The sequence below is a fragment of the Hymenobacter citatus genome, assembly GCF_014333615.1.
GTDB classification, from domain to species: Bacteria; Bacteroidota; Bacteroidia; order Cytophagales; family Hymenobacteraceae; genus Hymenobacter; species Hymenobacter citatus.
In genome coordinates, this window is sequence record NZ_JACSCY010000002.1 from 114,510 (window position 1) to 172,180 (window position 57,671).

Sequence of the window (57,671 nt, forward strand, 5' to 3'; positions counted from 1 at the left end):
ACAGCGCTAAGGCTGTAAGGGCAAGGGGGGAAGAAGTGTTTGAACTCATAGGGTGGGAGGTAAAGAACGGAACCTTATCGAATAGCTAGTAACAAGGCAAAAGGCAGTGTGCCGTAGAGCACAGACTAGAGGCTGCGTAGGCCAAATAGCAGAAATTATAGAAAGCGTAGTTCATTATCAAATACGAACTGGCGTGCTTCCTGGTTCATCTATGGCGCAAATCAACCACGGCCCAATCGGAAAGCTAACTTCACGCCATTTTAACTGTAGATTAGAACAATACTATTTTGAATTTCTTTTAAGCAATGAGTTAAGCTTCGCTCTGTTTACAACGGCTGCCGCAGCTGCCGGAACAGATAAGCGTAGAAATCGCCTTTCCGCACGTTCACGGCCATTTTTACCCATTGTCCCGAGCCGGGTGCGCGGTGGGTGTTGCCGGCGCTGGCGCCCGTGGGCGTTACGTCCAGCTCCACCATGTCGAAGTCAAAGGCCTCTGGAATAGCCAGGTAGCTCGTTGTGAGCACGTCCCACATAAAGTAGGTGTATTCGTAAGACGGAATAGTATCAATGGTGGTGGCCCAAAACTGTCCGGCCAGATTGGAAAAAAAGTAGTTCGACTGCTGGGCCAGCTGTTGCAGAAAGTCGAAGCTGACGGGCACGTGGTTGGTGGCGTCCAGCGGCACAATGGTAACGGGCAGCCCCATACGAAACAGCTTGTGCGCCGAAATAGGGTCCCAAAACACGTTCCACTCGGCAGTGCCGTTGTGGTTATAGGTCTTAACGTTGCCAATAACGTCCACAGCGCCGCCCATCCAGACCACTTCACCCACTTTGGCTGCCAGGGTAGGGTCTTGTTCCAGCGCATGCACCAGGTTGGAGCACGGCCCCGTGAGCAGCACTGTAACCGGGCCAGGTGCGGCGGCCAGCTTGCGCCGGATGAAGGCCACGCTGTCGTCGTAGTGGGCCGCACCGGGCGTGTCCACATTAATCATGCCCGGTAGCGCATTCAGAATCTTTGGCTTGGCCCGCCAGTCGGCGGGGAAGGCATTTACGCCGTGGTAGTTACCGCCGCTTACTTCAATATCCGTGCGCTGAGCCAGCGCTAGCAGCTTGTGCGTAGTCAGCAGAGCGGTTTCCAGGTAGCAATCGGCGGGCGTCACGGAGATGCCCAACAGCTCAATGTGGGGCATATGCAAGAGCAGGAGTAGCGACAGGAAGTCGTCTACCCCGCCATCGTGGTCAAACAAAACGTAGTGTGTCGGGTGGTCTGTGCTGGGCATAGATAGCAGTAGGCTGGTGACAACAAATGGACGGCAAAGGTGGGACGCTTTCGCTACACTAGCGCTACGCAAGGCTAGGTGAACCTTAAATGGTGGCCACAACCCAACGGCGAATATCTTTGCACTAACCCAGGCTCCAACTTCTCGCCTGTTGGCACTATTCAGGGTAGTTTGAACAGTTCTGCTTATCTCTTCTTGTGAAAAAACGCGTACTCCTTGGGTTACTGATGCTATGGTTGGGGGCGCGTTGCCCGCTGCTGGCTCAAACGGTTGTAAATCCGGTGCAGCCGTGGGGAAGCTGGGGAGTGGTTACGCTGGTGCTGCCGGGCACGGCCGAAAAAAAATGGGGAGGCTTTGCGGAAGCACAAGCCCGCACGAACGCCGTATTCCGGCAGTATTTCTACCATGAACTGAAAGCGGGACTGAGCTACGATCTGGACCGCAACTTCACCTTCACGCTGGCTGGTGGCCGCTACGCCACTGCCGATTACAAAGACCTGGGCGCCGGCCCTCTCAACGTAGAGAAGCGCTTCTGGCAGCAGGTGGTCATGAGCCAGTTCACGCACCGCGTGAAGCTGGAACACCGCTATCGGGTGGAAGAGCGGTGGTTCCGGTTTCGCGACGATAGCACTGATTTTCGGATGCGCCTGCGCTACCGTCTGAACGCCTTTTTGCCTTTGAATAAGCCCACCATCACCGATAAAACTTTCTTTTTGTCGGCCTACGACGAAATTTTTCTAAATCCCAAAGGGCCTACCTTCGAGCGTAACCGCGTATATGCCGGCATTGGCTATCAGATAAACGCTCATCTAACCGTGCAGGCGGGTTGGGTAAATCAGGCCAACTACAACCTGCCTGCGTTTCGACAGGGACAGTTTATCCCGCAAAATACGGCTGCCAAAAACAATGTGGTGCTGGCCCTGGCGTATCGGCTGGCACACCGCAACGGCGCGCCAGTAGGGGAGCGCCTACCCTCGCAGCAGGACTAAGCCTGCCGAAGGGAAAGCTACGTTGCTGCTACCACCTGCACCGCATCGCCTACCCGAATGGTGCCGCCGTGCAGAATGCGGGCCGTAAGGCCGCCGTGGCCGCGCATGGCGTTGTAGCCGCCCGGCCCCAGTTCTTCTTCCATGCGCGAGCAGGGGTGGCACTCGCCCGTAATCTCCAGCACTACCTCGTCGCCAATGCGCACTTGGCGGTTTTTCAGGGCCAGCAGGTTCAGGCCGCTGACTACCAGGTTGCGGCGTAGGCGAGCCGGGTCTACGGCTTCCGTCAGGCCCAGGTAGCCGGCCACGGCGGGCAGGTGCTCGGCCTGAATAAGCGTAATCTGCCGCTTACCGCCGGACTTGGGGCGGGCATGGTCGCCGGAAAGGTGGCGGTCGGTTTCCACAGTGGCTTCCTGCATGGGTACCATCGGCGCGCGGCGCACCGGCCGAATGCCAATCCATTCTAGCTGGCCCACCTGGGGCAGGGTATTCAGCAACCGAGCAATCGTGGATTTGTCGTCGCCGACGAAAGGAAAAGGCATGAGCGAAAGCTATAAACGTGGAAAAAGAGCGCCGGCGACAAGATACGGGACCTGCTACCAGTACGCACAGGCTTGCACGTGCAAAATAGAGGCAAGACGGTTTTGCCCAATGAAATTAGCCTAACCCCGGCCGTAATTGTGCGTACACAGTGGCAGGCGAGCCGCTCAGCATGTAGGCACTCTACCTGCTCCGGCCCGTCTCTCCAACCTGTTTACTTTCTTTCTGATTATGGCCCTTCCCAGCACCAATAAAAAGGCTCCCGTAGCCGCCAAAGCAGCTCCTGCTAAAGCAAAAGAATCCAAGAACGCCGTGGCTGCGCCCAATCCCGCCGTCAACGTGCAGCCTATCTTAAACCAACAACAAAACGCGCCGGCTCCCATTCAGAAGTACGGTACCGTGTCGCAGCGCCTCCCCATTGGCCTGAGCGAGGATATTCGCCGCGAAAGCGTAGAACTGCTCAACCAGCTACTGGCTGATACGTGCAGCTTGCGTGATATGTACAAAAAGCATCACTGGCAAGTGGTAGGCCCTACCTTCTATCAGCTGCACTTGCTGTTCGATAAGCACTACGAGGAGCAAAGCGAACTGGTAGACACCATTGCCGAGCGCATCCAGATTCTGGGTGGTGTGGCTGTAGCTATGGCCGCCGACGTAGCCGAACTGACCAGCATTCCGCGCCCGCCCCGCGACCGTGAAGAAGTGCCTGTGCAGATTTCGCGCTTACTAGAAGCCCACCAGATCATCCTGCAACAGTGCCACGATATTGCCAAGAAAGCTGATGACTCTGGCGACGATGGCACCAACGATATGGTAGTGAGCGACGTACTACGCGCCAACGAAATGCAAGTATGGTTCGTGTCGGAACACGTAGTAGAAGCTCCGCTTACACAAGCAGAGTAGTATTTTCTTCTAGCGTACACAGAGCGCCCGGCCAACAACGTTGGCCGGGCGCTTTATTTATAGACGTAGATACACGTTGTTCTACCTAAGTGGTAGGGTAGGAGTTTTACATTTGAGATGTACCGCAAATCTGCAAAAGCAGGTAGTGTAAGAAAAAATATCTACCTGTTGCAGACTGATACTGAGCTCAAAACCATTGCGGCAAGAACATCTTACAAGAAAAATACGCCCAGAGGCTTGCACGACCGGCACCAGCCACCTACTTTTGTGCCCACTTCGCCGCCTCAGCGAAGCCGAAAGCTCGCTTTCGAAACCAGGAGTTGTGTTTTTCTAGCCTACTGCGCACGTGGTGAAACTGGTAGACACGCCATCTTGAGGGGGTGGTGCCTTCGGGTGTGGGAGTTCGAATCTCCCCGCGCGCACATTACAAAGTCCGACCTATACAGGTCGGACTTTTTTATTGCGGATTAAGATAGGTTTTGCGGACGATTGATGATCATATCACTTTGCTGAATCTTCCACAAAATCCGCTTTAATTCGCGCCTACCCGCTCAAACGGATTACCGGGCACTACCAGCACCACCCGCTCACGCTCTACCACCACGGCGCCCGGTGCGGCACCTTTAGGCTTGCGCACAAACTTTTTGGGCGTCACCGTCACGGGGCACAGCGAGTCGTGCTGACGGCGCGAGTACCACGCAGCCAGTTGGGCGGCGCGCTCCACCACGGGCTCGGGCACCGGCTGGCCCGCCCGGTGCCGAATCACTACGTGCGAGCCGCTCACGTCCTTGGCGTGTAGCCACAGGTCGTCTTTGTGGGCGTATTTCTGCGTGAGTAAGTCGTTGTTCTGTGCATTGCGACCCACCAGAATTGTAAAGCCGCTATCCGTAAACACCTTGAACGGTAGCTCGTTGCTGGCCGCTTTGGCCTGGGTAATGGGGTCGAGGCCGTGCTGCTTGCGCCAGGTGCGGAGCGTGCGCAAGTCTGCTAACTCAGTCAGTTCCTCCAGCCGTTCCAGGCACCAGAAAGCTTCCGCTTCGCGCTGTTCGATGCGCTGGCTGAGCTGTTGCAGCTCAATCTGCTGGTTTTTGGCTTTGCGATAGAGGTTTTGAGCGGTACGCTGGGGTGTTTCGGTGGGCTTCAGCTTGATCACGCGTGGCTGATTGTCCTGGTAAAAATCAACGACTTCCACCTGTGCCGCACCGGCCGAAATCTGGCTCAGGTGGGCCATAATCAGGTCGGCGGTTTGGCGGTAGCCAGCGGTGTGCTCCAGCGCGTGGCGGCGCGTGCGCGCCATTTGGGCGCTGGTGCTGGCTTCCTCGGCCCGCTTTTCCAGATTCTGCCGCACTTGGCGCACCTCTGTCTCGTACGCCCGCCGACTCAAAAAATGCGGTACAAACGCACACAGGGCAGCAATGGGGTCGGCAGTGGGTAGGGTTTGCTGCACTTCCCCGAGCGGCAGCAAGCTCAGGCGCGTGCGCCCATCCAGCTGTATCACATAGAAATGCGCCGGCTGCTCTAGTTGCCGAATGACACCCTGCACCAATTCTTCCCGTTGAGGTAGGGGTGCTGGGTCGTAGTCGTGGGCACGCAGGTAGCGGGCGGGTAGGTCGCTGAGGGCGGGGTAGCGGCGGAGTGGGTCGGCCTCGTGGTGGCGGGTGCCGGCATCCAGGGCCGGAGTAGGGGGTAGGGGCCGTATGTCGGCATCAGCAGTGTAGCGCTGGTGAAACAGCTCGGCGGGTGCCTCCGGGGTAGGGCGGAAGATGGCGTTGGGCCGGGGACCGAACAGCTTTAGCAGCAGGGTAGCGCCGTCGGTAAAGGTGAATTGCAAAATTCTATCCTGCGGCAGCGCATCCACCTGCCCTACCTCGCGTCCCAGCAAACCAGGCAGCAAATCCACCGAGTTTTGCCGGGCGCGGTGGAACGTCTCAGGCAGGGCCAGCGCCGGAAATGCCGCCGATAGTTGCGCTTTCAGCCAGAACTCAGCCGCACCGTTGGTCAAGCCAATCACCAGCTCATCCTTTTCCTGCGAAAAGCACGTGACTACCCGGTAGCCCCTCAGCGCTTGGGTGAGGGCAGGTGCAAGTAGGCGCAGGAAGTAGTAGTTGGTGTGCATCGGTGAAAGAAATAAAGACACAACATCTAGTGTCTCGTCGTGGCTGAGGTTTTTGGTTGAACGATACTATTGCTAGTTGTTCAACGAAGGGACACAACATATTGTGCCGCTACAATACTCGTTAGTTTACCAGCTGACTACTACTCGGACACTGCTTGTAGCTTCAGCAGCTTCATCAGCATTGGCCGTGACTTGCGCACCTCCAACCAGAACGGCACGGTGAATAGTAACACACTAAGCACGAAAAGGCCCAGCACCATCCAAAAAAAGGAAGAAGCACCAGCAACAAGTCCTGCGAAAAGTGTAACCAAACCTATGCCCAGCAGCCATAAGCTATTTAACACTAAGACTGCCCAGCCCAACCGGTGGCAAAGCAATACGGTGCTGCCGCCTTGCACCTGATCAGAACTTATCCGACCAGTAATTTGCGGCAAATAAGAAGCTCTAGCTAAGGTAGCTCGCTGAAAAGAAAATGATTTATGTGCAAGCTTCCCTTCGAAAGGTGCCGTGGCTTTTGTCCAAAAGAGGTCACTCCAAGAAGTGGTAAAGTGTACAACGGTTTTTAACCGCTCTACAATCTCATCGGGTGTAAGCGGGGAGTAAAGCTTTTCTTTGAGCCAGGGTAGGGGAAACAAACGCATTCGAAGTAACGCTAGCTGCTGAAGATAGAGAAAAGGTGCGTGCAACCATTTGGTATTGCCATAAGCTCTCGCAAATGAGATAAACCCCTCATTTGTATTTTCTTTGACTAATGAAAAAACATCTACTGCTTTTCGGTGCAGCATTGAGCCTGACAGCGTGTTATACAACCGATGAAGGTGAGGCTATACCATCGTCTATCGTCGCTGATTTCGACCAGGAGTTTACCTTAAACTACCAGCAGCAGGCGCGGCTAGATGCCGCCTCACAGCCAGAATTGATAGTAGAGGTGACAGATATGCAATACAAGATCTGCCCAAAAAATGTGATTTGCTTTAGCCCTGATGTTGTGGCGCCTACCCTACGCATTACGGATGCACAAGGCAACACTCAGCAAATGAAAGTACCCGTCGACTCGAGGCCGCTATACACGCCGAAATGGATTGATACCACTAGCGTACGGGCCAACGGCCGCCGCTACATGCTCTACTACACCCAATGGGAAGTTGACCAGATGCGTGATAAGCCGGGCAAAAAGGACATTGCCATCACCCTTCGCATCACAAAGTAACGCTGCTATACCACTATCTGCAATCCATCGTACGCCAGCCGCACAAAGTCTGGTAGGGTAGCTTCCACCTCGTGGTGCATACCCAGTTGGTGGCTGATGTGGGTGAGGTAGGCTTGCTCCGGTGCCAGGTCCGTCAGTAGTTCCAGTGCCTCGGGCAGCGAAAAATGCGAAATGTGCTTTTCGTGACGCAACGCGTTCAGCACTATCACCCGCGAGCCACGTACCTGGGCCAGCGCCGCTTCGGTTAGGTAGTTGGCGTCGGTGATGTAGGTGAAATCGCCGATGCGGTAGCCCAGCACCGGCAGCCGGTAGTGCAAGGCCCGGATGGGCTGAAACGGCACACCCTCCACCAGAAACGCCTCCGTGTCGCTGGTGATGGGGATAGTTTTGACGCGGGGCACGCCGGGATACTTATTCTCCGCGAAGATGTAGGCAAACTCCTGTTGCAGTTGCGCTAATACGCGCGGTTCGGCGTAGAGCGGCATGTCGCGCTGCTGCCGAAAGTTGTAGGAGCGAATATCGTCGAGGCCAGCGGTGTGGTCTTTGTGCTCGTGGGTGAACACGAGGGCGTCCAACTGCTCAATCCGCTCGCGCAGCATCTGCTGCCGAAAGTCCGGACCCGAGTCAATGACAATGCTCTTGCCCGCCACCTGCACGTGCACGGCCACCCGCAGGCGCTTGTCGCGGTAGTCCACCGAACGGCACACGGGGCAGTGGCACCCAATAATGGGCACCCCCTGCGACGTGCCCGTGCCGAGAAAGGTAATTTGCATAGGACTTTAGGGTCTTGGGGTCTTGGGGGCTTAGGGTCTTGGGTGTTGTTCAACAACTATGTATTGGAACACCACCCAAGACCTTAAGCCCCCAAGCCCCCAAGACCCACTAATTAACCTACATGCTGCTTCACCACGCGCACCAGCGCGTCGAAGTCGAGGGGCTTGGGGAGGTAGTCGGTTACGCCGGCCTCACGGAACTGCTCCATTGAGTAGTTGTTGGCGTTGCCGGTGATGGCAATAACCGGAATCTGGGCAATGCGCGGGTCGGGGTTGCGGCGGATTTCGCGGGTGCACTCCATGCCGTCCTTCACCGGAATGTTAATGTCCATCAGAATGCAGTCAATTGGCTGGCTTTCAACCTGCTTAATGACTTCACCCCCATTTTTTGCCGATATGATGCGGTACTTTTGCAGCTCAAGTATTTTCTTGGTGAGGTTCAGAATAACGGAGCTGTCTTCCGCAATCAAAATAGTTTTCGAATCAGCCATGCGGGTAGTTGTGTTGAAGATGTAGGTTGGGAAAACGTGATGGATAAGATCAGATTTGCCGGTTACGGCGCTTGCGTGACCTGCTGATATACGGCCTTAAACTGCGCAAAGTAACGCAGTAGGCGCTGAAAATCCTGAACAACGTTGGTCGTTTCTCCTTTCTTGAGGTCGTGCTCCAGCTCTTTAGCACCTTCAGCCAGCCGGTTTATCCCCAGCGTGAAGCCCGTGCCCTTTAGCTGGTGCAAGTGGGGTAGAATGGCCTCGAAGCGCCCGGCACTCACCAAAGTACTAGCTTCAGTGAGCAGCTGTTCAGCCTCAGTTTCAAAATCGGAGTAGAGACTAGCCGCAAAATCGTCGCCGCCCAGCTGCCGCAGCTGGTTGATGACTTCGGCGTCGATGCAGCCTTCCAGCTCTTCGGGCGCTAGCTCCTCGGCAGTTATGGGGGTAGGCGCGGGGGCGCTGGTATCGGCTGCAATGGGGGCTGGCTCGGCGGGGGGTAGGGCCGTGCCCATGTCGCGCGTGGGTAGCACAGCCCGCTCGGTGGTGCTGGTCCAGCGGCGCAGCACGGTGTAGAGGTCCTGCGTTTTCACGGGCTTCGACACGTAGTCATCCATGCCTTCCTGCACAAACCGCTCGGCATCCTCCTTCATGGAGTAGGCCGTCATGGCTACCACCGGCGGGCATTGCTTGCCCAAACGGCGCCGTATTTCGTGCATGGCCGTCACGCCGTCCATCTCCGGCATCTGAATGTCCATGAAGATAATGTCGTAGCGGTTTTTGGGCGAGTCGGCCTTGCTGATGGCTTCGAAGCCGTCGGAGGCCATTTCCACGTGGCAGCCTAGCTTATCGAGCAGGCGTGAGGCTACCTTCTGGTTGATGGGGTTGTCGTCGACTAGTAGCACCCGCGGTACCGACTCGAAGCGGACTACCTCTTGCGTCCGTTCGCGGGCGACCGTGCGCTGGTGTAGAATTTCTTCTTCGTTGTGCGCAACGTTGCACTGAATGGTAAACCAGAACGTGCTGCCTTCCCGCACGTGCGAATCGACCCCAATCTCGCCGCCCAGCAGCTCGGCCAGCTGTTTGCTGATGGCCAAGCCCAAACCCGTGCCACCAAAGGCTTTGGTAGGGGTAGTATCGAGCTGGGTGAAATTGGTGAACAGCAGCTTGGCGTCTTGCTCCGAAATGCCAATGCCCGAGTCCTGCACCGCAAAGCGCAGGGTATGTTGCTCCCCGTCGGTGGCAATAGACGATACCTCAATGCTCACCGTGCCTTGGTTGGTGAACTTGATGGCGTTGGAGGTGAGGTTGGACAGGATTTGCAGCAGGCGGGTTTCGTCGGTGAGGATGAAGCGCGGCGTGTGCGGCGTGACATGGTAGGTGAACTGCAAGTCCTTCTGGCTGGCACGGTTGGCAAACAGCGAATGAATTTTGTCCAGCGTATAATAAAGGTCCAGGCCGTGGGCGTGCAGCTGCAACTTACCCGCCTGAATCTTCGACAAATCCAGAATATCGTTCAGAATGGCCAACAGCGCTTCCGACGATTTCCGCAGGGTGTCCACGTAGTCTTCCTGCTCCTCCGACGTCACGGTCTGGTGCAGCAGGTCAATCATGCCGATAATGCCGTTCATAGGCGTGCGCAGTTCATGGCTCATGTTGGCCAGGAACTGCGTTTTGGCTTCCAGGGCGGTTTCGGCCTCGTCCTTGGCACGGCGCAAATCGTCCTGAATCTGCTTCAGCTCCGTAATGTCGCGCCCAATGCCCTCGGTACCGCCCGTCTGCCCCGGCGCAGGGCGGGCATTGATGAGCATACTCACATAATGCCCGTCTTTGTGACGAATGGACGTTTCAAAGTTGCGTAGTACGCCTTTTTCCTTGATTTCCTGCTGTAAACGGTCGTAGTCGGCCGGATCGGCGTAGTGCGAGGGTAGGTGCTGGCCAATGGCCTCTTCGGGCTGGTAGCCCAAGGCTTCGTATACCGATGGGCTCACCAGTGTGACGTGGCCGTGCTCGTCGGTACGGTAGTAAATATCCTGGAACGACTCAAAAATGGCGCGGAATTTCTCTTCCTGTGCCGCCAGTTCCAGCTGCGAGGCCTTGGTCTCGGTAATGTCGTGGGCCATGCCCGATATTTCCTCGAATGTGCCATCGTCGAGGTAAATCGGGTTGAGGTAGATTTCGCGCCAGGTATCATGGCCACGGGCGTCGCGCAGGCGCACCTCAAAGCGCTGCGGGTGCCCCTCGAAGGCCAGCTTGTAGTTCTCCACAAACAAGTCGCGGGCCTCTTCGGCTACCATCGCCAGGTCGGCCTGCCACAGGTTCACGTTCAGGGTAGGGTACACCCCGTTGTTGCGCAGGAAGTAGGCGGCGTAGTTGCGGTTGAAGGACGTGAGGCGCGAGTGCGTATCCACGGACCACATCAGGTGGGAGCCGCTCTCGAAAATGGCGTTCAGGCGCGCATTCTGCTTGTTGATCTGTACCTCATTGCGCTTGCGCTCAATGGCCAGGGCCACTTGGTTGGAGATAAAGTGCAGAATCTCAATGTCGCCCACCGCGTAGGCGTCGGCCTTGTGGTAGTCCTGCACGGCAATAACGCCGATGATTCGCTCCCCAATGCTCAGGGGCGAGCACAGCATCACCTCCGGCATCACACCGTAGGCCGTAATGGACCCATTACCGATTAGCTCCTCCAACTCGCTCCGCAGCAAAAACTGCGGACGCCCCGTACGAATAATATACTCCGACACCCCCGACGAAAACGGCCGCGCCTTGGTAGGCTGCTCATTAGAAGAGCTTTGGTCTACGTAATACACAAACTGCAACTGCGTACGGGCGTCGTCGCAGAGGGCAATATAGAAGTTGTTGGTCTCAATAATCTTGCTCAGCTCCCTGTGAATAGCTCCGTACAGCGCATGCAGGTCTTTGGAGCTAATTGCCAGGTTGGCAATGCTATAGTACACCTTCTGCAACCGCTCCGCCTTGATGCGGTCGGTGATGTCGTGCAGGATGGCGCGGGTGCTCACGGGCTCGTCTTCCTGCCAAGCGCAGGAAATGGAGCCAATCAGGTGCACCGGCTTGCCACTTTTCGTCAGGAAAACGGTTTCCAGCTTGTTCACTTTTTCGCCCTTGTACAGATTGCGCAGCTGGTAGAGCAGCTTGGCTTTGTAATAAGGGTGCACCACGTCGTTGAGCGTGAGCTGGGGGAGGTCTTCCTCCGAGTAGCCTAGCTTTTCGCGCCAGGCCTTGTTTACCGACAAAAACCGGTTGTCGACGCTCAGATTTTGAATCAGGTCGTGAGCGTTGTCGAAGAAGTCCTGGAGGCGGTTGCGGTTGTCGTTGAGGGCGCGGGCCGTCACGTGGCGGTCCGTCCGGTCGCGCCCGATAAAGAACATACCTGTTACGTTGCCACTCAGGTCGCGGGCCAACTCGGCATGCCAGAATACCTGTCGGGGCTTGCCGGAGCGCGTCAGAATCACACGCTCCATGTCGTCTGCCTCCTTTTCGCCCCGTACAGCCACCTCAAAGTATCGTCGTCGGGCGTCGCGCTCGGCTGCGGGCACAAAGAGGGCGTGGTAGTTCTTGCCCAGCACCTCCTCGCGGGTGTATTCTGTGAAGCCAAGGAAGAACTCGTTGACGTCCTGAATGGTGCCTTTCAAGTCAATCAGGATGTACGCTTGGTCGGTGCGGCTAAGTACGTCGCGCAGCTCACGGCGGGTGCGGTCGAGTAGTCCCGCCTGGTCGGGCGGGCGCTGGGCAGGCCGGGGCGCCCGCGTAATGTCGCGCAGCGTGAGCTGCACCCGAGTGCCCTGTGGGGTAGGCACGCGGTGCAGGCTCACCCACCCATCGAGGCGAGAGTGGTTGCTGCCCAGCCCATGCCAGCTTTTGGCGTAGGTCTGGCCGGTACGGGCCGTATCGAGTATGGCCTCACGCAGCATAATATCCGACTGCCAGAACTCTTCGCCGCTGGTGCCGCCGTGGGGGCGAGCAAAGCTCATCAGGCCGGCCATCAATAAATGGTTGCGGGTGGTGCCCAGCAAGTGTACAGCCGTCCGGTTGCAGTCGAGCAGCTTGCCCCGCTCGTCGTAGAGCAGCAAGGCGTCGTACGCATCATCAAATAAAGCCCGATACATGGCATCAGAGGCAGTAGCACCTGGAGTAGCGGGCAAGGAGCGAGTAGACATTAGAAATGTGAAATCCGGACGACAGGTAACGCGGCCGTGGCCTAGCGGGCGTAATAAAACAGGCTAATTTCCTAAATTTGTCAAAAATAACGCAATTTTTAGGCTTCTTCCTCAGGAATTTATCCAACAAGCGCAACTAGCGTCTTTTCGAGTATGCGCTCCTTGCTCTTCGCTGTTACCACCGATCTGAATTATGACCAACGGATGCAGCGCATCTGCGGCAGCCTGGCCCGGCAGGGCTACCACGTAACGCTGGTAGGACGCGCTTGGCCTCAATCGGAGCCGCTGCAACCTCAACCATACCAGCAGCACCGGCTGCGGTGCTGGTTCACGAAAGGAAAGCTGTTCTATCTGGAGTTCAGCGTACGACTGCTGCTCTACCTGCTGCGGCAGCGGGCCAGCGCCTGGTGCGCCATCGACCTAGACACAGCCCTACCCGTGTGGCTGCGCGCCCGGCTGGGAAGGCAGCCCTTTGTATACGACGCACACGAGTTGTTTACGGAAGTTCCTGAGGTAGTGAGCCGCCCTATGGTGCAGCGCGCCTGGCGATGGGTAGAAGGGTTTGTCGTGCCGCGCGCAACGCTGGCTTATACGGTGGGGCCCGCATTAGCAGGCGTATTTGAGGCCCGCTACGGCCGGCCTTTCGCTGTGATTCGCAATATCAGCCAACTCACAACAGTAGAAACAGAAACACCCCTGCCCACGCCCGCGGGCTACATTCTCTACCAGGGCACGCTGAACGTAGGGCGCGGCCTGGAAGCGTTGCTGGATGCCATGCCCCACGTGCAGGGGCGGTTGGTGCTCTGCGGCGAGGGCGACTTGTCGGCGGAGCTGCGGGCACGCGCCGAGCGGCTAGGGCTGCTGGCCTCGGGCAAGGTGGAGTTCAGGGGATACGTGCTGCCCCACGAGCTGCGGGCCGTAACGCGCGCGGCGGCCGTGGGCATTATGCTGCTCGAAAAGCAGGGCCTGAGCTACTACTACTCGCTGGCCAACAAGTTTTTCGACTACCTGCATGCGGGCGTACCGCAAGTGCTTGTAGACTTCCCGGAGTATCGGGCGCTGAACGATGTGTACGACGTGGCCGAGGTGGTAGCTCTCGCGCCCGCCGCTATTGCGCACGCGCTCAACCAACTGCTGCACCACGCCCCCGGCCGCTACCAGCAACTGGTGCAGAACTGCTTGCGGGCGCGGGAGGTGCTCAACTGGCAGCACGAGGAGCAACGCTTGCTTCAGCTTTACGCTGGCCTATGGCCTACCCCCGAAGCGCAGCTTGCCCGCGGGTAGGCCGAAACCATCGTATTTTTGCGGTTTACTGTATTCATCTTTGCGCAGTAGCCAAGACGAAGCACTGTTATTCTATGGTAGATCTTACTTCGCTGGCAGCGGCCACCCGCCCTACCTTGTTGGTCATTGCTGGCCCTACGGCCGTGGGTAAAACGGCCCTGTGCGTGACGCTAGCCCAGCAGCTGGGCACCGAAATTGTGTCGGCCGACTCGCGGCAATTTTTCCGGGAGATGAGCATCGGTACGGCCAAGCCTACCCCGGCGGAGATGCAGGGCGTGCCGCACCACTTCATCAACTCGCACAGCATCACGGAAAGCTATAATGCTGGCCGATATGAAGTTGAGTGCCTAGCGTTGCTCGACCAGCTGTTTCAGCGGCACCGCGTGGTGATTCTGACCGGCGGCTCGGGCCTGTACTTGCAGGCTGTCACGGATGGCTTCGATGCCCTACCCGCCATCGACCCGGCCGTGCGGGTAGGCATTCAGCAGGAGCTGGCGGCGCACGGCCTCCCCGCGCTGGTGGCCGAGCTGGCCCGTCTCGACCCCGTGGCGCACGCCCGCATCGACTCGCAAAATCCCCAGCGCGTGGTGCGGGCCCTGGAGGTAACGCGGGGCACGGGCCAGCCCTTTTCCAGCTTCCACGGCCAGCATACCAAGGCCGCCCGGCCCTTCGATGTGGTGAAGATTGCCCTGCACCGTGAGCGGGAGGAACTCTACCAGCGCATCGACCAGCGCGTGGACGAGATGCTGGCCGCCGGCCTGCTGGCTGAGGTGGAAAGCGTGCTGCCCTACCGCCACCACAACGCCCTGCAAACGGTAGGCTACCAGGAAATCTTCGGCTACCTCGACGGCGCCTACGACTGGGCCGAGGCCGTGCGCCTGCTCAAACGCAACACTCGCCACTACGCCAAGCGCCAACTCACCTGGCTCCGCCGCGATGCGCAGTATGCGTGGCTGCACCCGGCCGAGGTAGGGCAGAGCTAGCTAAAAGCTCCGCCCTACCTTCAACTGCAACGTAGCCAGTGTATTGCCGAAGGTGTCATTCTGAAAAGAGGCTTTGCCGCCTGCCAACCATTTGCGGTCGAGGCCCAGGGCCACATCCAGGTTCAGGGAGAGCATGTAGCCGGCGTGCAGGCCCTTCTCTTGATCCAGAGAGTTGGTCTTTATACCGGTAGAAAAATCGATAGTTGTTTGCGGGGCACCGTAGCGCTGCGAGTAGCCGGCGTAGCCACCACCGCCCACAGCAAACAGCACCTGCTGATCGTTGCCAAACGGATAGAGGTAAAATTCGTGCTCCACGTTCATGGCCTGGTAGGTCATGGCGTAGGGAATGTTCACGCCGGTAGTGCTGGTTTGTGAGTTGGTATTATATACCGTTGAAAAGGACTCCTGACTGCCGCCAACAAAGGCCAGGCGTGTACCTGTGCCCAGGTGGCGACCAAATAGCGGGGCGTATTCTACGTGAGCTTTCAAAGCCTTATAGTCGCCGGTGCCTACAAACGCAGACCCTACCCCTAGCTGGATGCTGGCGGGGCGCTGAGCAAAGGCAGAAAGTGACGAGAAACTTAACACAGCCGCCGCAGCAGCTACTTTGTGGTAATTCAACATAAATGCAAACAAAAAAGGATAAGTAGTAAAAGCGTCAGCCAAGATAGGAACTGTCTAATATATTCCAACAGGTATAAAAAAAGCAGTGCCTCCGTTTGGAAACACTGCTTTTTTATGAAAGCCGTACGCGCGGTGTGCAGGTTACGAATTCAGAATCTCTACCATCCGCATAAAGCTCTGGTTGATGAGCTTTTTCTTGCTGATGGTGTCGGCGAAGGGCGTGTATACCAGTTTTTTATCTACGATGCCGGCCATCACGTTGCGCATGCCGTTTACGAGGCCCTCCACGGCGGCAATACCGATCTGGGAGCTAAGCAGGCGGTCGGCGGCGGTGGGGGAGCCCCCGCGCTGGATGTGGCCCACGATGGTCACGCGGGTATCGAGTTGCGGAATGGCCGCTTTCACGCGCTTGGCTACCTCGTGCACGTTGCCTTCTACCTCGCCCTCGGCCACAATCACGATGAACGAGGTTTTAGAACGCTTCCAGCCCTCGCGCAGCGTGTCAATCACCGCCTCCGTCGACATTTGCGTTTCCGGCACCATTACAATCTCGGCGCCGCCGCCAATGGCGCACGGAATGGCAATATAGCCCGAGTCGCGGCCCATCACCTCAATGAAGAAGCACCGGTCGTGCGAGTCGGCCGTGTCGCGGATTTTGTCGATGGCCTCCAGGGCCGTGTTCACGGCCGTGTCGTAGCCAATGGTGTAGTCCGTGCCAAACAGGTCGTTATCAATCGTGCCGGGCGCGCCTACTGTAGGAATGCCAAACTCCTGCTCGAAGAGGGTAGCCCCCGTGAAAGTACCGTTGCCGCCAATGGCAATCAGGCCTTCGATGCCGTTGTTCATGAGCTGGTCGTAGGCCTGCTGGCGGCCTTCCTTGGTCATGAACTTCTGGCTGCGGGCCGATTTGAGGATGGTACCGCCGCGCTGCACCGTGTTGGAGACAGAAGCCGAATCCAGCTTCACAAACTCGCCCTTGATCATGCCCGAGTAGCCGCGCATGATACCGTATACTTCGATGCCGTGGTAAACGGCCGTGCGTACCACGGCCCGGATGCAGGCGTTCATACCAGGCGCGTCGCCGCCGCTGGTGAAAACGGCAATACGTTTCATCATGATGTTCCTTCTGTGCTACCCGTAAGGGTGGCAGTGAGCTGGCAAAGTTGGTAAATCTGCGCGGAAAGTACAGCGTCTAGCCAAGGAAAGACAAAATCAAGCGGCAGAAGCCAGCTTTTTTTTCTGAACTGCGTAAGCGGAGCTATTGGAAGAATCTGAGTATTCTTTTAACTTTCACAACTTACCACTACGTAAGCCGGCCTCGGAGCGTCGTACACGCCTGTTGCTGCGTCCGCCCTTGTGTCATTTCTAAACCCCGCCCAGTATGTTTGGTTTTTTTGAAAACGAGCAGACCAAAAAAGTGAAAAGCCATTTGCTGAACCTGGCCGCACTGGCCAAAGCAGATGGTCACATCGACGAGCGAGAAATGAACTTTATCGTGTCGGTGGGTCGCAAAAACGGAATGCGGGCTGGGGAAGTGCGTGATATCGTGGCCAATTCCAGCAGCGGTACGCTCATTATTCCCGACAACGACTCGGAGCGCTTCGACCAGATCTTCGACCTCGTGGACATGATGCTGGCCGACGGGGTAGTGGACGAAAACGAAATGGAGTTTTGTATTGGCATGGCCGGCAAGCTGGGCTTTCGTCAGGCCATTGTGGGCGTGCTGGTGCGCAAAATCTCCATGGGCGTGCGCGACGGCCTACCCCGCGAGCAAATCAAAGAGGAAACCCAAAGCTTTTTAAGCCAGAATAGTCAGGCTAATTAGAGCTACCTGTCATCCTGAACGCAGTGAAGGACCTTCTCACGCTAGAACGACCATCGTACCAACGACTCGTTCTAGCGTGAGAAGGTCCTTCACTGCGTTCAGGATGACAGAGAATATTTCCTACCCTACTACAAACTCCACCGCCCGCAGCAGCGCGGCGCAGGCCTCGTCTATCTGAGCATCGGTGATGATAAGGGGCGGGGCGATGCGCAGGGAGTTGTCGCAGAACAGGAACCAGTCGGTGAGGATGCCCTCGTGGAATAGGGCGCGGTCGATGATGGGTTTGAGCACGTCGAACGACTCGAACTCCACGGCCATCAGCAGGCCGCAGCCGCGCACCTCCCGGATAGCTGGGTGCCGCAACTGCGCCCGAAAGCGCGCCGCTTTGTCGGCCACGCCCGCCAACAGATTTTCCTCCTGAATGGCGCGCAGGGTAGCCAGCGAGGCCGCACACGACACCGGGTGCCCGCCAAACGTGGTGCAGTGTCCCAGAATCGGGTTGGTCTTGAAGCCCGCCATAATCTCCGTGGTAGAGATGAAAGCACCAATGGGCATGCCGCCGCCCATGCCCTTGGCACACAGTAAGATATCGGGCTCGATGCCGAACTGCTCAAAGGCCCAAAAGGTGCCGGTGCGCCCAAAACCACACTGGATTTCGTCCAGAATCAACAGGGCGCCTACCTCCGTGCAGCGCTGGCGCAGGGCGGGCAGGTACTCGGGAGCCGGCACGCGCACGCCGGCTTCGCCAGCCACCGTTTCGATGATAACGGCTGCTGTGCGCTCGGTAATCAAGTCTAAATCCGGTAGGTGGTTGGGTTCGATGTGGCGCACGTCGGGTAGGAGGGGGCGGTAGCTTCGCTTGAACTCCTCGGACCCCGTGACCGACAGGGCGCCCTGGGTAGAGCCGTGGTAGGCGCGGTGGCAGCTCACCAGCTCGGTGCGGCCGGTGTGGCGCTTGGCTAGTTTCAGGGCGCCTTCTACCGCCTCGGCGCCGGAGTTAGTGAAGTAAACAGTGTCGAGTTGGGAGGGTAGGGTGTGGTGCAGGGCCTCGGCCAGCAGCGCCGGCGGCGCCGACACCAACTCGCCGTACACCATCAGGTGCAAAAATTTATCAGTCTGATCCTTAATGGCCTGTACCACCCGCGGGTGGCGGTGCCCCACGTTGCTGACACCAATACCAGCAATCAGATCAAGGTAGCGGCGGCCGTCGGGCGCGTACATATACACGCCCTCGGCCCGTTCAATCTCCAGCAGCAGCGGAAAATCGGAGGTTTGCGCCTGGTGGCGCAGGAAAAGCTGGCGGGGGGTAAGCATCCCGCAAAGATACCGAATGGTGAAGTGGTGAGTTTGTGAAGTGGTGAGATGGCGAGAAATTGTGAGGTAGAAAAGCGTCTGTCATCCTGAGCTTGCGAAGGACCTTGTCACGGTAGAACGACTGACGCAACAACGACTCGTTCAACTGGCATAAGGTCCTTCGCTGCACTCAGGATGACACGCATTTTCTATTCAAACTTCACAAACTCACCACTCACCACTCACCATCTCACCTCCTCCGGCTACGGGTGACGCGTTGCAGGACTTCGCGGGTGAACTGGCGCTCGGCGGTGTAGAGCTGGCTTACCTGGCGGATGCTCAATACCTTCTGAAACTTGCGGAGGTAGTCTTTGTCGAGGTCTACTTCCTGCTGGCGCAGGGCCAGGACCTCGTTAAGGTTGTCCTTGAGCTGCTGGTCGCTGAGGGTTTCGGGGCGAGCGGTGCGCAGCTGGCGCGAGCGTTGGTTCAAGTCGCGGCGCTTGGCGGTGTACTCGTTGTAGACAGGCCAGAATTGCTGGGCCTGTTCCTGCGTGAGCAATATTTTTTCGGTGAGGTAAGCAATGCGGGCATTTTCGAGCTGGTTGAGGCGGTCGTTGGGGGCAGTTTGCGCAGTGCCCCGTAGACCGAAGGCCACCAGGGGTAGCAGCAAGAGCAGTGGGCGGATGGTGCGGAGGAAAAAGGCAGACGATGGGTGCATGGCGTAAAAATCAGGCTTATAGATACGAGTCGTCGGTGGGCTGGGCATCGAGGGCGCGTTGCAGCTCCTCGGGCGAAGCGTGCAGGTAACTGGCGGTGGTAGGCGCCGCGGCCGACAGGTCGGCCAAGTCGGCCAGGGTTACGCGGGCGTCGTTGGCCAGCAGGTACTGCACCAGCTCCTCCTGCGGCACCGCGGCCAGCGTGGCCGACGCTGAAGTAGGCGTAACGCTAAGTATCAGTGAGGCCGCAAAGCCGCCCAGCAGCAGCGTGGAGGCCAGGGCCGTGCGCAGGGGTAGGGGCAGGCGGGTCAGCCAGCCCAAGGCCGGCGCTGCATCCTCGGCGGGCTGCACGCGGGCCATCACGCGGCGCGGCAGCTGCTCGAAGTAGCCAGCCGGTGGCGCCGACAGCGGGTGCGGCCGGCGGGGGTGGTCGTCCAAGCGAAAAGGCGTGTTCATATCGGTTAGAAGCGGCGCGGGCCGCAGGGTTTAATCGTTGGCGGACTGATTGTTGACGTACTGCTCGATTTTCTTCACAGCGTGGTGGTAGGAGGCCTTCAGCGCCCCCACCGACGTGCCCGTGACCTCGGCCATCTGCTCGTAGGTCATGTCCTCATAGTATTTCAGGTTGAACACCAGGCGCTGCTTGTCGGGCAGGCGCAGGATGGCTTTCTGGAGTTTCTGCTCCACCTCGTCGCCGGAAAGCACGCCGGGGTCGGCCTCGGCTTTGGCCAGCAGCTCGGCCCCCACGTCGTTGAGAGGTAGGAAAAACTTGCGCCGCTTGCTCGACAGAAAGTTCAGACACTCGTTTGTGGCGATGCGGTAAATCCAGGTGAAGAGGCTGGCATCCTGGCGGAAGTTTTCCAGGTTCTTCCACACCTTCACGAAGGTGTCCTGCGTGAGGTCATCGGCGTCCTGGTGGTCTACCACCATCTTGCGCACGTGCCAGTACACCCGCTGCTGGTACTTGCGCACCAGCTGGTTGAAGGCCAGATTGCGGGAGGCCGGATCAGCAAACTTGGCAAGTATCTCCTGGTCTTCCAAGCAGAAGCGGGGGTTAGATAGGGTAGGGTACAGGGGTTAGACGCAGGAGGTAGGGTAGGGTTTAATGACTGAGCGAAAAATTGGTTTTCTCCGCCCTCGCTCGGCTGTGCCGAGTGAGTCCTACGCCCTAGCAGCTTTGCTGCGCGCGTCTGCTTGACGTTCGGGCTGTCCAAGCGGCGCGGCCGGATTCGGGGCAGAGTCCCTCAGGCGTAATCCTCACTCGGCACAGCCGAGCGAGGGCGGAAGGGGCGAGTACGAAGGCATATACCAGGTGTCAGGCAGCCAAAACCCGGCGCCCGTCGTACTACCGGAGGTCAGTGGGCGTTTTATAAAGGCGTCCCCGATTTCCGTCATCAACCCGCCCCTGCATGGACCTCACCCATTCCAACTACGGCCTGTCGGCCAGCAAAGAAGAAGAAGAGTATACAGCCGTTGCTGGCGAGAAAGCGCCCGTTGCCTACCCCGACGAAGACCCCGGCAACCCCTTGCCCCGCGCCGTGCTGCGCCTCAACAACCACCAGCTGCTCGACGGCGAGTGGAAGTTTGCCGTGGATACCAACGACGATGGCCTGCGCGATGGCTGGCACCTGGGCCACGCCTACCAGCACACGGCCCAATGGCCGGGCTCGGTGGAGATGCACATGGCCGCCGCCAAAGGAGAGCCCAGTCCCATTGCCTGGAAAGATAAGGTAGTGGTGTGGTACGAGCGCGAGTTTGCGCTGCCCGAGCGCGATGAGGTAGAGGAGCGCTCCATGCTCCAGCTCACGTTTGGCGCCTGCGGCTACGAAACCCGCGTGTGGCTGAACGGGCATCCGCTGCAAACCATTGAGGGCGAAGAGATTCACTACGGCGAATACACGTCGTTTTCCTACGAGCTACCCGAGGAAATGCTGCACCTGCGCAATCGCCTCACCGTACGCATTGCCGATACCATGGACGCCGAAACGCCCCGCGGCAAGCAGGAGTCGCACGTGTACAAGCGGGGCGGCATCTGGTACCAGACCTACACGGGCGCCGTGCGCTCGGTGTGGCTGGAAATGGTGGAGCGCAACCGTCTCCGCTCCCGCGTGGGGGTAGTGAGTGTGGTAGAAGACCAATTGGTGCGCTTCAACCTTACCCTGCGCATCCACGACCCTGGGCAGTACGTGGTTCGCCTGCAAGTATTTGGGCAGGAGTCGGACACAGCAGAACCGCTGGCTACCTCCGATTTTCCGATGCTCCTGGAAGCCGGCCAGCGCGAGCAGCGCGTGGTGATGGAGCTGCCTGGCGCCGAGCTCTGGTCGCCGGCCTCGCCCCGGCTCTACCGGCTGGTGGCGCAGCTTATTGATGTCAACGGCTACTCGGCCCAGATAGAGGCCTATTTTGGTCTGCGCAAGATCGAGGCGCGTGGCTGTTACGTGTACCTTAACAATGAGCGCATCTACCTCGATGGCATTCTCTACCAGCCCGGCACCGCTACCTACGCCGAGATGCAGCGCCATTTCTACGCCATGAAGGAGCTGGGCTGCAACCTGGTGCGCGTGCACATTGCCGGCGTCGACCCGCGCATCTACAACCTGGCCGACGAGCTGGGACTCTTGCTGTGGGTGGAAGTGCCCAGCCCGCACAGCTCCACCACGCGCAGCCGGCACAACCACCGCGCCGAGCTGCTGCGCATGGTGGCGCTCATGGAAACGCACCCCTCCATCATCATTTGGAGCTTATATAATGAAGACTGGGGCGCCCAAGATATTGCCACCAACAGCAAAACCCGGCAGTACATCGTGGATACCTACCACTACATGCAGTTGGCGCACCCGCAGTTTTTGGTGGTCGACAACGACGGCTGGCACCACATTTCCTACCTCGGCAGGCTGAAATCGGACCTGCTGACGGCCCACCTCTACACGCCCGACGCCAACCGCTGGCGCGAGCTGCTGGACCGATTGGTACGCGGCGAACTGGAAGGCACCGCCGCTTTCCCGCTGGTGGTAGGCGACCCATTTTTCTACCGTCGCCAGGTGCCGCTGCTGGTAAGCGAGTGGGGCGGCTTCGGCTTCCCCGACTACGGCGGCCCCCAGGACGATGCCGAGCGCGCCGACCGTATTCGGGTGTTCAAGCAGGAGTTGCGCGCCCGCCCCATTGCTGGCGACGTGTATACCCAGGCCACCAACATCGAAGATGAGCGCAATGGCCTGATCGACCCGCATACCGGCGAGCTGAACGTGCCGGCGGGGCTGCTGGCCTCGGGGCCGCCACCTGCGCCGTTGGGGTAGGGGTATCGTGGCAGTGTGCGTACTTTCGTAGGCGTATCGCAATCTGCGTTTCCACCCAGCCCCTCCTCTTCTATGAAATATACGCTCAAGCCGGCGTGCATACTGCTGGCGTGTTCTTTCCTACCGGCTTGTCATATGCAGAAACCCGTTGCGCTTACCACCACGGCTACTGCCGAAGCAACTGCTGCCGCGCCGGCCGTGTGGCAGTCGGAAGCCTATTCGCTCTACCCCGACCGCGTGGTGCAAGGCGCATACGTGGCCAAGGCGTTGTCGCGCACCGAGCTGGTGTCGAACTACCAAAGCCCGGCCAACGCGTTTGTAGATCCACGCATTGAGTTCAAATTCAGCCTCAACGGCAAAGATAACGAGCTGCCGGTTGGGCAAAACCATACAATGGTGGCCGTGCCAAAAGCAGGGCAAAACAGTTCGCTGGAAACGCCGGTTATTCCCTTCGGCCAGCACTTCGTGGATCCTACCCCGGTGCCGGCTAACACCTACCTAGCACCTAACACCGCGCTAAAGATTCGGCTGGATATGCGGCCGGTGCTGGCAGCGTTTAAGCAGCAAGGCTACTACATCACCGCCAAAGGCGATAAACTGTATCAGGCCGATTTCAAGCAGGTGTTTGTGGCGGGTAGCGTGGCGCCACTGAGCTGGGATTTTGATAATCTGGTAAATAAGCCGGAGCTGGAACTGAAGGACCCCGACGGCGACGGTATTTACGAGGTGATGCTCACGCTGAACACGCCCGCCAACGCCAAAACCACGGCCAGCCGCTGGCAGCAAACCATCAACACCGAAGACTTTCCGCAGTACCACTCCGACTATCCCCTCGCAGACGCGCTCTATAACCTGGCTCTGGAGGAAGCCCGCCGCGCTGTGGAGCCCGATAGCACTTTCCGCACAGGCAAGGAGTGGGCCGGGGTCTGGACACGTGATATCAGCTACTCCATCATCCTGGCGCAGGCCACGTTGCAGCCCAAGGTGGCCATGAACAGCCTCTTGCGCAAGGTCACGCCCGAGGGCCGCATCATTCAGGATACCGGCACGGGCGGCGCCTACCCCTGCTCCACCGACCGCATGATCTGGGCCGTGGCGGCCTGGGAAATCTATAAGGTGACGGGCGACGACGCGTGGCTGCGCAAGGTCTACCCCATCATCACCCAATCCATCGAAGACGACGTGCAGAATGCCTACGACCCGGCCACCGGGTTGGTGCGCGGCGAGTCGTCGTTTCTGGACTGGCGCGAGCAGACCTACCCCCGCTGGATGCAGCCCGTGGACATCTACCAGAGCGAAAACCTGGGCACCAATGCCGTGCACTACCAGGCCAACGTAGTAGCCGCCCACATGGCCCACCAGTTGGGTGATGCTGCCGCTGCCACCCGCCACCAGCAGTTGGCCGCCCGCATCAGGCAAGGCATCAACCAGCACCTGTGGCAGCCCGACAAAGGCTATTACGGCCAGTTTCTGTACGGCCGCAATTTCCTGACGCTTTCCCCCAAAGCCGAGGCGCTGGGCGAGGCATTGAGCGTGTTGTTTGGGGTGGCCGAGGGTGCGCAGGCGCAGCAGGTGGTCAGCAAAACGCCTACCGTGCCGTTTGGGGTTCCGTGCATCTATCCGCAGATTCCGGGCATTCCGCCCTACCACAACAACGCGGTGTGGCCCTTTGTGCAGAGCTACTGGGCGCTGGCCGGCGCTAAAGCAGGCAACGAGGCATCCGTAATGGAAAGCATAGCCGCCATCTATCGCCCCGCGGCGCTGTTCCTGACCAACAAGGAAAACTACGTAGCCGAAAACGGCGACTTTGCTGGCACACAGATCAACAGCAGCAACATGCTTTGGAGTCTCTCGGGCAGCCTGAGTTTGGTGTACAAGGTGCTGTTTGGGATGCAGTTTGAGGCTGATCGGCTGGTGTTCCGGCCCTTTGTGCCGCAGGCGTTGCAGGGCACGCGCACGCTCACAGGCTTTCGGTACCGCCAGGCACTGCTGGATGTGGAGATGAGCGGTTTCGGTAACCAGCTGCAAACCATTACGCTTGATGGTCAGCCGCTGGCCGAGGCCGCCGTACCGGCTACCCTCACCGGCCGCCACCAGCTCCGCCTGGTGCTCACCAGCCAAGCGCCCGCAGCCGCGGCCGTGGCGCGGGTAGCCAACCGCTTCTCGCCCGAAACGCCCGTGGTTGCCTACGCCAACAACCAGCTGACGTGGCCGGCCGTGCCGGGCGCCACGGCCTACCAGCTCCTGAAAAATGGGCAGCTGGCCGGCCGTACCACTGAGCCGCGCTTTACCGTGTCGGCCAATGAGTATGCAGAGTACCAGGTAGTAGCGGTAGGCGCGGCGGGGCTGGAGTCGTTTGCCAGCGAGCCGCTGCCGGTGGGTAGCCGGTCCCAGCAGGTGCAGCTAGAAACCGTGGCTATCAAGTCGGCCCTACCCTACAAAGGCTTCTCGGGCAAGGGCTTTGTGGAAATCAGCAAGACGGAGAATCGTACGCTCACCATTCCCGTAACCGTGGCCGAAGCAGGGCTGTACGCTGTGGATTTTCGGTATGCCAACGGCAACGGCCCCATCAACACCCAAAACAAATGCGCCATCCGCACGCTGCGGCGCGGCGCCGAGCTACTGGGCACGGTGGTGCTACCCCAGCGCGGTACCGGTGAGTGGTCGAACTGGGGATACAGCAATCCGCTACCCGTGCGCCTACCCAAAGGCACCACCCGGCTAACGCTGACCTTCGAGCCAGCCAACGAAAACATGAACGGCGAAGTCAATCAGGCCATGCTGGATTGTGTGCGAGTGGTGAAGTTGTGAGGTTGTGAAATTGTGAATAGAAGTATGGCTGTCATCCTGAGTGCAGCGAAGGACCTTATGCCCGTTGAACGAGTCGTTGGTACGCTTGCCGTTCACACGTGATAAGGCCCTTCGCTGCACTCAGGATGACAGCCATACTTCTATTCACAATTTCACAACCTCACAACTTCACCTTTTCACCTCTTCGTCGCGTAGGAAAAGCCGACGGTAATGTTTGTATTGTCCGGGACTTTGCCTTCGCTGTACTGGCTTTCGTGGGTGTAATTGTAGCTGAAATTGAAGGCCAGGTGGTTGGTGAGCTTGAGGGCGGCCGTGGAGACGTTGCTGAAGCGGTAGTTGTTGAAGTTGGCGAGGGACGGCTGGTAAAACGTGATAGAGCTAACCGTCAGTATTTTAATGGAATAGGTCACCTTCAGTCGCACCGAGTTGCGCGCCGTGAGCTTGGAGGTGCCGTCCTGAAAATTGGTTTTCTCCCGAATAATCAAATTGCTGATCGAGACTTCCCTACCCAGCGTATCGGAGTAAAAGGCCCAGCCCGGCCCGGCACCCAGCTGCACGCGGTCGGTGATGCCGCGCAGGTTGCTACGCTCGAAACCCCCGATGGCATACGCCCGGAAGCGGCCCTTGTAGTAGTAGGGCGTGGCGTTGAGCAGCAATTCGCGCTCCTTCAGCAGGCCGTCTTGCTTGCCGTAGATAAAGCTGCCGTTGAGGGGTAGGCCGTAGTGCTGGCCGCGGGTGAAGGTGAGGGCCTGGGTGGTCGACAGCAGCGCCCGGTTCACGCCGCCTTTGCTGAAAGCGCCCGTCAGCTGCCCATTGTATACGATGAGCGTGGTGTCGCGCTGCTGCTGGTTTTGGGCGCGTGCTGCTGGCACGGCAAGGAGCAGAAACGCCAGCAGCAACAGGCAAAAGCAATACAGTTTTGGCATAGAAATCGAGCTGGGCGAGCCGCAAAGGTAGGGCTGCCGCGCCAATGGGGCAGATGGGCTACGATTAGGAGCGCCCCGAGTATATTGCACGGTCAATGTTGACCGAACCGCACAGAGCCTCTTTTTTATCTGTATTTTCTACCCTTTCAGCTATGCGTTTTTGGCGTGGTTTATTGTTGATTGTTAGCCTGTTAGGGGTAGTAGAGAAGGTAGCGGCCCAAACGCCCGCGCCTACCCAGCGCGACTCCGTCCGCACCCAGGCCCTTACCTCCGACACGCGCCAGCTGCGCCAGCTCGACTCGCTGCGCCGCCAGAACACCGACCGCCTCGTGCAATTGCAGCAAGAGCTGCTCTCGCTGAAAGGCCAGGGCCAAGACCGCATCCGCGAGCGGGAACTGGTGCAGGAGCTGCGCACCCTACAATGGGCCGACTCGCTGCGCCACCTGCGCGCCCGTCAGCACATCGACTCGCTGAAGCGCCACGCCCGCGGCTACCCCGTAGTGCCCCACGACGATACGCTGTTCTACGTGTACACCAAGCTGGGGCCGTTTTCGCCCCAGGAGCGCGCCAACCTCATTGCCGAGAAAGTGCAGCGCCTAGAGTCCGACGTGTTCTTCCGGCCCGACTCCCTGCGCCTCTACCCCTCCGAGCAAACCATCGACCTGATGTACGGCGCGGTGGTCATCCAGAGCATTTCCGACAACGACGCCCTCTGGCTGGATACCTCCCGCGATTCGCTGGCCGTGCGTTACCGGGCGCGTATTGTGCAGGCAGTGTCAGTCTACAAGCAGGAGCATAGCTTTTATAACATTCTGAAGGAGATAGGGTTGGCGCTGCTGGTGCTGGTGATGTTCTTCTTTGCCGTACGTTTCGTCAACCAGTTCTTCCGTTGGGTACAGCTCAAGCTCATCGACCGCGAGGAAACCTGGTTTCGGGGCATCAAACTGGGCAACTACGAGCTGTTTACGCCCCGCCGCGAGCTGGATGCGGCCTTGCTGCTGGTGAATGTGCTGCGCTGGGTGGTCATTTTCCTGGTGATTTACCTGGTGCTGCCGGTGCTGTTCAGCATCTTCCCCGGCACCCAGGACGTGGCCGATACGCTGCTGGGCTACGTGCTCACGCCGCTGCGCAAGATGCTGCTGGCGCTGTGGAACTACCTACCCAACCTGATTACGATTGTGGTGGTCGTCACGGTGTTCCGGTACATTCTGAAGGGCGTGTACTTCCTGAAAGAGGAAATCCGGCAGGGGCATCTTACCATCAATGGGTTCTACCCCGACTGGGCCAACCCCACTTATCAGATTGTGCGGGTGCTCATCTTTGCCTTTCTGCTGGTCGTGATTTTTCCCTACCTGCCGGGGTCTGATTCGCCCATTTTCAAAGGGGTTTCGGTGTTTCTGGGCTTCCTGTTCACGTTTGGCTCGGCGGGGTCGTTGTCGAACATTGTGGCGGGGCTGGTGCTCACCTACATGCGCGCCTACAAGCTGGGCGACCGGGTGAAAATCGGGGACGTGACGGGCGATATCATTGAGAAAAACCTGCTCGTCACGCGCATTCGCACCATCAAAAACGAGGAAATCACCATCCCGAATTCCTCCATCATGAGCAGCTACACCACCAACTACACCAGCGCCGCGCCCACGCTGGGCCTGGTGCTGCACACCACCGTCACCATCGGCTACGACGTGCCCTGGCAGCAGGTGCACAACCTGCTGATAACGGCCGCCTTACAAGCCGAAGGCATCCTGCCCGAGCCCAAGCCTTTCGTGCTCCAAACCAGCCTCGACGACTACTACGTGAGCTACCAGCTGAACGCCTACACCCGCGAGGCCAGCAAGCAGGCGGTGCTGTATTCGCGCATCCACCAGAATATTCAGGACCAGTTCAATGCGGCTGGGGTGGAGATTATGTCGCCCCACTACCGCGCCGTGCGCGACGGCCACCAGACCACCATCCCCCCCGACTACCTCCCAAAAGACTACGAGGCGCCGAAGTTCCGGGTGGAAGGAATGGGCGAAAAAGGGTAGGGAATCCCCAACGGATAACGCGTAGCAGCAAGGCGGCGGAAGCGCAATCGTGCAGCCCGGCGCTACCCTTTCCGGTAAAGAAGCCTAGCGTCAGCAAGAGCCCTCCAAACGGCTGTACGGCAGGCTGCCTGCTTGAATGCCTTTTATTTAGCTATACTGCAAGGAGTATTTAGCTGAATGTATAATGGCACGTATCCTTTTAGGTAGCCCGGCGAAGTGGACCTGTTTCTTCTTGCTTTCACTGCTGGCTGTGGTTTGCATCTCCTACACCGCTGGCTATTCTTCGTTTCAGAAAAGCGCTGCGGCTTCCCTCTGGTCAACAGGTACCGGCCACGTAAGCAGTAAAGACAGCAGCCAGCGCCAGGAAAACCCGGTTATTCCCGGCGACTTTGCCGATCCGTCCATTATCCGGCAAGGGAAGGTGTACTACGCTACGGGCACTTCGTCGGAGTGGGCGCCGCACTTTCCGCTGTTTCAGTCCACCGATTTGCTGCACTGGCAGCCCATGGGCTACGTGCTGCCCAAAACGCCGGACTGGGCCGCTGCTTCCTTCTGGGCGCCCGAGCTGTTCTACCGCAACGGCACCTACTACGTGTATTACGTGGCCCGCCGCAAGAGCGACAATGTCTCCTGCATTGGGGTAGCCACTTCCCCCAACCCGGCGCAGGGCTTCACCGACCGCGGCATTGTGCTGGCCTACGGCAAGGAGGCCATCGACCCGTTCTTGCTGGAAGAAAACGGCCAGCTCTACATCACCTGGAAAGCCTACGGGCTGGACCAGCGCCCCATTGAGTTGCTGGGCAGTCGGCTTTCCGCTGATGGGTTGCGGGTGGAGGGCGAGCCGTTTACGCTGCTGCGCGACGACGCCAAGAAAGGCATAGAAGGCCAGTGTCTGGTGAAGCACGGCGGCTACTACTACCTGCTCTACTCGCTGGGTGCGTGTTGTGGGCGCAACTGTAGCTATCAGGTGGAAGTGGCCCGGTCGGCTACGTTACGCGGACCCTACACCCGATTCGACAATAACCCCATTCTGGCCACCACCCCGGAGTGGAAATGCACCGGCCACGGCACCATCGTGACTTCCGAAGAAGGCAAAGACTACTACCTATACCATGCCTACAGCAAAGCAGACGACGTGTATACCGGCCGGCAGGGTATGCTAGGCGAAGTACGCTGGAACGAGTCGACGGGGTGGCCGACCATCCAGCCGCTGGGCAACGCTGCCGCTCCCGTGCAAAACTTCCGGGACGAGTTTGCCGCAAAAACGCTGGCCGATGCCTGGCAGTGGGATTTTCGCCATAGTCAGCCCACGTGGCAGGTAGCCAACGGGGCGTTGTCGCTGACCGGCCGCCCTACTGCCGATAACCTGACCGGTACGGCCCTGACCGTGCGTCCGCTCGCTGGCTCGTATACCCTGACCACGGAGGTAGCCAAGCCCAACGCAGCCCTGAAGGGGCTGGTCCTCTACGGCGACGCCGGTCAGGCAGTGGGCGTGGGCGTCCGCAACAATGCGGTGGAAGTGTGGGAAGTGAAGGACAAGAAAAGAACGATTCTGCGCACAGCGGCGGTGAAAGCCCGTCAGCCGGTGCAGCTGAAAATGACGGTGCAGAACGGGTACCAATGCCGGTTCTTCTGGCGGAGCAATGGCAAGCAATGGAACGAACTCCCGACGGGCAACTCCTCCTACAACGGCGACTTCCTACCCCCCTGGGACCGTAGCCCCCGGCCCGGCCTGCTCCATCAGGGCAGCGAAACCGAGCCGGCCGTTTTCAGCTTTTTCGAGCTTGCTTATCAATAAAAATCAAAAGGTTGCGCGCTGAATAGAGGAATACTCCATTGTCCAGCGCCTCCCACTAGTTGCTGTTATGCTGAAAACCACGCTGGCTTTTTGCCTGCTCTTGCTTCTCCAGACCACATACGCCAGCTCGCCGGCTGCCATCGTTGGCTTGCAGTGCGAGTACCTGGAGCGTCCCCTCGGCCTCGATGCGCCTACCCCGCGCTTCACCTGGCGGCTGCAAGACGCGCGCCCCGGCGCCCGCCAAACGGCCTACCGCGTGCTGGTAGCTACCGACTCTGTGGCGCTGGCGCAGGGTAGGGGGGCGGTCTGGAACTCGGGCGTGGTGAAAGCGGGCACTACGTTGGTGACGTATGCCGGGCCGGCGTTGCAGCCCTTCACGCGGTACTACTGGCGCGTGGAGGTGAAAGACCACCGCAAGCAGCCGGCCGTCAGCCCCATCACCAGCTTTGAGACTGGGATGCTGGACCAGCGTAACTGGCAGGGCGCCTGGATAGCCGACGCCCACGACCAGCACACCCGGTCGGCACCCTACTTCCGCAAGGTGTTCGAGGCGAAAAACAGTATCAAATCAGCGAGGGCATACGTGGCGGCGGCGGGGTTGTACGAGCTGTCGGTGAACGGGCAACGGGTCGGCAACCATGTGCTGGACCCTATGTATACGCGCTTTGACCGCCGCACGCTCTACGTCACCTACGACATCACCAAACTGCTGCAAACCGGCCAGAATGCCCTGGGCGTGTTGCTCGGCAATGGGTGGTACAACCTGCAATCTACCGCCGTGTGGGACTTCCACAAGGCGCCCTGGCGCGCCCGCCCTACCTTCTGTATGGACGTGCGCATCACCTACACCGATGGCCACGTGGAGACCATTACGACCGGCAAGGACTGGAAAACGGCCCTCAGCCCGGTCATCTTCAACAGCATCTACACCGCCGAGCACTACGACGCCCGCCGGGAGCAGCCGGGTTGGAATACGGTGAATTTCAACGACAAGGAGTGGAAGGAGGTCTTCTTCCGCACGGCGCCTTCGCGGAACATCGTGGCGCAGGCGGTGCGGCCTATTAGGGCGGTGGAGGAGCTGCCGGCCCAAAGCATCCGCCGCCTCAACGATACCACCTACGTGTTCGATCTGGGTAGGAACATTGCGGGCGTGAGCCGGCTCGCGGTGCAGGGGCCGGCCGGTACGGTGGTGCGCCTGAAGCATGGTGAGCGGCTCTACCCCAACGGCCACGTAGACCTGTCGAACATCGACGAGCACTACCGTCCCACCGACAAATCGGACCCGTTTCAGACGGATATTTTCATCCTGGGCGGTAAGGGGAAGGAGAGCTTCCAACCGCGCTTCAACTACAAGGGGTTTCAGTACGTGGAGGTGACGAGCAGCCGTCCGCTGCCACTCACAAAGGAGAGCCTGACGGGCTACTTCCTGCACAGCGACGTGCCCGCCGTCGGCCACGTGGCCAGCGCTAATCTTACCCTCGATAAGCTCTGGCAGGCCACCAACGCCTCCTACCTCTCCAACCTATTTGGCTACCCCACCGACTGCCCCCAGCGCGAGAAAAACGGCTGGACCGGCGACTCGCACATTGCCCTGGAAACGGGCCTGTACAGCTTCGACGGTATTACGGTATACGAAAAGTGGCTGGCCGACTACCGCGACGAGCAGCAGCCCAACGGCGTGCTACCATCCATTGTGCCCACCAACGGCTGGGGCTACGAGTGGGGCAACGGCCCCGACTGGACCAGCAGCGTGGTGCTGATTCCCTGGAACATCTACCTGTTCTACGGCGACCCGAAGTTGCTCGCCGACTGCTACGACAACATGCGCCGCTACGTGGACCATATCACCGAAATCAGCCCTACCCACCTCACCACCTGGGGCCTCGGCGACTGGGTGCCCGTCACGGACAAGCCGCCCGTGGAGTTCACCTCCACCTGCTACTACTACGCCGACGTGGCCATTATGGCGAAGGCGGCGCGGCTGTTTGGCAAAACGGCCGATGCCGCCCGGTACGAGGCGTTGGCCGCTGCCATCCAACAGGCATTCAACGCGAAATATCTGAACCCGCAAACCGGACTCTACGGCAAAGGCACCCAAACTGAGATGAGCATGCCGCTCTACTGGCACCTAGTGCCGGAGGCGGCCAAAGCCCAGGTAGCCGCCAACCTAGCCAAGCAAGTCGCCACCGACAACTACCACCTGAATGTGGGCCTGTTGGGTCAGAAAGCCATCTTAAACGCCCTCAGTGAGAACGGCTACGCCGACGTGGCCTACCGCATTGCGTCCCAGGAAACCTACCCCTCCTGGGGCTGGTGGATCAAGAACGGCGCCACCACGCTCTACGAAAACTGGAACATCCAGGCCAAGCACGATATTTCCCTGAACCACATCATGTTCGGCGAAATCGGTGCCTGGCTCTACAAGGGCCTCGGCGGCATCCACCCCGACCCGGCCCACCCCGGCTTCCGCAACGTGCTGCTCACCCCGCACTTCGTGCCGAATCTCGCGCACTTCGAAGCCAGCCACGAAGCGCCCCAGGGCACCATCCGCTCCGCTTGGTCCCGCACCGGCCGCACCGTGCACTACACTGTGACCGTTCCGCCCAATGCTACGGCTACGCTGCACCTACCAGTAGTAGAGGGCTTACAGGCGTACCGGGAGGGTAGGGCACTGAAGGGCGATGCGGTGCAGCTGGTGGCAGGGAGTTACACGTTTGAGTGGAAGTGAGTTTGTAGGGCTACAAAAAAGTTGTGTGCGTACTGCACTTCGTTGTACAAGTACGCGCTGGCCTTCTGGTTGCGTTACTTCACTTGTTTCACAAAGCGTGTGGTTAGGCGCTGGTCGCCCTTGAGCCAGCAGAGGGTATATACACCTGGTGCCAGCGCGGAAACATCCAGTCGCTTTGCATAGGAGTCAACGAGCATCACCGTTTGCCCCAGCGAGTTAACAACCGTGACTTTTCCTCCTGCTACGTTGCGGTTGCCTTGTAGCGTGAGGTAGTCCGTTGCTGGGTTGGGGTAGACCCGTAGCTCGTCGGTGTTGGTGGCGCGGCGGGTAGTGGCAAGCGGCGTAGCGGTGGCTTGCGCTACCCGCAAGATGGCCGCCGCTGCGCAGGCTTGGCCCATCATCTGGATGGAAGCAGGGGTGATGTAGCGGCGGTCCAGGTTCCAGGTACCATCCGCATCATTGTAGGAGCCGGGGTAGTAGCCCAGCTGGTCGCGGCCGTACTCTATCAGGTAGTCCACTATGTTTTGGGCCGCGGCGAGCCACTTCGGGTTGTGATCTACGTCATAAAAATCCACCAGCATCTCTACTATGTCGCTGCCGCCCCAGAAAGAGATTTCGCTTACCCCCTTGCCCGGCGTGTACCATTGCTTCAGGCAGGCATCGGCCATGGTCCGGGCATCGTCGAGGTAGAAAATATTGCCCGTGAGTTGGTAGAGCTTAAGGGCTAACTGAATGTTGGGCGTGGTTTGGTAGGCGCGGTAGCCCGCCCCGTTTTCGCCGTGCCCTACCAGGCTCCAGCTGCCGTTGGCGTAAAAGGAATACTGATTCAGCAGGTTGGTGCTGCCATCACGCAGCTTCCGGTTCACATCATTAATAAGGTCGTAATAACGTTTGGCAGTATTTAGGTAGGTAGGGTCGGAGCTGTTTTTGGCAATCAGCGCGCAATGGAGTGCCGGCAAAATGGTGGCCTGCGAGTAGAACTTGCCCCACCCCAGTTCTGCTTCTTTTTGCGGAACACCCCAGTTCGCGTCGCGCGCGTTCAGGCAGTAATTGAGGCCAATCAGGGAGCGGTCGTAAAGGCCGCTTTCAGTGGGTAGTACCTGCTGGTAAGCATCCATCAGCGCCAGCCCCACAATGGCGTTGTCGTCGTATAGCGGATCGGCGCCGGGCACAATGTCGGAGGCGTATTTGCCGTGTTGTTGGTATTGGTCCAAGGCATAGGCGTAGGATTTGAGCCGCGCCGTATACTTCGCCGGATTCACCAATGCCCCATAGCGCAGTGCCCGCAGCATATGCGACGCGGGCCACACGTAGCTCGCGCCGCCGCGCTCCACAATCATGTTTTCGTTGGCATCAATTTGCTCCACATATAGCTGCTTACTGGCGTTGTAGAACTTGGTATTGAGCTTATCCAGAATAGCCTCGCCCGCCACTTGGTATTTGTTTTGGCCAAAGGCGGTAGGAGCGAGCAGCAAGCAGCAGGCAATTAGCAATAAAGGGAGGTGCTGCCTGCTGGAAATTACAGTAGAAAAGTTCGGCATAACTCGTCAGCGATAAGTGAAATGAATAGTGAGTTTTGGGCTGATTGTGATTGTAATATAGATATTTATAATATATTATGATCGTTTTAAGTATAAACAATCATTTTAATGTTGCATATTATATCTGAAATTTCAGAGCATTGCCTACTGCTGTAGCGGTTTTATAAACTATGCGTCCCAAAGATGAAGTCCTGAGCTGATCAGTGGGATATTAGACAAAGCCATTTTGTAGTCCGAAGATGCAAGGACGTGTGGTTCACAAAATCGATAAAACAGAAGAAGCCCCAGTAGCATGTAGCTACTGGGGCTTCTTCTGTTTTAACCTTCAGAAATCTACTTCCGGCGGGCCATTACTTTCTCAACAGCTGCCACAATAGCCGCTTCGTTGAGGCCGTATTTTTCCATCAATTGATCGGGGGTGCCGCTTTCGCCGAAGGAGTCGTTTACGCCGACCATCTCCAGGGGTAGGGGCTCCTCGCGGGCCAGCAACTGGGCCACGCTGTCGCCGAGGCCGCCGTTGAGCTGGTGCTCCTCGGCTGTTACCACGCAGCGCGTTTTGCGCACGGAGTTCAGAATGGCTTCCGCATCCAGGGGCTTGATAGTGTGAATGTTAATGATTTCGGCGTTGATACCTTTCTCGGCCAACAGTTTACCAGCCAGGATGGCTTTCCATACCAAGTGGCCGGTGGCAAAGATGCTCACGTCGGTGCCTTCGTTCAGCAGCACGGCTTTGCCAATAACAAACTCCTGGTCGGCAGGGGTGAAGTTGGGCACCACGGGACGGCCGAAGCGCAGGTACACTGGGCCTTCGTGGTCGGCAATGGCGATGGTGGCGGCTTTGGTCTGGTTGTAGTCGCAGGGGTTGATAACGGTCATGTGCGGCAGCATCTTCATCATGCCGATATCCTCCAGAATCTGGTGGGTAGCACCGTCTTCGCCCAGCGTCAGGCCCGCGTGCGAGGCGCAGATTTTCACGTTTTTCTGCGAATACGCAATGCTCTGCCGGATCTGGTCGTACACGCGGCCAGTGGAGAAGTTGGCAAACGTACCCGTGAAGGGAATCTTACCACCAATCGTCAGACCGGCAGCCAGACCCATCATGTTGGCCTCGGCAATACCTACCTGGAAGAAACGCTCGGGGTTGTCCTTGATGAAGGCATCCATTTTGAGCGAGCCTACCAAGTCAGCGCACAGCGCTACTACGTTAGGGTTGGTTTTGCCCAGCTCGTGCAGGCCGGCGCCGAAGCCCGAGCGGGTGTCTTTGGATTCGGTGTAGGGGTAGTCTTTCATGGAATGGGGGAGTAGGGAAGTAGGTTTTTTCTGGAGTGAGTCGAGGATTCAGATATTATCGAAAACAAGTAGTATCAAAATCGAATTTTGTCGCGCTGGCAATATCCTTTACTACCCGTATTGAGACAACCCTCATATAATCGGCGTCCGATAATAGAAGAGTAGGAAGTATCACCGCCCGCAATGATCAAGCGCACGGGTGGGGCCTCGCTATTGACAATAGTGACAGTCTTATCTGCACGGTGGCATTTGGGGCAGATGTAATAGCCGAAAATATTCTTGTGCAGACGCAATGGGAAGCGTACTATCAATGTAGAAGAGTCTATAGTAGAAGAGCCTACATACAAAGTGTCTTGTCCAATGCCCGGATAGAAAAATAAGTCAGTTGATGCAGGAGATACAGGAAATACATAGCTACCTGAACCGTGTGCTTCACCTGTATAAAATCGACGGTTTACATCCATCGCTAACAACTGCCCCTCCGTAACTGAGTAGGGCGGCAAAACTATTAATTGTACCTGCAAGACGGGTGGCTTGATGGGGCTGAAAGTAAGACCCCCTCCCAATAATAACGTGCTGAATAAGCCTTTCATTTTCCAAACAAGCTAACTGAGGTAACCTGCCCCGAGCGAATAGAAAAATTGCGCGTGTCGGTGAATTTGCTGCCCAGCGCGTTGGCCGAGCGGAACACCAGGCGGTAGTTGCCCGGCTGCATGGGCAGATTGAGTTTCGATGAGCCGCCATCGGGGAGGGTGTACACCCACGTCTGGGAGTCGTCCTGGTTCACTTGGTAGATGCTGCCGTAGCCTTTCAGGTCTGACACGATATTAAGCGTGCCGGGTGCCTCGTAGGTTACGGCCGTTTCCTGGCCCTGCTTCACCGTGATGCGGCGCACCAGGCGGGGTAGGGTCAGGAGCTCCACCTCGTAGTTGCCAGCCAGCAGCTTTTGCTTCGCCCCGAAGGGTAGGGCCACCACCGTGGCGGCATTGCCCTGCGCCCGTACCACGGCCCGCACCGTGCCGTAGGGGTTGGGCGTGAGCGACGGATTGCGGAGGGCCAGCGTGCCCTGGGGCGTTTTGTACGTCAGCACGTTGGCCTTGCCGGGGCGGATGGGTAGGTTGCGCTGCACCACGGGCGGCACGGTGTTTATTACCAGGTCGTAGCTCTGCAAGGCGTCTACGTCCAGCACGTCGGGCTTGCCCTGGGCGTCGCGGTAGTGCACGTAGTTGTACTCCGGCTGCTCGGTCACATTGTTGAGGAACGTGAGGTTGACGTTGCTTTCCACCGGCCTACCCTGCTCGTCGGTGAGGTTCACGGCCACGGTGGTTTTGCTCAGGGTTTGGGCAATCACGTCGTTGAGCACCGTGCGGAAGGTGCCCACGTCGGCGGCGTTGTAGTACTGGCCCAGGCATTCGAGCTGTCGGCCAAATTCCTTTTCTGCCCCAATGCCAATCACAAACGGCTTCAGAAACACCCGCTTGCGCTGCAACGCCAGCGCCGTAGCGCAGGGGTCGCCTTTGCAGGATTCAAGGCCGTCGGTGATGAGGATGAGCACGTTGCGGGAGTTGGGGTCGGTAGGGAAGTCCTGGGCCGACTGTTGCAGGGAGTAGGTGATGGGCGTGTTGCCCTTGCCTTCGATGGTCTTAAGCTTCTCGCGGATGGCGCGGGCGTTTTTGCTGGCAAACGGCACCTCCAGCCGCGAGTCCTCGCAGTTGTTTTCCTTCGCCAGGTGCTGGTGGCCGTACACGCGCAGGGCCAGTTGCAGGTTAGGGTAGGTGTCGAGCGAGTCGGCCATTTTGGCCAGCAGGCGCTTGGCAACGTCCATACGCGGGCCGCCTTCCCAGGGCGCATTCATCGAGCCCGAAGCATCGAGCAGGAACAGAATGCGGGTGGTGCGGGGCTTGCTTTCCTGGGCGCGTAGGGGGGCGGCGAGTAGCAGGAGACTACCCAACAGAAACCCACATACGCGTCCTGGTGTCAGCATACGGTAGACCCCACCCCCCGGCCCCCTCCCCTCCGGGAGAGGGGGAGCCACGGCAGTTTTGCTTATTCGTGAATACAGACCGTCATGCTGAGCTTGTCGAAGCATCTCGCGTGCTGATGTGAAATAGTATCTGTCGTCAGCACGCGAGATGCTTCGACAAGCTCAGCATGACGTTCGGGGGATTAATAATCCCCCGCTTCTTCTACCAGCAGCTGCTGCAAGGCTTTTTCCAACTGCTCGTCGTTGGGGGCGGTGCCGTGCCACTTGTGCGTGCCCATCATGTAGTCCACGCCGAAGCCCATCTGGGTGTCCATCAGCAGCATTACGGGCTTGCCGTTGCTCAGCAGCGACTTCGCCTCGTCCAGCGCCGGTAGCAGGGTTTCGAACTGGTTGCCGTCGGCTTCCAGCACCTGCCAGCCGAAGGCCTCGAACTTGGCGCGCAGGTCGCCGAGGCCGCCGATTTTCTCCGTGGGGCCGTCAATCTGCTGGCCGTTGCGGTCTACAATGGCAATGAGGTTGTTTACGTTATGATGCGGGGCATACATGGCGGCTTCCCACACCTGACCTTCTTCCAGCTCACCGTCGCCCATGAGCACGTACACGGTGCGGTCGTCGTTGTTGAGTTTCTTGGCTTGGGCGGCGCCCGTAGCCACGCTCAGTCCCTGGCCCAGCGAGCCGCTAGCTACGCGCACACCGGGCAGGTGCTCGGCGGTGGTAGGGTGGCCCTGCAAGCGCGAATCGAGCTTGCGGAAGGTGTTCAGCTCACTTACCGGGAAATAGCCCGAGCGCGCCAGCACAGAGTACAGAGTAGCCGAAATGTGGCCGTTCGACAGGAAAAACAGGTCCTCGCCGATGCCATCCATCGAAAACTCAGGGTTGTGCTTCATCACCTTGAAGTACAACGCCACCAACAGATCGGTGCAGCCCAGCGAGCCGCCGGGGTGGCCCGAGCTAACGGCGTGCACCATGCGCACGATGTCGCGCCGCACCTGGGCGGCAATCTGCTTGAGCTGGGGAATGGATTTGGGTTCCAAAGAAACTGGGGGCGCGGGGGCAATCGGCTGCGTCATTATGCGTGAGAGTAGGTATGGCGGTAAAGGTAGCAAGGATTGCCACACTCCCAAATGCCCCCATTGATTTACCCTTAACAGGGATGAATAAGGCCTATTCTAAGATACTAACCCACTTTTTAAGAACACAATCGTTTGTGATAGGAGTACGGCAGTAAGATAGGCTGCTATATAGGATAGCAGGTTTTCCCAGTAGGCTCAACTCACGGTCTTAAGATGTTGAAGGAAGCGAAGTCTCCCTTCGCTGTTTCCTGATTCTGTAGCACCGGTAGCGTTGGATTTAAGACCCGTTTACTCGCAACGTAGAAGCAATATTGAAGTTCTTCTCGGTTTGTTTTCAGCCTTAAACGCCAGCCAGTGGGCGTTTTTTGCATGAAATGCAGAAAATTATACTCGCCTTTAATCTCTACGGCAACAGATTTTGCCCCTACGTAACCGGGCAACTCAATCACGGTGTTAGCTTCTTCTGTACCCCGAAGATTCGTCAGCAACGCAGTGGGTTTCCAACTAGGTTTTCTGAGCGATTCCAACACCTGCATTGCTTCTTTATTCTTACCCTCAATGGCTAGTACCTCTGCTTTCGTAAACTGGACTTCGGTGCTGTCCAGGCGCTTGTTGGTATACATATACTGTTCCCACAGCGGAAAAAGGACGTTTGCGGCAGCGAATGCTTTATCGATATAGAAATCGTTTAAAAATGCCATGCGCAACAGCGATTCTCTTTGGCCCGCCTTGAATTGACCTTCTTGCAAAAAGCGACTGACTGCTTGCGATGTAGCGTTCGTCTTCAAAACAGCAGCAAGGCGCTGACTAGCATTTTGCGGAAATTTGCTTGCCAACAGAATATGTTGGTTGCCTTGCTTTAGCAAGTCGGCCACGCTCGTGTGCCAAGGCGTTTGGTATTCCTCGGCCAGATAAAACCAGATTTCCCCGGTAGATAGGTTGTAAATATTGGTGTAAACGGAGGTTGTAAACTCACGCTGAGACGTAGCGGCCGCAATCCTGAGAAGGCTTGCATGACTGACACCATTTTCCGCCAGCAGTTTCTGCGCAATGGGGTAACGCCAGCAGCTCTGCTTCTGCGGACCAGTAGCACACACGTTGAAATTGGTGGAAGTGAGCTGCTTGGTCGCCTGAAGGATGGTGTCAGGAGCAATAACAGCTAGATTACCATATTTATCGGCGATATGGATTTGGTCCCCCAAGTCGGGCAAATAGTACGTGTCCCACAAGGCCAGAAATTCCGGCACCGATTTGCAATGCTGAAGCATATATTCCAGCATGTTGCCATGCGGAAATGGCTTTTTACCAACGCGTAGTTTGTACTGCTGCGGTGGCGGCAACGCATTAACGTCAAAAAAAAGGCCTGCCTCGTTTACGCCCCCTTGCACGCTGCTTTGGGGAGAGCCGTAGGTGAGGGTGAGGTAGCCCAGCGTGTGCTTGTCCTTGGCGGGAAAGACATTCACATAGTTAGAAGACGTATGAAAAAAGTCTTCGTTATTCATGGCCCACGTCTGGCCCTTTCTATCTGTACCCGAAACGATAGTGCAGGCAAATAGCCAGCTTGCGGGGACGAATAGCAAAAGCAGAAGTAGGGCAGTTCGCATGAGCAGTAAGCACTGTAATGATCAAGCGCTACCCTACTTGCCAAATAGCATCGGGTATCGTGCCCTAAGCTAACTGCTCGGTGTGGTTTTTCGTGTCTACTTTCTTGATAACCTTCTCAATCAGACCTTCTTCGTCGATGAGGAAGGTAGTGCGCACGATGCCCATGTAGGCGCGGCCATAGTTTTTCTTTTCCTGCCACACGCCATAGGCCTCTACCAGTTGCTTGTCGGTATCGGCGAGCAGGGGGAAGGGTAGGTCGTACTTCAGGGCGAATTTCTTGTGCGAGGCTTCGCTATCGGTACTCACACCGAGCACTTGCACGTTTTTGGCGGTTAGCTCTTCCTGGTGGTCGCGCAGGTTGCAGGCCTGGGCCGTGCAGCCGGGCGTGTCGTCTTTGGGGTAGAAGTAGAGCGCCACTTTCTTGCCTCGAAAATCGGAGAGGCTAACGGTGTTGCCATCCTGGTCGGTGGCGGTGAAGGCAGGGGCGGTATCGCCGGCTTGTAGGGCCATAGTGGTGAAATTGTGAAATTGTGAAATGGTGAGTAAAAAGACGTCTGTCATCCTGAGCTTGCGAAGGACCTTATGCCCGTAGAACGAGTCGGTGCTACGATGGTCGTTCTACCGTGAGAAGATCCTTCGCAAACTCAGGATGACAGATGCTTTCTATCGTCAAGCAATAACTGCCTACCCTAAAACGCAGGCGGAGCCTGCTGCGTGAAAATCAGCTTTTCAACCGGAAAGCCCAGTTCTTTCCCGCGCTGCACCAAATCATTTTGCACCACCACGGGCAGTTGCGGGGTGCGGCTTAGGATCCATAAGTTTTCGCGGCTGGGCTCGCCTACCAGCGCGTAGCGGTAATCAGAGTCGAGGGCCAGAATCCAGTAATCGCCTTTGAAAGGCCAGAAAAACTGCACTTTCAGCTTGGCATTGGTGGTGGGGTCGGCTACGGTGGCGAGGCCCTCGGCCTTTTTTACTTTGCCGGTGGGGGTGTGCTTGTGGCAGGTGTTCACCACGGTCACGTCGCCATCGGGGCGAATGGTGTACTGGGCCGTCACGCTGGTGCAGTCCTTCTCGAAGGAAGCGGGTAGGCGGGCAATTTCGTACCACTTGCCCGCGTAGCGCGGCAAATCAACGTAGGGGACGGTAGGCAGCGGCTCATGGCGGCGCGATTTGGCGTACAGAGCAGCCACGGCAGCCACGGTGGTGGCCACGGCTCCTACAATAATGGGGCGGCGTGCAGACATAGCGGAGATTGGTTGAGGTCAAACGAAGCTCTTTCTACGGACGATGCCGCGAAAAGTCGGCCGCAGGGCCTATTTCAGCTTTACCGGAATTACTTTTTTATTACCAGCCTGATCTACCAGGTGCAGCTCGGCAGTGCCGTGCAGGGGCGGGCCCAGGGTGTCTTCCTTCACCGTAAACAGGGTAGCGTTTTTGTACTCGTAGCGCAGCAGGCGCCACTGCCCGTTCACGAGCAGGCGGTAGCTACTCAGGCCCGAGAGGTTGTCGCCGACTACAAAGGTGAGGCCGGCGGGCGTGTTGCGAAGCACCCGCGCCGAGGGCGCAATGGTGTCCGTGAGCACCCGAAACACGCCGAACGTTTTGATGGGCGTGGTAATCTGGTTGCCGGCCCACTGGCCTCCCTGATAAATTTTACCGCCCTTCGAGTTGATCATATACACCGCCGAGCGGGCCTTGTCGGTCACTTCCTGCTCTGGCTTCAGGGTCAGGCGCAGGGCTTGCAGCAGGGGCGTGCGGATGTTCTGCACGGTGTAGGTGCCGCCGTTCAGGGGCTGGTAGCTGGTTTGCAGATACAGCGTGTCGAACAGCGTGCGGGGGGCAAAGGCTAGGTTCAGGTGGGTGTCGGCGAAGGTCCAGTCGCGGCCGCTGGGCACCAGGGCCTGCCGGTTGAAGGCGCGGCGCACTTTCCCGAACAGCAGCGAGTCGGGGAGGCCGGCGCGCAGGTCGTAGAGGTACACGTTTTGGCTTTGCTGCACGTAGCTGGGGCGCAGCTGCAAGCGCCGGGCACCGCGCGTGAGCGTGAGGTTGCCTACCTGGGTAGCGGTGTCGGGGTCGGCTACCAATACCTTTAAGATATTGCGCGTGATGTCATAGCGAAGGCTGGGCTGTTTTACAGCCGCCGAGCGGGTTTTGAAGTAGGCCGGCTGCTGCCCGCGCAGCACAAACGACACCGGCGTGGTATTGCCGTAGGAGTCGCGCATGTTGATTTCCACAGTGTAAAGCTGCCCGTCCTCCACCCGCAGCGTGCCCTTGCCGGGCCCGGTGGTGTAGAGCGGAATGGTGTTGCCATCATCCACAAACAGCTTTTCCAGCGTGCGGCCGGTCATCTTCTGCCAGTCGTAGTCGATGTGGTCGGAAATCTGGCGCGATTCCGTGAAGGGCACGCCGTCGATGCGGTGCTCGTACAGGGGCTGCCCGTTCACGGTCACGGCCACGTGTTGCAGGCCGTACTTGTTCCACACCCCATCAAACCGATCCACGGCTTGCAGCAGCAACCCTACCGTGCCGTACGCCTGAATGGTATCGGGGTGGGTATAGGGGGCGTTGGGTGTAGGCGTTTTGGGCAGAAACACGCGCTTCTCAAACAGGCCCTGCACCCGGGCATCAATGGTGAGCGGCTCCACGGCAAACGAGAGTAGGGTAGGGGCCACGTGGTCCTGAATCTCGGGGAAGCCGCCCCACTGCAAGGGATTCAGCTGCTCGTCTTTGGCGGTGCGCACCTCCCAGTGCACGTGCGGCCCGCCCGAGCCCCCCGTATTGCCCGACAGCGCCACCACCTGCCCACGCTTCACTGGAAACTGGTCCTTATCAAAAAACAGCTCCAGCTCGTAGGTCTGCTTCTGGTACTGGCGCCGCAGCAGCGTATCGGCCACGGGGCCGAGGAAGCGGTTGAGGTGGCCATACACCGTCGTCAGGCCGTTGGGGTGGGTGATGTAGAGCACGTTGCCGTAGCCGAAGCTGCTCTGCTTCAGGCGCGAAACGTAGCCGTCGGCGGAGGCATACACCGGCAAATCCACCCGCCCATCGGTCTTGATGTCGAGGCCGCCGTGGAAGTGGTTGGGCCGGATTTCGCCCATGCTGGCCGCCAAGAAGTTAGGCTTGCCGGGCTTGATGGGAAATAGGAAGTAGCCTTTGGGCACCTCTACGGGCGTAAATGGCCGGTTGGGTACCACCACCGAGGAAGAATCGGGGGCAGCCGGGGTAGGGGCGCCGGGCGCGGGCACCTCGCCGGCAAACGGGGCCGGCCGCAGGCCCAGCGTAGTCAGCAGCAGGGTAGCCACCGTAGCGCCCAGCCGCCAGCCGGAAAAAGAATAGGGCATTCTGGAAAGGAAATCGGAGAGATGGGGTAGGGAGTTTAGAAGTTAGAAGTTGAGGAAGTCAGAACGGATTCCCCTCCTTTTTTTAAGGAGGGGTGCCCGCAGGGCGGGGTGGTAAACGTCGTTGAACGACGGCTAGTTTTAGCTTTTCTAGCCTCTAGCTTTCTAGTATCGTTCTGACGACTTTACCACCCCGGCCTGCGGCCACCCCTCCTTAAAAAAGGAGGGGAGCTAGATCTAAACCTAGTCTTAGCTTCTAGCTATAAACTCCCAACTGCACAAAAAATTATTTAACCGCTACGTCCAGCACGCGTTCCTGCTCGATGAAGCCCACCAGCCGGTCGCCGATTTGTACGGGGCCGACGCCGCTGGGCGTGCCGGTGAAAATCAGGTCGCCGATTTTCAGGGTGATGAAGCGCGAGATGTAGCTGATGATGGCGTCGAAGGGATGCAGCATCAGGCTGGAGTTGCCCTGCTGCCGCACTTCGCCGTTCACTTCCAGCCGGAAATTGATGTTCTTGAGGTCGGCGAAGTCGCCTACGGGTTTAAACACCGTACCCAGCGGCGCCGAGCCGTCGAAGCCCTTGGCCAACTCCCAGGGTAGACCCTTGGCTTTCAGCTTGCTTTGCAGGTCGCGGGCCGTGAAATCGATGCCCAGGCCAACGGCATCGTAGTACGTATGGGCAAATTTCTCCTCAATGTTTTTGCCGTTTTTGCTGATGCGCAACACCAGCTCCAGCTCGTGGTGCACATCCTGCGAAAAATCGGGGTAGAAGAAGGGCATGCCGCGCTGGAGCAGCGCCGTGTCGGGCTTGGCGAAGATGACGGGCTCGGTAGGCGTTTCGTTTTGCAGCTCAGCAATATGGTCGGCGTAGTTACGGCCGATGCACAGTATTTTCATGCGAATCAGGAGAGTCTGGTAGGTAGGACGTTATTGGCGGCGGACCGTATGGCAAGCTGAGCCGTAGAAACTCAGCGCACGTACCGCATAACATGCGTAAGCATCAAAAGTAGGCCTTCTGTTGGCGGGGCGCAACCCAAAGCGGCGGCCCTACCCCGGAAAGAGAACATTTTACCCAATGCCTGTCGTATAGCACACCACAGGCTACTACGTGCTGGTCGTCCCAATGTTAAGTGGTCGGGCAGCGTGGTAGTCTACTCGATTCCCTTTCTCTCTCCCCAAACCACTCATACGATGCTTAAAAAGGTTATAACAGTTGCCAGCCTCTGTGTGCTGAGCGCCTGCGCTACAGTTCCTATCACGGGCCGCCGCCAGCTTAGCCTGGTGCCCGAAAGCGAAGTAATCAGCCTAGCCCAGCAGCAATATAAGCAGGTACTGGACACCAGCAAAGTAATCAACAGCGGCGCGCAGGCTGCTATGGTGAAGCGCGTTGGTCAGCGCATTCAGCAGGCCGTAGAAACGTATTTTCGTCAGCAAAACCAGTCGGAGCAACTGGCCGGCTACCAGTGGGAGTTCAATCTGATTCAGGACGACAGGCAGCAGAACGCCTGGTGTATGCCCGGCGGTAAGGTGGTGGTATACACCGGTATCCTACCCATCACGCAGGACGAAAACGGCCTGGCCGTGGTGATGGGCCACGAAATTGCCCACGCCGTAGCCCGGCACGGCTCTGAACGCATGAGTCAGCAGGAGGCCCAACAAGTGGGCGGTAGCCTGGTGAGTGCAGCCCTCACCGGCCGGTCGCCGGCGGCCCAGCAGCTGGCGGCGCAGGCGTTTGGTTTGTCTACCAGCTTAGGTATTCTGCGTTACGGCCGCAACCAGGAGTCGGAAGCCGACCATTTGGGCCTTATCTTTATGGCCATGGCCGGCTACAATCCGCAAGGCGCCATTACGTTCTGGCAGCGTATGGATGCCCGCGAAAACCAAGCCGCGCCACCTGAGTTTCTGTCCACTCACCCCTCCAATGGTACGCGCATCGCGGACATTCAGCGGGAGTTGCCGGAGGCACAGAAATACTATAAGGCCCGCTAATTATCTATCGTATTTATGCTCCATTTCCTCCGTTTGCCGGTCCGCTTAGTTGGTGTTGCGTTGCTGAGCTTGCTGCTGCTGCCCGCCTGCGAAACCTCCAAGCGTAGCTTCCCGGAATTTGGCACGCCTCCTTCGGATAACCCGGAGGAGGATGCCGCTCGCCGCCGCCGAACGGAAGGCAACACCAAGCTGGTGGCCTGGGCCAGCACCAAAGACGACAACGTGGAGTACGTGGTGCCCCGCGCCCAGCTGGCTACGGAGTTTATCCGGCAGTTCGGCGACGGCACGGTGGTAGACCGCGTCACGATTCGGAAGGTGCAGGACACGCCCCAGGACAAGGCCGTGTACTACGTGGTAGGGTTGGGCCTGCGCAACGGCATGTTCCAGGCCATGGCCATTCCGCTGCAAACATCTTCCGATAACTCGCTGTATATGACCTCCAACGCAGCCCGCTATATTATTACCAGCGTGGGCTGCACCATGTGCTTCTTTAACTTCGAGAACAGCCAGATAACAGGCACTACCTGCGCCGAAAACAACGGCGGTGGCCGCTGCGACTTGCGCGTAGAAAACGGCAACACTTTTTTCGTCCGCCAATGATCAGCCGCAAATGGATTCTGCGCCTCTCCTTCACCGCCGTGGCCCTGCTTATTACAACGGATAGGGGTAGGAAAGCGAAAAAGAAAGAGTAAAGTAAGTGTCCTCCCGAATGCAGTGAGGGAGGACACTTTTAACCGCATTGTTATGACAATTATCAGCCCCGCAGCTGATGCATGTCATGGAAGACGGGTGACCAGTGGATGATCTTTACATCGCTACCCCACAGTGCTACCCTGCTTCCACACAAGAGGTAGGGGCAAGTCAGCAACGAGGACAGCCTGAAAAGAGCACCCACTACACTCGCTCCTGAAGGGCACTACCCGTTGACAAGCCAAGCAATATAAGGCAGCTACCACTCACGTAAGCGCCATTGCCATGCGTCCTACCCTTCTTGTACTAACTGACTTTTCTGCGGGAACCAACCGGTCGTTGCAAGTGGCGGCAAGCCTAGCCCAACCGCTGGACGCGGAACTGGTTGTGCTACACGTGCACCGCGATTCACTGCTGGACCCGGAGCGGTTTACGGGCAAGCTTTCCAAAGAAAGCTATGAGGTAACCATGCGGGCGCTGCATAGTCTCGTGTGCCAACTTCCTATACCAGCCGTGGCCGAGGTAGGCCAAGGCCTGCTTCCGGATGTGGTAGCCGACGCCATACGCCGCTACCATCCGTTGCTATTAGTGCTCAGTCGCCCGGCTGCGGATAACGTGCCCGATGAGCTGGCCACTACTACCGCCTTGCAGCTATTGCGTACCAGCAGCATTCCCCTGCTGGTAGTGCCGCCGGCTACGGCCAAGACCACGGCTCCGCAGCACGTGCTGCTGGCTGCCGATGGTGCCGCATTTGGGCTGGGTGAGCACGGCGACGCCCTACGCCACGTGCTGGCGGCCCTGCACGCACCCATCACCCTGGTGCACGTCACCGAATCGGCAACCCAGCACACAGCGGCGCAAGCCTACGAAACAATTGCTGCAACAGGACTGACGCGGGGCTTGCCGCGGGTTTCTACCAGCCACATCTGCCACGCCAGCCCCGCAGAGGGGCTTCTGCAAGCCGTGGCAGAGCAACGCGCCGACTTGCTAGTCGTCCTGGCCCGGCCGCGTAGCGTGTGGGGCGAGCTGTTTCATCGCAGCGTAACGGCGCAGCTGCTCTTGCATAGTCCCGTGCCAATGCTGGTGCTACCCGTCCAGAATGCGCCCGCCCATAAACACCCTCCCAAGCCAAGGGAAATAGATGGTTTGTTATACACTACCTAAAAGACAGACGGTAAGCCGTTGCCACTGTAGTCCGCAGGTGGTAGGTAGAATTACTCAAGAAGGTGCCCGATTAGGAATTCGTGATGGTACGTTGCACAACGTGCTGCACGTTCTGATTTATTCTCCTACCCGTGTGGGTGAAGGTTCACCCTTGCGCTGCGCGAGCTAAGAGTACCAGGATAAATAGAGCGGATGTGCCTGCCGCTTAGTGCATTGTCTGAAGAAAGGATGCTATTAAACGAGTGACCTGCTCGATGCACGAAAGCCTGAGATGGTTTTATAATAATGGAAAGATTACTAAATAACGTCCAGCCCCGGCAAGCCAAGCAGGTCTGCAACGCGGCGTGCCATAGTTTTGACAGTGGCAACGTCTGGGCCGGTGATGGTCAGGTGGCCCATTTTACGGCCGGCGCGGGCCTGCGTCTTGCCGTAGAGGTGCAGGTGCGTGCCAGGTAGGCGCAGCACGGCCTGCCAGTCGGGCTCCTGCGGTTGACCGTTGGCATCAAACCACACGTCGCCCAGCAGATTGAGCATGATGGCCGGGGAATGCTGGCGCGGCTGCGGCAAAGGTAGGCCCGCCATGGCGTGCACTTGCAGGTCAAACTGTGAGGCATCACAGGCGTCTATTGTGTAGTGGCCGCTGTTGTGCGGGCGCGGAGCCATTTCGTTGACCACCAGGCCGCCGTGCTCACTGCCGTCTTCCACCACAAAAAACTCGACGCACAACACGCCCACGTAGCCCAGATGCTGCGCAATAGCCACGGCCGCCTCGCGGGCCCTACCAGCTAGGGCGGGTGGCATAGCGCCTTCGTAGGCATGCGTCACGGCCAGAATGCCCGCCACGTGCACGTTGCGCTGCGGGGCAAAGCTGACCACCTGCCCGTCCCAACCCCGCGCCACCAGCACCGAGCACTCAGCCGTGAGCGGCAGCATCTTTTCCAGCACGCAGGCCACGTTGCCCAGCTCGGCCCAGGCGGCCGCTAGCTCCTCGGTGGTTTTCACCCGCACCTGGCCTTTGCCGTCGTAGCCCAAGCGGGCAGTTTTCAGGATGCCGGGTAGCAAATCAGTTCGGTCGGCCTGCACGGCTTGCAGTTGGGCCGACGTTTCAATCACCGCATAGGGCGCGCAGGTCACCCCCGACACGTCGGCGCAGGCCGCGAAGTGGGCTTTTTCCTCGATGCGGTTTTGGGCGATGCCCACTACGGCTGCATTAGGCGCCACGGGTCGGGTCTGGGCCAGCGTGTGCAGGGCTTGGGCCGGCACGTTTTCAAACTCGGTGGTGATGGCCTGGCACAGCTCAGCCAGTTGGGCTAGGCCAGCCGGGTCGCTGTAGGCGGTTTGGATGTGGTGGTGACTCACCAGCCCGGCCGGGCTTTGCGCGTCGGGCTCCAGCACGGCGGTGAAGTACCCCAGGCGCTGGGCGGCGTGCACAAACATGCGGCCCAGCTGGCCACCTCCCATCACGCCGAGGGTAGCCATCCGGCCAGCGGCGTCTACACTACCCGGATAAATGGGGGACACGGCTGCAACGTCGATAGTGGTGCTCATACGGGTAGGGTCATGGCGCGGGCGGCTTCAGTTTGGTCGGCGCGGAATGCTTGCAGCTTAGTTGCCAGGTCTGCATCGTGCAGGGCCAGCACACCGACGGCAAACAGCGCGGCATTGGCCGCCCCGGCCGTGCCAATGGCAAACGTGGCTACTGGTATTCCTTTCGGCATTTGCACGATGCTGTGCAGCGAATCTACCCCCTGCAAGTGGCGGCTGGCTACCGGCACGCCCAGCACGGGCACCGTCGTTTTGGCGGCCAGCATGCCTGGCAGGTGGGCGGCCCCACCCGCGCCGGCAATGATGGCCTGCAAGCCGCGCGCGCCAGCTTGCTCGGCGTAGGCAAACAAATCGTCGGGCATGCGGTGGGCCGACACCACGCGGGCTTCGTGGGCCACGCCAAAGTGCGTGAGAATTTGCACGGCGTGCTGCATGGTGTCCCAGTCGCTGCTGGAACCCATCACCACGCCGATGAGGGGGTTGGTTGGGGTAGGGGTGTTGGAGGAGGAAGTTGTACTCATGAAATTATTTAGTCGTCGTCATGCTGAGCGGAGTCGAAGCATCTCTACTGCTTAGTTAAGGAATCATTCATTGAATCATTTTCCATAGAAAAAGGAGCAGCGCAGCAACTCCTGCTATACCCTTCACACGGTCTGAGAATCTGAGTCGTCGCACATAAGCAACTGCTATTTTCTGAGGCAAAAAATAACCGCGCCATGCGTTGTCAGGGGATGAAAGTGCCCAGATTGTGTTGCAGCTGCTGCACTGATAGTATGCTCCTGCTTCCATAGAAGCATTTGCTGATGATTTTGGGTTTGCAACCACAATCATTTGTCCTGCTGCGCATTTTTTTCGCAAGACTTGACTAAAGGACTCGTAGTCTTGCCAAGTTGCGAATCTAGTAATGCCTTTTGAAAAGCATTTTTTGCACATCGTATTTCAGCAGGGAAAACTATTCAACAAAGCGATAGAGATGCTTCGACAAGCTCAGTCAGACGTTCTACTTATCAGCGCTCCAACAGGATTTCCTCGCCCAAAATCACCATGTCCACGCTGCCTTTCAACGTTTGGTCGATGAAGGGCGTGTTCTGGGATTTAGACTTCATGAAATCCTTCGTGAAAGTCGTTTCCGCTTCGGTGTCGAATAGGAGGCAATTGGCTGGCTGGCCGACTTCGATGGTGGGCACCGGCAGACCCATCAGGCGGCGGGGCTCGGCCGAGTAGCGTTTCACCACCAGGTCCCAGCCGAATTTCTCGGACTGCACAAAGAAGTGGTAGAGCGACACCAGGGCCGTTTCGAGGCCGGTGATGCCGTTGGGGGCGCTGAGGAAATCCTGCGCTTTTTCGAACGGCGTGTGCGGGGCGTGGTCGGTGGCAATGAGGTCGAACACGCCTTCCTTGAGCCCTTCGAGCAGGGCGTCGCAATCGGCCTGCGTGCGCAGCGGCGGGTTCATTTTGTAGTTGGTGTCGTAGTCACCGATGTGCTCGTCGGTGAACAGCAGGTGGTGCGGGGCTACTTCGGCCGTCACCTTCACGTCGCCGCGCGATTTCCAGTAGCGAATGGTTTCCAGGCCGAGCTTGCTGGACACGTGCTGGATGTGCACGTGCGCGCCCGCCGCCTTAGCCAGCCGGATGTCGCGGTCGATGATGATTTCCTCGGCGCACGCCGGCGAGCCTTTGATGCCGAGCCGGTAGCTCATCACGCCTTCGTTCAGGGCACGTGGTCCGGCCAATTCCGGCACCTCGCAGTGGCTGGCAAAGAACATCCCAAACTCGGTGGCGTACTGCATGGCCCGCAGCAGCACGGCCGGGTCATTGGTGCTGTCGCCGTCGTCGGTCAGCATTCGCACGCCGAGCCGGTGCATGCCCTCAATTTCGGCCAGCTCCTTGCCCTCGCGGTTTTTCGTCACGCAGCCGGAGGTATACACCGGAATGCGGGAGCGGTGCTTGGCATTTTCCAGCACGGTATCCACGGCCGTGGCCGAGTCGAGCGCCGGGCGGGTGTTGGGCATCATCACCACGCCGGTTACGCCGCCATTGATGGCCGCCTCGCTGCCCGTGGTGATGGTTTCTTTGTTCTCAAACCCAGGGGCGCGAAAATGCACGTGGGCATCAAACATGCCCGGCAGTAGCACCCGACCGCGCGCGTCGATGATGCGCGCATCCTTGGGAGCCTTCAGTCCAATGCCGATTTCCTGAATTTTCCCTTCGACAATCAGGACATCGCCTTCGGTAAGCACAGGTGAATTTTCAGAGGCAATGCGGACGTTTTGCAGAAGAAGCATGGAGTAGTGAATTGCAGTAAACCGACTAGGTTTTTTGGAAGAGGTAAAGAAAGGGAGGTAGCAAATCTAGAAACTCGAAATTGAACGTCATGCTGAGCGGAGTCGAAGCATCTCGCGTGCTGACTTCTGATTACTAACTCAACGTCAGCACGCGAGATGCTTCGACAGGCTCAGCATGACGTTCTAATCGACTCAAAAGAACGTCAGGATATAATGGCTGGTGAGCTAGCCCGCTGCTGCCCGGCATACGGTTGCTGCTTCGGAAACTCGCCGCCTGGTGTGAGCCAGTCGAGTACGGCCATGCGGACGGAAATGCCATTTTCGACCTGATTGGTAATCAGGCTGCGCTCGTAGTCCATCACGGCGTCGCAGAGCTCCACGCCGCGGTTTACGGGGCCGGGGTGCATGATGTAGAGGCCCCGGTCGCTGATTTCGGCCAGCCGGGCCGTGGTGATGCCGTACACGCGGTGGTACTCGCGCACGCTGGGGAAAAACTGCACATCCTGGCGCTCCATCTGCACGCGCAGCAGGTACACCACATCGGGCGCCCAGGCCATGGCCGCCTCGTAGTCGGTGAAGCGGCGGATGCTGTCCGGTACGTACTTGGGCACCAAAGAGCCCGGCCCGAGGTAGGCCACCTCCACGCCTAACTTTTGCAGCAGCGTGCTGGTAGAGCGCGCCACGCGGGAGTGCAGAATGTCGCCGATGATGAGCACTTTTTTGCCCCGGGGATCCGGGAATTTCTCCTTGATGGTGAAGGCATCCAGCAGGGCCTGGGTAGGGTGCTCGTGCGCCCCGTCGCCGGCGTTGATGACCGAGGCCGTGGTTTGGCGGGCAATCATGCCGGGCAGGCCGGAGTGGCTGTGGCGCACTACAATGTAGTCGGTGCGCATGGCCTGGAGCGTCTCAATGGTTTCGCGCACCGACTCGCCCTTGGTGATGGAGGAGTGAGCCACGTCGAAGTTCGTGACCTCCGCCGAGAGGCGCCGGGCTGCCACCTCGAAGGAGGAGTGCGTGCGGGTGCTGGCCTCGTAGAACAGCATGAGCACGGACTTGCCCTCGAGGGCGGGAATCTTTTTCACCGAGCGGGTGAACAGCTTTTTAAACGACGTGGATTGGTCGAGCAGAAACTCGATTTCCTCACGGTGAAGGGATGCGATGTCGAGCAGGTCTTTACGTGCCATACCGGGGTAGAGGAAAAGGGTGGTCGTCTAGCTAAAACGGACAATATGAAATTTTATCTGTCACTACTCCCGCCGGAGAAAGGGGCTACCACTGTGGGCCGGGGCGGTGGGGCAGCCGCCACGGTTGGGGCAGAAGGTATTGGCATCCATGGGAGGTAGGGGGTAGGATTATCGTTTGGAAGGTAGTGGGCTACGGCGCAGCCGCTGACAAACGCAGCGGGCATAAAAAAACCGTTTCGGAATCCGAAACGGCGGCGGCGCAACACGCAGAAAAAAACAACGAAAATACCAGAGGCAAAACCGGGAAAACCAACGGTGGCGAAGACCTTCCGGCCCATTCGCGACTCCCCGGCGAGCAGGGCTCCGCGCTTCATCAACAGGTTTTTTGGTTGAAGCACAGTGCAAAGCTACGGTATTGTTACGTATTCTTTAAGCATGTGAAGCAAGAATTTCTATTGAGGCGAGTGTACAGATTGCAAACAAAAGGGCCCCAAACCGGGGGGTAATGCGCTATGCGAAAGCGTTTCAGGCTCATCGACGCTCTACCCCTTAGTTGAAAGCTGAGGCTCTGAAATTAAACGATTGGATTGGGCTGGGCTCCTATCTGAAAGGAGGAAAGCGCATCTCAATCAAAATGGAAGGGGCCTTGTAGCGCTTCGTCGCAAAACGATGTTCATATGACCCACGCTGAGCTGAACACAGAGGTGCTATGGGCCACGGTATTTAGTGAAAATCAGCGGGTACTCGCGGCCACACCCGAACCTTTCTGTAGCGGCCCTGTTGTGTTGGTATGTCAGACTCCACTAAACGCGCCCGGGTACGCAAACCCATTGAATCGCCCAGTACCCCTCTCTCTTCGGCAGAACATTTGGCGGCACTCCACGCCCGTGAAGCGGGCAAGACCGTTATGTATCAGGTAGATGCCTGGGGCCACGTGGAAACGCGCTTTGTTCGGTCGCAAAACGTCGAGGCGTGGCTCGCCAAGGGCTTTTTTGTGCGCTAATCCCGCACAACCATTGTGTATCCCCGAAGCTCCGTTAATAAGCGGAGCTTTTTGTTTTCTATACCTGCCGCTCCAAAATGCCGCAACGTGGCTGTTAGGGTAGGAACAGAAACCCTACCCTGATAGCTCTCAGCAGCTCTAGTAGGCACTTTCTTCTTGGGGTAGTTCTGGCACGGGAGTAATGATGAACTCATGAATGCGCCAGTCTAGGTTTTCGATAGTTTGGACGGTGCTGGCAATGTGTTGGATCAGGTTTTCTTCCTGAGTGGGCACCACAAATCCTTCGCCGAGGTAGATATGCCCGTTCTCGCGCATCCGAAACGAAAAGTCCTTAATCCAGCTCTGGCCCGCAAGCGTCTGGCGAACTTGCTCCAGCAATGGGTCAGGCTGTTCTTTGCTCACCGTTTTCGGGATTTGATCCATCAGGTCGAACACGGCCTGCTTTAGAGTGGTGAAGCCATCGTGCACGATATCCACCGCAATAAGCAGGGCCGCGGCCGAATCGGCCCACCACCAGCCACACCCGATGCCTACTACACCGAGCATCGCCGCCGCACCCGACATCCAGTCGGCTTTGTTCATGTCGGCATCGGTATACAGGTTTTTTTCGTGCAGCTTTTTTGACAGTGGCAACTTTTTGCGCCCAAGAATTACCGATGGCACCGTGCTCCACAGCAAGGCCGCTAGCATGACGTACCCAAGCCATATCTGCTGCCCAAACACGACGACTGTGCCAATGGTGGGATGCTCCGTTTTTACCAACGAAATAGAGGAGTCAATTACCAGAAAAACCCCCAAGGCAAACAACGCCAGTGCGCTACAGAGGTAGGCAATGTTCACAACCCGGTGGTAGCCGTAGGGAAACTCCTTGTTCGGCGACTTTAGGAAGACACGCGAGGCCACCTGAAAGGCAATGGGCGGCGTCAGGCTCAATACGTCGTCGTACCAAGCCGTTTTCATAGTTTGCGAGTTGCCCATCGCCAGAAAAATGAAAAGCGCTGACGAGAGGAAGTAGGCAATGGTAAACCACTCCAAGCGCTTGGCCTTCTCAAAATCGGGCACCAACTCTGGCGGAAATTCAAACTGTTTCAGCGTCTTCATGGCTGTCGGTGCTGAGTGGCGGCCTTGTTCTGCTGGTACAGGTAGTTTTCGAGGCGCACGAGGAAGGCATTTTCTCCCTGCATAATGGCCATTACATGCTTCTTGTGGCCTTCCCGATAGGGCCGCGTGAGGCCTATCTTCTCCTGCTTCCAAGGCGTATCATCGGTGATGCCCGCCACCACCAGAGCGTACTGTTTTCTTTTTAGGCCCTCAAAGAGGCCCTGTTCCGTGTCGTTATGCCACCGCACAGTGGCATGCAAGCTTTTTGCAAAGCCTTTTACCAGCTCTGGTTCGATGCCGATGGGGTCCTGGTCAGTTTTTATCACCCAGGGTGGATTATCAGAGTATCCAACTTGTAGTATCCCGTTCTCGACTTTTTGCAAAGTTCTTTCCGGATCTTTCGGGTACTCGGAGCAAGCCGACAGCAGCAACACAAAGGGAAAAAAGAATAGTGTAAACAGGCTTCTTACAGAGTCAATCATGGAAATGGGTCTGCGTGCGAGCAAAGCTACCGTGGGGGTAACGTAAAAGCTTTAGAAGTGATGACACCGTATTAAATGATGCTACCATCGACCTCGGGTGAAATACAAGCCCTCCCGAGGCCAATGGTAACCTCATGCCCACCACGCCCATGGAGTTTTCGCAGAACATAAACTGCTGCCCCGATTTCTGCATGTCGATATCCACCCGCGTGTAGCAGGGTAGTGGCAGCGCCATTTCGCCGTTGGTAAGGTGGCCGCGGTTGAGCTTCGGCGTCACGTGGATGGACAGGCGCAGCTTGCGCATGGCTTCGGCCACAAACTCCGTATCGGAGCAGGCCGAGAGCATATTGCCGCCCATGCCCTGCTGTAGGGTGGCGTAGAACGCATCGGCTTCCTGCCGGCGCTGGGCCACTACCTGAGCGAAGTCTGTGAACGGGGCAGCGTGTTGTGTTTTACACAGGCGCACCCGCACGGTCTGCGCCTGGCCGGCGGCCACAGTCAGGTGGTAGTGCGCAGCTACTTTGGTGCCGCGCTGCGCCGCATTAATGGCCTCCTGGTTGCCCTCTACTAGGTAATCGTTGATGCCGCCCTTGTAGAATTTTCCTTCCGCGGGCCTGTTGTAGAGGCGGACACCCTTGGTGTCGTTGTCGCAAAAAAGCAGCGCCGGACCTTGGTCACAGTAGAGCTGATACTTTCCTAGCTCCGGGTGCGTTAGGCGCACGGTGCCCGGCCCCGTACTGCGCAACTGCGGGCGGGGGTGGTGGTGCTCAAGCATGTAGGAGTGGGTAGGGGTGCTGTCGAGGTAGTAGTAGTGCTCCTTCACATCCTCGCCGTGGTTGCCCTCGCCGTTGGTGAGGCCAAACAGGCGCTCCTTCAGCATCTCATCCTGGCCGTTCCAGAGTCCCACGCCCAAGCACAGCAGCTGCCGCGCGTCGCTCACGCCGCCAATGCCTTCCTCGCCCCAGCGGTAGGCGTAGCTGCGGGCCATGTCGTGGGTGATGTAGTTCCAGGCATTGCCATCAGACGAGTAGTCTTCGCGTACCGTACCCCATTGTCTCTCTGTGAGGTAGGGCCCGAATTTCTTCCAGGCGGCTGTTTCGGCGTGGTCTTCCGCTAATCGTAGGTGTTCTGGGCTCATAGAAAAAGAAGGCGCAACGGGTGCGCGTAGTCAGCATACCAACTTGGCACCCGACAGGCAGTACCGAATGCACGACTTTGGCGGGTGATAGTTCACTGGCCAGGCAGTCGCATCGATGCAAGAAAAAGAGAAAGTGGCACGCCGTAGCACGTATCAGGCGCCAGGTGAAGGGAGGCGTAGCAGGCCTGAATATACAGCGGGAGCCTTGGTCATACGCGGGCTCTAAAAGCTGAGTTTTCGGCGAGCTGAGCCGTAGAAGTGCCTTTTTTTGCTGCCGTTGAGGTTAGCGGAAGTGGCACTACGAGCGGGAGGGGCTACAGACGTACTGTGCTGCATGGCTGGCAACCCAAGAGGTCGGGTCAGCGAGAAAAACACTTAGTGTAAAATCCCTATTTGTCCACGGCAGATTACGGGTTTTCCGGACAGTGGCCTGCGCAAGCCGGGGCGTATAGCCAATAGGCAGAAGGTAGCAGCGCGGCTTCTTGCCAGCTGGCCATCCGTTGGCTGCTCTACCACCGCGTTTCCTTACCCTCCCTTTGGCTATGGCTACTGCTTCTTCCGCCCGTCGTCACCCGGTGCGCACCGGCTTCCTTGTGCTGATTGGGGTGCTGTTGGTAGGTGGTGGTGTTGCCTACTTCGCTACCGATAAAGGCAAGGACTTGCTGCCTACCCTGGAGCAGCCGACGCTCAACATCAGCAACGTTAGCCGCGAAAAAATTGAGGGCCAGATGGTGGTGCGGCTGCGCAACCACGCACCCCTCACGCTCCGCATCGACAGTTTGCGCTACGTGACCCGCGTAGATGGGAAGCAACTGGCGCAGGGCCACAAAAGCCAACCGCTTGTGGTCCAAAAAAACGCCGCCAACCGTCTAGCGCTGCCGCTGGTGTTGAACCTGCCCGAACTAACCCGCAAAGCCAAAGAAGCCCAGCGCGACTGCGTAACGGTGCACATGCACACCGTGCTCTACGCCGATTTGCCCGGCGTAGGGCCGCAGGAGCTGCCGGTAGATGTGCGCAAGCGCGTATACATTCCGAAGTTGCCCAAAATTGAGGTAGCCGATGTGGACGTGACCAAGCTAGGCCTGAAAAACGGCGAAGCGGTAGTACACCTGCGCGTGACGAACTATGAGTCGATTCCATTCACAGTGAAGCAAGTGAACTACCGTTTCCAGATAGAAGACGACCTCGACGTGAAGGGCCAGGAAACCAGGAATGTTACGTTTCGCAAGAAGGGCACCGAGCTGATGCCCATTCACGTTCGGTTCGACACCAAGTCGATGCCGAAGGTGCTGTTCAAGTCTCTTTTCAAGGCCAAGAAAACCGACTATAAACTCACGGGCACCGCCACTGTGGCGGCCGGCGAGGCCAGCGCCCGCGACGCTACTATGCGCTTCAACAGCACCGGCACTGTGAAGGACCTGAAGGAGCTGACCAAAGCCGATAAGGAAAAGTGAAAGCCGAATGGCA

General features: G+C 58.2%; 45 protein-coding genes, 1 tRNA gene and 1 pseudogene. 16 read left to right on the forward strand and 31 right to left on the reverse strand.

Annotated elements, in window-relative coordinates:
- Positions 1-326 precede the first annotated feature (326 nt).
- Complete coding sequence (locus tag H8B15_RS02815) at positions 327-1,280, reverse strand: nucleoside hydrolase (RefSeq protein ID WP_187318148.1); 954 nt, start codon at positions 1,278-1,280, stop codon at positions 327-329.
- A 197-nt stretch (positions 1,281-1,477) separates the two neighbouring features.
- On the opposite strand from H8B15_RS02815, the gene H8B15_RS02820 reads away from it, so the two are divergent.
- Entirely contained in the window at positions 1,478-2,269 is a 792-nt protein-coding gene (locus H8B15_RS02820) for a DUF2490 domain-containing protein (RefSeq protein ID WP_343069125.1), read from the forward strand.
- A 17-nt stretch (positions 2,270-2,286) separates the two neighbouring features.
- Here H8B15_RS02820 and H8B15_RS02825 read toward each other — a convergent pair whose 3' ends face one another.
- Positions 2,287-2,808 (reverse strand): MOSC domain-containing protein, encoded by a 522-nt coding sequence (locus tag H8B15_RS02825; RefSeq protein WP_187318149.1) that lies wholly within the window; start codon positions 2,806-2,808, stop codon positions 2,287-2,289.
- A gap of 229 nt (positions 2,809-3,037) precedes the next feature.
- Between H8B15_RS02825 and H8B15_RS02830 the strand changes: the two genes are divergently transcribed.
- Both H8B15_RS02830 and H8B15_RS02835 read left to right on the forward strand, forming a co-directional pair.
- A complete protein-coding gene (locus H8B15_RS02830; protein ID WP_187318150.1) occupies positions 3,038-3,709 on the forward strand; it encodes a Dps family protein in 672 nt (223 codons plus the stop codon).
- Between the two features lie 340 nt (positions 3,710-4,049).
- Positions 4,050-4,131 (forward strand) — tRNA-Leu (locus tag H8B15_RS02835).
- Between the two features lie 110 nt (positions 4,132-4,241).
- On the opposite strand, the gene H8B15_RS02840 is transcribed toward H8B15_RS02835, so the two are convergent.
- Together H8B15_RS02840 and H8B15_RS02845 are read right to left on the reverse strand one after the other, a co-directional pair.
- On the reverse strand, positions 4,242-5,825 hold the full coding sequence (locus tag H8B15_RS02840) for an NFACT RNA binding domain-containing protein (RefSeq protein ID WP_187318151.1): 1,584 nt from the start codon (positions 5,823-5,825) through the stop codon (positions 4,242-4,244).
- Between the two features lie 140 nt (positions 5,826-5,965).
- Positions 5,966-6,610: a hypothetical protein gene (locus H8B15_RS02845; RefSeq protein WP_187318152.1), complete on the reverse strand. Its 645-nt coding sequence runs from the start codon at positions 6,608-6,610 to the stop codon at positions 5,966-5,968.
- On the opposite strand from H8B15_RS02845, the gene H8B15_RS02850 reads away from it, so the two are divergent.
- The gene (locus H8B15_RS02850; protein WP_187318153.1) at positions 6,577-7,035 is read left to right on the forward strand and encodes a hypothetical protein; all 459 of its coding nucleotides are present in this window, start codon (positions 6,577-6,579) and stop codon (positions 7,033-7,035) included. The two genes, H8B15_RS02845 and H8B15_RS02850, sit on opposite strands and share 34 nt — an antisense overlap.
- Positions 7,036-7,040: 5 nt before the next feature.
- Here H8B15_RS02850 and H8B15_RS02855 read toward each other — a convergent pair whose 3' ends face one another.
- From H8B15_RS02855 to H8B15_RS02865, 3 genes are all read right to left on the reverse strand, one after another.
- The gene (locus tag H8B15_RS02855) at positions 7,041-7,808 is read right to left on the reverse strand and encodes an MBL fold metallo-hydrolase (protein WP_187318154.1); all 768 of its coding nucleotides are present in this window, start codon (positions 7,806-7,808) and stop codon (positions 7,041-7,043) included.
- A gap of 113 nt (positions 7,809-7,921) precedes the next feature.
- Positions 7,922-8,299, reverse strand: coding sequence for a response regulator (locus H8B15_RS02860; RefSeq protein WP_187318155.1), 378 nt, complete (start codon positions 8,297-8,299; stop codon positions 7,922-7,924).
- A gap of 62 nt (positions 8,300-8,361) precedes the next feature.
- On the reverse strand, positions 8,362-12,477 hold the full coding sequence (locus H8B15_RS02865; RefSeq protein WP_187318156.1) for a PAS domain S-box protein: 4,116 nt from the start codon (positions 12,475-12,477) through the stop codon (positions 8,362-8,364).
- A 153-nt stretch (positions 12,478-12,630) separates the two neighbouring features.
- On the opposite strand from H8B15_RS02865, the gene H8B15_RS02870 reads away from it, so the two are divergent.
- Positions 12,631-13,761 (forward strand): glycosyltransferase, encoded by a 1,131-nt coding sequence (locus H8B15_RS02870; RefSeq protein WP_187318157.1) that lies wholly within the window; start codon positions 12,631-12,633, stop codon positions 13,759-13,761.
- Positions 13,762-13,835: 74 nt separating this feature from the next.
- A complete protein-coding gene (gene miaA, locus H8B15_RS02875) occupies positions 13,836-14,744 on the forward strand; it encodes a tRNA (adenosine(37)-N6)-dimethylallyltransferase MiaA (protein WP_187318158.1) in 909 nt (302 codons plus the stop codon).
- Here the strand turns inward: miaA and H8B15_RS02880 are convergent, their stop codons facing one another.
- Together H8B15_RS02880 and pfkA are read right to left on the reverse strand one after the other, a co-directional pair.
- The gene (locus H8B15_RS02880) at positions 14,745-15,368 is read right to left on the reverse strand and encodes a hypothetical protein (protein ID WP_187318159.1); all 624 of its coding nucleotides are present in this window, start codon (positions 15,366-15,368) and stop codon (positions 14,745-14,747) included.
- A gap of 141 nt (positions 15,369-15,509) precedes the next feature.
- A complete protein-coding gene (pfkA, locus tag H8B15_RS02885) occupies positions 15,510-16,481 on the reverse strand; it encodes a 6-phosphofructokinase (RefSeq protein ID WP_185284282.1) in 972 nt (323 codons plus the stop codon).
- A 268-nt stretch (positions 16,482-16,749) separates the two neighbouring features.
- Between pfkA and H8B15_RS02890 the strand changes: the two genes are divergently transcribed.
- Positions 16,750-17,193 carry a tellurite resistance TerB family protein gene (locus H8B15_RS02890; RefSeq protein ID WP_187318160.1) on the forward strand — a complete coding sequence of 148 codons (444 nt, stop codon included), beginning with the start codon at positions 16,750-16,752 and terminating at the stop codon, positions 17,191-17,193.
- Positions 17,194-17,313: 120 nt separating this feature from the next.
- Here the strand turns inward: H8B15_RS02890 and H8B15_RS02895 are convergent, their stop codons facing one another.
- The 4 genes from H8B15_RS02895 to H8B15_RS02910 form a co-directional block, all read right to left on the reverse strand.
- Complete coding sequence (locus H8B15_RS02895; RefSeq protein WP_187318161.1) at positions 17,314-18,507, reverse strand: aspartate aminotransferase family protein; 1,194 nt, start codon at positions 18,505-18,507, stop codon at positions 17,314-17,316.
- Between the two features lie 229 nt (positions 18,508-18,736).
- Positions 18,737-19,204, reverse strand: a complete 468-nt coding sequence (locus tag H8B15_RS02900; RefSeq protein ID WP_187318162.1) for a Spy/CpxP family protein refolding chaperone — start codon at positions 19,202-19,204, stop codon at positions 18,737-18,739.
- 16 nt (positions 19,205-19,220) lie between these two features.
- Positions 19,221-19,658 carry a hypothetical protein gene (locus tag H8B15_RS02905; protein ID WP_187318163.1) on the reverse strand — a complete coding sequence of 146 codons (438 nt, stop codon included), beginning with the start codon at positions 19,656-19,658 and terminating at the stop codon, positions 19,221-19,223.
- 30 nt (positions 19,659-19,688) lie between these two features.
- Positions 19,689-20,243 carry an RNA polymerase sigma factor gene (locus tag H8B15_RS02910; protein WP_187318164.1) on the reverse strand — a complete coding sequence of 185 codons (555 nt, stop codon included), beginning with the start codon at positions 20,241-20,243 and terminating at the stop codon, positions 19,689-19,691.
- A 368-nt stretch (positions 20,244-20,611) separates the two neighbouring features.
- Here H8B15_RS02910 and H8B15_RS02915 point away from each other — a divergent pair, with 368 nt between their 5' ends.
- Complete coding sequence (locus H8B15_RS02915) at positions 20,612-22,498, forward strand: glycoside hydrolase family 2 protein (protein ID WP_187318165.1); 1,887 nt, start codon at positions 20,612-20,614, stop codon at positions 22,496-22,498.
- Positions 22,499-22,633: 135 nt separating this feature from the next.
- The gene (locus tag H8B15_RS02920; protein WP_187318166.1) at positions 22,634-25,309 is read left to right on the forward strand and encodes an alpha-L-rhamnosidase-related protein; all 2,676 of its coding nucleotides are present in this window, start codon (positions 22,634-22,636) and stop codon (positions 25,307-25,309) included.
- 176 nt (positions 25,310-25,485) lie between these two features.
- Here H8B15_RS02920 and H8B15_RS02925 read toward each other — a convergent pair whose 3' ends face one another.
- A complete protein-coding gene (locus H8B15_RS02925; protein ID WP_187318167.1) occupies positions 25,486-26,235 on the reverse strand; it encodes a DUF481 domain-containing protein in 750 nt (249 codons plus the stop codon).
- A 152-nt stretch (positions 26,236-26,387) separates the two neighbouring features.
- Between H8B15_RS02925 and H8B15_RS02930 the strand changes: the two genes are divergently transcribed.
- From H8B15_RS02930 to H8B15_RS02940, 3 genes are all read left to right on the forward strand, one after another.
- Positions 26,388-28,262 carry a mechanosensitive ion channel family protein gene (locus H8B15_RS02930; RefSeq protein ID WP_187318168.1) on the forward strand — a complete coding sequence of 625 codons (1,875 nt, stop codon included), beginning with the start codon at positions 26,388-26,390 and terminating at the stop codon, positions 28,260-28,262.
- Between the two features lie 184 nt (positions 28,263-28,446).
- Positions 28,447-30,060, forward strand: a complete 1,614-nt coding sequence (locus H8B15_RS02935; protein ID WP_187318169.1) for a glycoside hydrolase family 43 protein — start codon at positions 28,447-28,449, stop codon at positions 30,058-30,060.
- 67 nt (positions 30,061-30,127) lie between these two features.
- Positions 30,128-32,788 (forward strand): alpha-L-rhamnosidase, encoded by a 2,661-nt coding sequence (locus tag H8B15_RS02940; protein ID WP_187318170.1) that lies wholly within the window; start codon positions 30,128-30,130, stop codon positions 32,786-32,788.
- A 74-nt stretch (positions 32,789-32,862) separates the two neighbouring features.
- On the opposite strand, the gene H8B15_RS02945 is transcribed toward H8B15_RS02940, so the two are convergent.
- From H8B15_RS02945 to H8B15_RS02990, 10 genes are all read right to left on the reverse strand, one after another.
- Positions 32,863-34,263, reverse strand: coding sequence for a T9SS type A sorting domain-containing protein (locus tag H8B15_RS02945; protein ID WP_187318171.1), 1,401 nt, complete (start codon positions 34,261-34,263; stop codon positions 32,863-32,865).
- Positions 34,264-34,662: 399 nt separating this feature from the next.
- Positions 34,663-35,619 (reverse strand): transketolase family protein, encoded by a 957-nt coding sequence (locus tag H8B15_RS02950; protein WP_187318172.1) that lies wholly within the window; start codon positions 35,617-35,619, stop codon positions 34,663-34,665.
- 74 nt (positions 35,620-35,693) lie between these two features.
- Positions 35,694-36,212 (reverse strand): hypothetical protein, encoded by a 519-nt coding sequence (locus H8B15_RS02955; RefSeq protein ID WP_187318173.1) that lies wholly within the window; start codon positions 36,210-36,212, stop codon positions 35,694-35,696.
- Positions 36,209-37,654, reverse strand: a complete 1,446-nt coding sequence (locus H8B15_RS02960) for a vWA domain-containing protein (RefSeq protein ID WP_343069126.1) — start codon at positions 37,652-37,654, stop codon at positions 36,209-36,211. The genes H8B15_RS02955 and H8B15_RS02960 overlap by 4 nt, the downstream gene beginning before the upstream one ends.
- A 131-nt stretch (positions 37,655-37,785) precedes the next feature.
- A complete protein-coding gene (locus H8B15_RS02965) occupies positions 37,786-38,673 on the reverse strand; it encodes a transketolase (RefSeq protein ID WP_187318174.1) in 888 nt (295 codons plus the stop codon).
- 203 nt (positions 38,674-38,876) lie between these two features.
- Positions 38,877-40,178: a C45 family peptidase gene (locus H8B15_RS02970; RefSeq protein WP_187318175.1), complete on the reverse strand. Its 1,302-nt coding sequence runs from the start codon at positions 40,176-40,178 to the stop codon at positions 38,877-38,879.
- Between the two features lie 166 nt (positions 40,179-40,344).
- On the reverse strand, positions 40,345-40,791 hold the full coding sequence (gene bcp, locus H8B15_RS02975) for a thioredoxin-dependent thiol peroxidase (RefSeq protein WP_187318176.1): 447 nt from the start codon (positions 40,789-40,791) through the stop codon (positions 40,345-40,347).
- Positions 40,792-40,970: 179 nt separating this feature from the next.
- A complete protein-coding gene (locus H8B15_RS02980; protein WP_187318177.1) occupies positions 40,971-41,525 on the reverse strand; it encodes a lipocalin family protein in 555 nt (184 codons plus the stop codon).
- A gap of 69 nt (positions 41,526-41,594) precedes the next feature.
- Positions 41,595-43,622, reverse strand: coding sequence for a M23 family metallopeptidase (locus tag H8B15_RS02985; protein WP_187318178.1), 2,028 nt, complete (start codon positions 43,620-43,622; stop codon positions 41,595-41,597).
- Between the two features lie 283 nt (positions 43,623-43,905).
- The gene (locus H8B15_RS02990) at positions 43,906-44,520 is read right to left on the reverse strand and encodes a fumarylacetoacetate hydrolase family protein (protein WP_187318179.1); all 615 of its coding nucleotides are present in this window, start codon (positions 44,518-44,520) and stop codon (positions 43,906-43,908) included.
- Positions 44,521-44,814: 294 nt separating this feature from the next.
- On the opposite strand from H8B15_RS02990, the gene H8B15_RS02995 reads away from it, so the two are divergent.
- The 3 genes from H8B15_RS02995 to H8B15_RS03005 all read left to right on the forward strand — a co-directional run bounded on the left by H8B15_RS02995 (position 44,815) and on the right by H8B15_RS03005 (position 47,466).
- Positions 44,815-45,612, forward strand: coding sequence for a M48 family metallopeptidase (locus H8B15_RS02995; protein WP_187318180.1), 798 nt, complete (start codon positions 44,815-44,817; stop codon positions 45,610-45,612).
- A 15-nt stretch (positions 45,613-45,627) separates the two neighbouring features.
- The gene (locus H8B15_RS03000; RefSeq protein ID WP_187318181.1) at positions 45,628-46,212 is read left to right on the forward strand and encodes a hypothetical protein; all 585 of its coding nucleotides are present in this window, start codon (positions 45,628-45,630) and stop codon (positions 46,210-46,212) included.
- Between the two features lie 375 nt (positions 46,213-46,587).
- Positions 46,588-47,466: a universal stress protein gene (locus tag H8B15_RS03005; protein WP_187318182.1), complete on the forward strand. Its 879-nt coding sequence runs from the start codon at positions 46,588-46,590 to the stop codon at positions 47,464-47,466.
- Between the two features lie 297 nt (positions 47,467-47,763).
- Here H8B15_RS03005 and H8B15_RS03010 read toward each other — a convergent pair whose 3' ends face one another.
- From H8B15_RS03010 to H8B15_RS03040, 7 genes and pseudogenes are all read right to left on the reverse strand, one after another.
- Positions 47,764-49,014, reverse strand: a complete 1,251-nt coding sequence (locus H8B15_RS03010; protein ID WP_187318183.1) for a 5-(carboxyamino)imidazole ribonucleotide synthase — start codon at positions 49,012-49,014, stop codon at positions 47,764-47,766.
- Positions 49,011-49,532 carry a 5-(carboxyamino)imidazole ribonucleotide mutase gene (gene purE, locus H8B15_RS03015; protein WP_216859059.1) on the reverse strand — a complete coding sequence of 174 codons (522 nt, stop codon included), beginning with the start codon at positions 49,530-49,532 and terminating at the stop codon, positions 49,011-49,013. The genes H8B15_RS03010 and purE overlap by 4 nt, the downstream gene beginning before the upstream one ends.
- Before the next feature lie 486 nt (positions 49,533-50,018).
- Positions 50,019-51,296, reverse strand: coding sequence for a dihydroorotase (locus H8B15_RS03020; protein ID WP_187318184.1), 1,278 nt, complete (start codon positions 51,294-51,296; stop codon positions 50,019-50,021).
- A 203-nt stretch (positions 51,297-51,499) separates the two neighbouring features.
- Positions 51,500-52,480: an aspartate carbamoyltransferase catalytic subunit gene (locus tag H8B15_RS03025; protein ID WP_187318185.1), complete on the reverse strand. Its 981-nt coding sequence runs from the start codon at positions 52,478-52,480 to the stop codon at positions 51,500-51,502.
- 1,141 nt (positions 52,481-53,621) lie between these two features.
- Positions 53,622-54,584, reverse strand: coding sequence for a cation diffusion facilitator family transporter (locus H8B15_RS03030; protein WP_187318186.1), 963 nt, complete (start codon positions 54,582-54,584; stop codon positions 53,622-53,624).
- Positions 54,581-55,066 (reverse strand): transporter substrate-binding domain-containing protein, encoded by a 486-nt coding sequence (locus tag H8B15_RS03035; RefSeq protein WP_187318187.1) that lies wholly within the window; start codon positions 55,064-55,066, stop codon positions 54,581-54,583. The genes H8B15_RS03030 and H8B15_RS03035 overlap by 4 nt, the downstream gene beginning before the upstream one ends.
- A 346-nt stretch (positions 55,067-55,412) precedes the next feature.
- A pseudogene (locus H8B15_RS03040) lies at positions 55,413-56,204 on the reverse strand (hypothetical protein); the annotation flags it as partial.
- Between the two features lie 542 nt (positions 56,205-56,746).
- Here H8B15_RS03040 and H8B15_RS03045 point away from each other — a divergent pair.
- Positions 56,747-57,658 (forward strand): LEA type 2 family protein, encoded by a 912-nt coding sequence (locus tag H8B15_RS03045; protein WP_187318189.1) that lies wholly within the window; start codon positions 56,747-56,749, stop codon positions 57,656-57,658.
- Positions 57,659-57,671 lie beyond the last annotated feature (13 nt).

Excerpts from the sequence above, each read along its gene's own strand:
- H8B15_RS02815 (WP_187318148.1), bottom strand. The coding sequence starts at position 1,280 with ATGCCCAGCACAGACCACCCGACACACTACGTTTTGTTTGACCACGAT.
- H8B15_RS02825 (WP_187318149.1), bottom strand. The coding sequence starts at position 2,808 with ATGCCTTTTCCTTTCGTCGGCGACGACAAATCCACGATTGCTCGGTTG.
- H8B15_RS02830 (WP_187318150.1), top strand. The coding sequence starts at position 3,038 with ATGGCCCTTCCCAGCACCAATAAAAAGGCTCCCGTAGCCGCCAAAGCA.
- H8B15_RS02840 (WP_187318151.1), bottom strand. The coding sequence starts at position 5,825 with ATGCACACCAACTACTACTTCCTGCGCCTACTTGCACCTGCCCTCACC.
- H8B15_RS02850 (WP_187318153.1), top strand. The coding sequence starts at position 6,577 with ATGAAAAAACATCTACTGCTTTTCGGTGCAGCATTGAGCCTGACAGCG.
- H8B15_RS02845 (WP_187318152.1), bottom strand. The coding sequence starts at position 6,610 with ATGCTGCACCGAAAAGCAGTAGATGTTTTTTCATTAGTCAAAGAAAAT.
- H8B15_RS02855 (WP_187318154.1), bottom strand. The coding sequence starts at position 7,808 with ATGCAAATTACCTTTCTCGGCACGGGCACGTCGCAGGGGGTGCCCATT.
- H8B15_RS02860 (WP_187318155.1), bottom strand. The coding sequence starts at position 8,299 with ATGGCTGATTCGAAAACTATTTTGATTGCGGAAGACAGCTCCGTTATT.
- H8B15_RS02865 (WP_187318156.1), bottom strand. The coding sequence starts at position 12,477 with ATGTCTACTCGCTCCTTGCCCGCTACTCCAGGTGCTACTGCCTCTGAT.
- H8B15_RS02870 (WP_187318157.1), top strand. The coding sequence starts at position 12,631 with ATGCGCTCCTTGCTCTTCGCTGTTACCACCGATCTGAATTATGACCAA.
- miaA (WP_187318158.1), top strand. The coding sequence starts at position 13,836 with ATGGTAGATCTTACTTCGCTGGCAGCGGCCACCCGCCCTACCTTGTTG.
- H8B15_RS02880 (WP_187318159.1), bottom strand. The coding sequence starts at position 15,368 with ATGTTGAATTACCACAAAGTAGCTGCTGCGGCGGCTGTGTTAAGTTTC.
- pfkA (WP_185284282.1), bottom strand. The coding sequence starts at position 16,481 with ATGAAACGTATTGCCGTTTTCACCAGCGGCGGCGACGCGCCTGGTATG.
- H8B15_RS02890 (WP_187318160.1), top strand. The coding sequence starts at position 16,750 with ATGTTTGGTTTTTTTGAAAACGAGCAGACCAAAAAAGTGAAAAGCCAT.
- H8B15_RS02895 (WP_187318161.1), bottom strand. The coding sequence starts at position 18,507 with ATGCTTACCCCCCGCCAGCTTTTCCTGCGCCACCAGGCGCAAACCTCC.
- H8B15_RS02900 (WP_187318162.1), bottom strand. The coding sequence starts at position 19,204 with ATGCACCCATCGTCTGCCTTTTTCCTCCGCACCATCCGCCCACTGCTC.
- H8B15_RS02905 (WP_187318163.1), bottom strand. The coding sequence starts at position 19,658 with ATGAACACGCCTTTTCGCTTGGACGACCACCCCCGCCGGCCGCACCCG.
- H8B15_RS02915 (WP_187318165.1), top strand. The coding sequence starts at position 20,612 with ATGGACCTCACCCATTCCAACTACGGCCTGTCGGCCAGCAAAGAAGAA.
- H8B15_RS02920 (WP_187318166.1), top strand. The coding sequence starts at position 22,634 with ATGCAGAAACCCGTTGCGCTTACCACCACGGCTACTGCCGAAGCAACT.
- H8B15_RS02925 (WP_187318167.1), bottom strand. The coding sequence starts at position 26,235 with ATGCCAAAACTGTATTGCTTTTGCCTGTTGCTGCTGGCGTTTCTGCTC.
- H8B15_RS02930 (WP_187318168.1), top strand. The coding sequence starts at position 26,388 with ATGCGTTTTTGGCGTGGTTTATTGTTGATTGTTAGCCTGTTAGGGGTA.
- H8B15_RS02935 (WP_187318169.1), top strand. The coding sequence starts at position 28,447 with ATGGCACGTATCCTTTTAGGTAGCCCGGCGAAGTGGACCTGTTTCTTC.
- H8B15_RS02940 (WP_187318170.1), top strand. The coding sequence starts at position 30,128 with ATGCTGAAAACCACGCTGGCTTTTTGCCTGCTCTTGCTTCTCCAGACC.
- H8B15_RS02950 (WP_187318172.1), bottom strand. The coding sequence starts at position 35,619 with ATGAAAGACTACCCCTACACCGAATCCAAAGACACCCGCTCGGGCTTC.
- H8B15_RS02955 (WP_187318173.1), bottom strand. The coding sequence starts at position 36,212 with ATGAAAGGCTTATTCAGCACGTTATTATTGGGAGGGGGTCTTACTTTC.
- H8B15_RS02965 (WP_187318174.1), bottom strand. The coding sequence starts at position 38,673 with ATGACGCAGCCGATTGCCCCCGCGCCCCCAGTTTCTTTGGAACCCAAA.
- H8B15_RS02970 (WP_187318175.1), bottom strand. The coding sequence starts at position 40,178 with ATGAATAACGAAGACTTTTTTCATACGTCTTCTAACTATGTGAATGTC.
- bcp (WP_187318176.1), bottom strand. The coding sequence starts at position 40,791 with ATGGCCCTACAAGCCGGCGATACCGCCCCTGCCTTCACCGCCACCGAC.
- H8B15_RS02980 (WP_187318177.1), bottom strand. The coding sequence starts at position 41,525 with ATGTCTGCACGCCGCCCCATTATTGTAGGAGCCGTGGCCACCACCGTG.
- H8B15_RS02985 (WP_187318178.1), bottom strand. The coding sequence starts at position 43,622 with ATGCCCTATTCTTTTTCCGGCTGGCGGCTGGGCGCTACGGTGGCTACC.
- H8B15_RS02990 (WP_187318179.1), bottom strand. The coding sequence starts at position 44,520 with ATGAAAATACTGTGCATCGGCCGTAACTACGCCGACCATATTGCTGAG.
- H8B15_RS02995 (WP_187318180.1), top strand. The coding sequence starts at position 44,815 with ATGCTTAAAAAGGTTATAACAGTTGCCAGCCTCTGTGTGCTGAGCGCC.
- H8B15_RS03000 (WP_187318181.1), top strand. The coding sequence starts at position 45,628 with ATGCTCCATTTCCTCCGTTTGCCGGTCCGCTTAGTTGGTGTTGCGTTG.
- H8B15_RS03005 (WP_187318182.1), top strand. The coding sequence starts at position 46,588 with ATGCGTCCTACCCTTCTTGTACTAACTGACTTTTCTGCGGGAACCAAC.
- H8B15_RS03010 (WP_187318183.1), bottom strand. The coding sequence starts at position 49,014 with ATGAGCACCACTATCGACGTTGCAGCCGTGTCCCCCATTTATCCGGGT.
- purE (WP_216859059.1), bottom strand. The coding sequence starts at position 49,532 with ATGAGTACAACTTCCTCCTCCAACACCCCTACCCCAACCAACCCCCTC.
- H8B15_RS03020 (WP_187318184.1), bottom strand. The coding sequence starts at position 51,296 with ATGCTTCTTCTGCAAAACGTCCGCATTGCCTCTGAAAATTCACCTGTG.
- H8B15_RS03025 (WP_187318185.1), bottom strand. The coding sequence starts at position 52,480 with ATGGCACGTAAAGACCTGCTCGACATCGCATCCCTTCACCGTGAGGAA.
- H8B15_RS03030 (WP_187318186.1), bottom strand. The coding sequence starts at position 54,584 with ATGAAGACGCTGAAACAGTTTGAATTTCCGCCAGAGTTGGTGCCCGAT.
- H8B15_RS03035 (WP_187318187.1), bottom strand. The coding sequence starts at position 55,066 with ATGATTGACTCTGTAAGAAGCCTGTTTACACTATTCTTTTTTCCCTTT.
- H8B15_RS03045 (WP_187318189.1), top strand. The coding sequence starts at position 56,747 with ATGGCTACTGCTTCTTCCGCCCGTCGTCACCCGGTGCGCACCGGCTTC.